Annotated in this window: 57 protein-coding genes, 1 rRNA gene, 1 other RNA gene and 1 pseudogene; 36 read left to right on the top strand and 24 right to left on the bottom strand. The window is 43.9% G+C overall.

All coding sequences use genetic code 11. From position 1 onward, the window contains the following. Positions 1-437 precede the first annotated feature (437 nt). From H2C83_RS07125 to H2C83_RS07100, 6 genes are all read right to left on the bottom strand, one after another. The gene (locus H2C83_RS07125) at positions 438-1,433 is read right to left on the bottom strand and encodes a hypothetical protein (RefSeq protein WP_181739210.1); all 996 of its coding nucleotides are present in this window, start codon (positions 1,431-1,433) and stop codon (positions 438-440) included. 1 nt (position 1,434) lies between these two features. Then, positions 1,435-2,409 (bottom strand): type III-A CRISPR-associated RAMP protein Csm4, encoded by a 975-nt coding sequence (gene csm4 / locus H2C83_RS07120; protein ID WP_181739208.1) that lies wholly within the window; start codon positions 2,407-2,409, stop codon positions 1,435-1,437. Then, positions 2,366-3,046: a type III-A CRISPR-associated RAMP protein Csm3 gene (gene csm3 / locus H2C83_RS07115; protein ID WP_181739206.1), complete on the bottom strand. Its 681-nt coding sequence runs from the start codon at positions 3,044-3,046 to the stop codon at positions 2,366-2,368. The genes csm4 and csm3 overlap by 44 nt, the downstream gene beginning before the upstream one ends. A gap of 62 nt (positions 3,047-3,108) precedes the next feature. Beyond that, positions 3,109-3,570: a type III-A CRISPR-associated protein Csm2 gene (csm2, locus tag H2C83_RS07110; protein ID WP_181739204.1), complete on the bottom strand. Its 462-nt coding sequence runs from the start codon at positions 3,568-3,570 to the stop codon at positions 3,109-3,111. A gap of 26 nt (positions 3,571-3,596) precedes the next feature. Beyond that, a complete protein-coding gene (gene cas10, locus H2C83_RS07105) occupies positions 3,597-5,885 on the bottom strand; it encodes a type III-A CRISPR-associated protein Cas10/Csm1 (protein WP_181739202.1) in 2,289 nt (762 codons plus the stop codon). Between the two features lie 51 nt (positions 5,886-5,936). Further along, complete coding sequence (locus tag H2C83_RS07100) at positions 5,937-7,082, bottom strand: hypothetical protein (RefSeq protein WP_181739200.1); 1,146 nt, start codon at positions 7,080-7,082, stop codon at positions 5,937-5,939. A gap of 746 nt (positions 7,083-7,828) precedes the next feature. On the opposite strand from H2C83_RS07100, the gene H2C83_RS07095 reads away from it, so the two are divergent. The 3 genes from H2C83_RS07095 to H2C83_RS07085 all read left to right on the top strand — a co-directional run bounded on the left by H2C83_RS07095 (position 7,829) and on the right by H2C83_RS07085 (position 9,166). Further along, entirely contained in the window at positions 7,829-8,017 is a 189-nt protein-coding gene (locus H2C83_RS07095) for a hypothetical protein (protein ID WP_181739198.1), read from the top strand. Between the two features lie 153 nt (positions 8,018-8,170). After that, a complete protein-coding gene (locus H2C83_RS07090; RefSeq protein WP_181739196.1) occupies positions 8,171-8,635 on the top strand; it encodes an imm11 family protein in 465 nt (154 codons plus the stop codon). A 270-nt stretch (positions 8,636-8,905) separates the two neighbouring features. Then, entirely contained in the window at positions 8,906-9,166 is a 261-nt protein-coding gene (locus tag H2C83_RS07085; protein ID WP_181739194.1) for a hypothetical protein, read from the top strand. Between the two features lie 54 nt (positions 9,167-9,220). On the opposite strand, the gene H2C83_RS07080 is transcribed toward H2C83_RS07085, so the two are convergent. Beyond that, the gene (locus tag H2C83_RS07080) at positions 9,221-9,793 is read right to left on the bottom strand and encodes a hypothetical protein (protein ID WP_181739192.1); all 573 of its coding nucleotides are present in this window, start codon (positions 9,791-9,793) and stop codon (positions 9,221-9,223) included. A 270-nt stretch (positions 9,794-10,063) separates the two neighbouring features. Between H2C83_RS07080 and H2C83_RS07075 the strand changes: the two genes are divergently transcribed. Further along, positions 10,064-10,219: a hypothetical protein gene (locus tag H2C83_RS07075; RefSeq protein WP_181739190.1), complete on the top strand. Its 156-nt coding sequence runs from the start codon at positions 10,064-10,066 to the stop codon at positions 10,217-10,219. Positions 10,220-10,361: 142 nt separating this feature from the next. On the opposite strand, the gene H2C83_RS07070 is transcribed toward H2C83_RS07075, so the two are convergent. The 3 genes from H2C83_RS07070 to H2C83_RS07060 all read right to left on the bottom strand — a co-directional run bounded on the left by H2C83_RS07070 (position 10,362) and on the right by H2C83_RS07060 (position 12,223). Next, the gene (locus tag H2C83_RS07070) at positions 10,362-10,655 is read right to left on the bottom strand and encodes a hypothetical protein (RefSeq protein ID WP_181739188.1); all 294 of its coding nucleotides are present in this window, start codon (positions 10,653-10,655) and stop codon (positions 10,362-10,364) included. 712 nt (positions 10,656-11,367) lie between these two features. After that, the gene (locus tag H2C83_RS07065; protein ID WP_181739186.1) at positions 11,368-11,730 is read right to left on the bottom strand and encodes a helix-turn-helix domain-containing protein; all 363 of its coding nucleotides are present in this window, start codon (positions 11,728-11,730) and stop codon (positions 11,368-11,370) included. Beyond that, positions 11,708-12,223, bottom strand: coding sequence for a hypothetical protein (locus H2C83_RS07060; RefSeq protein ID WP_181739184.1), 516 nt, complete (start codon positions 12,221-12,223; stop codon positions 11,708-11,710). The genes H2C83_RS07065 and H2C83_RS07060 overlap by 23 nt, the downstream gene beginning before the upstream one ends. A 539-nt stretch (positions 12,224-12,762) precedes the next feature. Between H2C83_RS07060 and H2C83_RS07055 the strand changes: the two genes are divergently transcribed. The 8 genes and pseudogenes from H2C83_RS07055 (at position 12,763) to H2C83_RS07020 (ending at position 22,150) form a co-directional block, all read left to right on the top strand. Next, the gene (locus tag H2C83_RS07055) at positions 12,763-14,604 is read left to right on the top strand and encodes a sigma-54-dependent Fis family transcriptional regulator (RefSeq protein ID WP_181739182.1); all 1,842 of its coding nucleotides are present in this window, start codon (positions 12,763-12,765) and stop codon (positions 14,602-14,604) included. Between the two features lie 319 nt (positions 14,605-14,923). Further along, on the top strand, positions 14,924-15,916 hold the full coding sequence (locus tag H2C83_RS07050) for a thiamine pyrophosphate-dependent dehydrogenase E1 component subunit alpha (RefSeq protein ID WP_281364114.1): 993 nt from the start codon (positions 14,924-14,926) through the stop codon (positions 15,914-15,916). Between the two features lie 34 nt (positions 15,917-15,950). Beyond that, a complete protein-coding gene (locus H2C83_RS07045) occupies positions 15,951-16,985 on the top strand; it encodes an alpha-ketoacid dehydrogenase subunit beta (RefSeq protein ID WP_181739178.1) in 1,035 nt (344 codons plus the stop codon). A gap of 68 nt (positions 16,986-17,053) precedes the next feature. After that, positions 17,054-18,298: a dihydrolipoamide acetyltransferase family protein gene (locus H2C83_RS07040; RefSeq protein WP_181739176.1), complete on the top strand. Its 1,245-nt coding sequence runs from the start codon at positions 17,054-17,056 to the stop codon at positions 18,296-18,298. Positions 18,299-18,318: 20 nt separating this feature from the next. Next, positions 18,319-19,699: pseudogene (gene lpdA / locus H2C83_RS07035) on the top strand (dihydrolipoyl dehydrogenase). Between the two features lie 156 nt (positions 19,700-19,855). Further along, positions 19,856-20,404 carry an endonuclease domain-containing protein gene (locus H2C83_RS07030; protein WP_181739174.1) on the top strand — a complete coding sequence of 183 codons (549 nt, stop codon included), beginning with the start codon at positions 19,856-19,858 and terminating at the stop codon, positions 20,402-20,404. Positions 20,405-20,739: 335 nt separating this feature from the next. Then, positions 20,740-21,666 carry an ADP-ribosylglycohydrolase family protein gene (locus tag H2C83_RS07025; protein WP_312853872.1) on the top strand — a complete coding sequence of 309 codons (927 nt, stop codon included), beginning with the start codon at positions 20,740-20,742 and terminating at the stop codon, positions 21,664-21,666. Between the two features lie 298 nt (positions 21,667-21,964). Beyond that, positions 21,965-22,150, top strand: a complete 186-nt coding sequence (locus H2C83_RS07020) for a hypothetical protein (protein WP_181739170.1) — start codon at positions 21,965-21,967, stop codon at positions 22,148-22,150. Between the two features lie 121 nt (positions 22,151-22,271). Here the strand turns inward: H2C83_RS07020 and H2C83_RS07015 are convergent, their stop codons facing one another. Both H2C83_RS07015 and H2C83_RS07010 read right to left on the bottom strand, forming a co-directional pair. Next, positions 22,272-24,398 carry a heavy metal translocating P-type ATPase gene (locus H2C83_RS07015; protein WP_181739168.1) on the bottom strand — a complete coding sequence of 709 codons (2,127 nt, stop codon included), beginning with the start codon at positions 24,396-24,398 and terminating at the stop codon, positions 22,272-22,274. Continuing rightward, positions 24,379-24,756, bottom strand: a complete 378-nt coding sequence (locus H2C83_RS07010; protein WP_181739166.1) for an ArsR/SmtB family transcription factor — start codon at positions 24,754-24,756, stop codon at positions 24,379-24,381. The genes H2C83_RS07015 and H2C83_RS07010 overlap by 20 nt, the downstream gene beginning before the upstream one ends. Before the next feature lie 169 nt (positions 24,757-24,925). Here H2C83_RS07010 and H2C83_RS07005 point away from each other — a divergent pair, with 169 nt between their 5' ends. Continuing rightward, entirely contained in the window at positions 24,926-25,318 is a 393-nt protein-coding gene (locus tag H2C83_RS07005; protein ID WP_181739163.1) for a hypothetical protein, read from the top strand. Positions 25,319-25,359: 41 nt separating this feature from the next. Here the strand turns inward: H2C83_RS07005 and H2C83_RS18330 are convergent, their stop codons facing one another. The 5 genes from H2C83_RS18330 to H2C83_RS06980 all read right to left on the bottom strand — a co-directional run bounded on the left by H2C83_RS18330 (position 25,360) and on the right by H2C83_RS06980 (position 29,805). Further along, on the bottom strand, positions 25,360-27,489 hold the full coding sequence (locus tag H2C83_RS18330) for a Piwi domain-containing protein (RefSeq protein WP_181739161.1): 2,130 nt from the start codon (positions 27,487-27,489) through the stop codon (positions 25,360-25,362). A gap of 284 nt (positions 27,490-27,773) precedes the next feature. Next, entirely contained in the window at positions 27,774-28,298 is a 525-nt protein-coding gene (locus H2C83_RS06995) for a hypothetical protein (protein ID WP_181739159.1), read from the bottom strand. A 106-nt stretch (positions 28,299-28,404) separates the two neighbouring features. Further along, the gene (locus H2C83_RS06990; RefSeq protein ID WP_181739157.1) at positions 28,405-28,947 is read right to left on the bottom strand and encodes a hypothetical protein; all 543 of its coding nucleotides are present in this window, start codon (positions 28,945-28,947) and stop codon (positions 28,405-28,407) included. A gap of 53 nt (positions 28,948-29,000) precedes the next feature. Beyond that, a complete protein-coding gene (locus tag H2C83_RS18500; RefSeq protein ID WP_181739245.1) occupies positions 29,001-29,228 on the bottom strand; it encodes an amidase domain-containing protein in 228 nt (75 codons plus the stop codon). Beyond that, the gene (locus H2C83_RS06980) at positions 29,188-29,805 is read right to left on the bottom strand and encodes an amidase domain-containing protein (RefSeq protein ID WP_181739155.1); all 618 of its coding nucleotides are present in this window, start codon (positions 29,803-29,805) and stop codon (positions 29,188-29,190) included. Before H2C83_RS06980 ends, H2C83_RS18500 begins: the two co-directional genes overlap by 41 nt. Positions 29,806-30,388: 583 nt before the next feature. On the opposite strand from H2C83_RS06980, the gene H2C83_RS06975 reads away from it, so the two are divergent. Continuing rightward, the gene (locus tag H2C83_RS06975; RefSeq protein WP_181739153.1) at positions 30,389-30,850 is read left to right on the top strand and encodes a hypothetical protein; all 462 of its coding nucleotides are present in this window, start codon (positions 30,389-30,391) and stop codon (positions 30,848-30,850) included. A 9-nt stretch (positions 30,851-30,859) separates the two neighbouring features. Continuing rightward, the gene (locus tag H2C83_RS06970) at positions 30,860-31,504 is read left to right on the top strand and encodes a TetR/AcrR family transcriptional regulator (RefSeq protein ID WP_181739151.1); all 645 of its coding nucleotides are present in this window, start codon (positions 30,860-30,862) and stop codon (positions 31,502-31,504) included. Between the two features lie 455 nt (positions 31,505-31,959). Here the strand turns inward: H2C83_RS06970 and H2C83_RS06965 are convergent, their stop codons facing one another. Beyond that, positions 31,960-33,162 (bottom strand): ROK family transcriptional regulator, encoded by a 1,203-nt coding sequence (locus H2C83_RS06965; protein ID WP_181739149.1) that lies wholly within the window; start codon positions 33,160-33,162, stop codon positions 31,960-31,962. Positions 33,163-33,730: 568 nt separating this feature from the next. Between H2C83_RS06965 and H2C83_RS06960 the strand changes: the two genes are divergently transcribed. From H2C83_RS06960 to H2C83_RS06945, 4 genes are all read left to right on the top strand, one after another. Then, positions 33,731-35,809, top strand: a complete 2,079-nt coding sequence (locus tag H2C83_RS06960) for a beta-glucosidase family protein (RefSeq protein WP_181739147.1) — start codon at positions 33,731-33,733, stop codon at positions 35,807-35,809. 113 nt (positions 35,810-35,922) lie between these two features. Then, positions 35,923-37,305, top strand: a complete 1,383-nt coding sequence (locus tag H2C83_RS06955; protein ID WP_181739145.1) for an MFS transporter — start codon at positions 35,923-35,925, stop codon at positions 37,303-37,305. Between the two features lie 175 nt (positions 37,306-37,480). Continuing rightward, positions 37,481-37,690 (top strand): hypothetical protein, encoded by a 210-nt coding sequence (locus H2C83_RS06950; RefSeq protein WP_181739143.1) that lies wholly within the window; start codon positions 37,481-37,483, stop codon positions 37,688-37,690. Positions 37,691-37,963: 273 nt separating this feature from the next. Then, a complete protein-coding gene (locus tag H2C83_RS06945; protein WP_181739141.1) occupies positions 37,964-38,971 on the top strand; it encodes a glycerophosphodiester phosphodiesterase family protein in 1,008 nt (335 codons plus the stop codon). On the opposite strand, the gene H2C83_RS06940 is transcribed toward H2C83_RS06945, so the two are convergent. After that, the gene (locus H2C83_RS06940; protein WP_181739138.1) at positions 38,962-39,447 is read right to left on the bottom strand and encodes an SgrR family transcriptional regulator; all 486 of its coding nucleotides are present in this window, start codon (positions 39,445-39,447) and stop codon (positions 38,962-38,964) included. The two genes, H2C83_RS06945 and H2C83_RS06940, sit on opposite strands and share 10 nt — an antisense overlap. Positions 39,448-39,597: 150 nt before the next feature. Next, positions 39,598-40,500 (bottom strand): YitT family protein, encoded by a 903-nt coding sequence (locus tag H2C83_RS06935; protein ID WP_181739136.1) that lies wholly within the window; start codon positions 40,498-40,500, stop codon positions 39,598-39,600. Positions 40,501-40,884: 384 nt separating this feature from the next. Between H2C83_RS06935 and H2C83_RS06930 the strand changes: the two genes are divergently transcribed. From H2C83_RS06930 to H2C83_RS06895, 8 genes are all read left to right on the top strand, one after another. Further along, the gene (locus H2C83_RS06930) at positions 40,885-41,301 is read left to right on the top strand and encodes a MarR family winged helix-turn-helix transcriptional regulator (RefSeq protein WP_181739134.1); all 417 of its coding nucleotides are present in this window, start codon (positions 40,885-40,887) and stop codon (positions 41,299-41,301) included. A 5-nt stretch (positions 41,302-41,306) separates the two neighbouring features. Then, the gene (locus tag H2C83_RS06925) at positions 41,307-41,957 is read left to right on the top strand and encodes an HlyD family secretion protein (protein WP_246333794.1); all 651 of its coding nucleotides are present in this window, start codon (positions 41,307-41,309) and stop codon (positions 41,955-41,957) included. Positions 41,958-41,983: 26 nt separating this feature from the next. Continuing rightward, positions 41,984-42,619, top strand: a complete 636-nt coding sequence (locus H2C83_RS06920) for a biotin/lipoyl-containing protein (RefSeq protein WP_181739130.1) — start codon at positions 41,984-41,986, stop codon at positions 42,617-42,619. Between the two features lie 33 nt (positions 42,620-42,652). After that, on the top strand, positions 42,653-44,236 hold the full coding sequence (locus H2C83_RS06915; protein ID WP_181739128.1) for a DHA2 family efflux MFS transporter permease subunit: 1,584 nt from the start codon (positions 42,653-42,655) through the stop codon (positions 44,234-44,236). Positions 44,237-44,238: 2 nt separating this feature from the next. Beyond that, positions 44,239-44,775 carry an NAD(P)H-dependent oxidoreductase gene (locus H2C83_RS06910; protein ID WP_181739126.1) on the top strand — a complete coding sequence of 179 codons (537 nt, stop codon included), beginning with the start codon at positions 44,239-44,241 and terminating at the stop codon, positions 44,773-44,775. A 21-nt stretch (positions 44,776-44,796) separates the two neighbouring features. Then, positions 44,797-45,135 (top strand): hypothetical protein, encoded by a 339-nt coding sequence (locus tag H2C83_RS06905; protein WP_181739124.1) that lies wholly within the window; start codon positions 44,797-44,799, stop codon positions 45,133-45,135. Between the two features lie 76 nt (positions 45,136-45,211). Next, entirely contained in the window at positions 45,212-45,964 is a 753-nt protein-coding gene (locus H2C83_RS06900; RefSeq protein WP_181739122.1) for a sulfite exporter TauE/SafE family protein, read from the top strand. 156 nt (positions 45,965-46,120) lie between these two features. Then, complete coding sequence (locus H2C83_RS06895) at positions 46,121-46,978, top strand: lipoate--protein ligase family protein (RefSeq protein ID WP_246333792.1); 858 nt, start codon at positions 46,121-46,123, stop codon at positions 46,976-46,978. 210 nt (positions 46,979-47,188) lie between these two features. Here H2C83_RS06895 and treR read toward each other — a convergent pair whose 3' ends face one another. The 3 genes from treR to H2C83_RS06880 are packed head-to-tail and all read right to left on the bottom strand — an operon-like array spanning position 47,189 to position 51,190. Continuing rightward, positions 47,189-47,899, bottom strand: coding sequence for a trehalose operon repressor (gene treR / locus H2C83_RS06890; RefSeq protein ID WP_181739120.1), 711 nt, complete (start codon positions 47,897-47,899; stop codon positions 47,189-47,191). A 13-nt stretch (positions 47,900-47,912) separates the two neighbouring features. Continuing rightward, positions 47,913-49,604, bottom strand: a complete 1,692-nt coding sequence (treC, locus tag H2C83_RS06885; protein ID WP_181739118.1) for an alpha,alpha-phosphotrehalase — start codon at positions 49,602-49,604, stop codon at positions 47,913-47,915. A 20-nt stretch (positions 49,605-49,624) separates the two neighbouring features. Further along, positions 49,625-51,190, bottom strand: a complete 1,566-nt coding sequence (locus tag H2C83_RS06880) for a PTS transporter subunit EIIC (protein WP_181739116.1) — start codon at positions 51,188-51,190, stop codon at positions 49,625-49,627. 240 nt (positions 51,191-51,430) lie between these two features. Between H2C83_RS06880 and ffs the strand changes: the two genes are divergently transcribed. The 6 genes from ffs (at position 51,431) to H2C83_RS06850 (ending at position 56,295) form a co-directional block, all read left to right on the top strand. After that, positions 51,431-51,695: signal recognition particle sRNA large type (ffs, locus tag H2C83_RS06875), an RNA gene on the top strand. A gap of 315 nt (positions 51,696-52,010) precedes the next feature. Further along, entirely contained in the window at positions 52,011-53,156 is a 1,146-nt protein-coding gene (locus tag H2C83_RS06870) for a two-component system sensor histidine kinase NtrB (protein ID WP_181739114.1), read from the top strand. Positions 53,157-53,237: 81 nt separating this feature from the next. Beyond that, positions 53,238-54,992, top strand: a complete 1,755-nt coding sequence (dnaX, locus tag H2C83_RS06865; RefSeq protein ID WP_246333791.1) for a DNA polymerase III subunit gamma/tau — start codon at positions 53,238-53,240, stop codon at positions 54,990-54,992. Positions 54,993-55,008: 16 nt separating this feature from the next. Further along, positions 55,009-55,320, top strand: coding sequence for a YbaB/EbfC family nucleoid-associated protein (locus H2C83_RS06860; protein ID WP_181739112.1), 312 nt, complete (start codon positions 55,009-55,011; stop codon positions 55,318-55,320). 30 nt (positions 55,321-55,350) lie between these two features. Continuing rightward, on the top strand, positions 55,351-55,947 hold the full coding sequence (recR, locus tag H2C83_RS06855) for a recombination mediator RecR (protein WP_181739110.1): 597 nt from the start codon (positions 55,351-55,353) through the stop codon (positions 55,945-55,947). 24 nt (positions 55,948-55,971) lie between these two features. Beyond that, on the top strand, positions 55,972-56,295 hold the full coding sequence (locus H2C83_RS06850; protein WP_220184050.1) for a hypothetical protein: 324 nt from the start codon (positions 55,972-55,974) through the stop codon (positions 56,293-56,295). A 19-nt stretch (positions 56,296-56,314) separates the two neighbouring features. On the opposite strand, the gene H2C83_RS06845 is transcribed toward H2C83_RS06850, so the two are convergent. Continuing rightward, entirely contained in the window at positions 56,315-56,563 is a 249-nt protein-coding gene (locus H2C83_RS06845; protein WP_181739106.1) for a hypothetical protein, read from the bottom strand. A gap of 53 nt (positions 56,564-56,616) precedes the next feature. Between H2C83_RS06845 and H2C83_RS06840 the strand changes: the two genes are divergently transcribed. From H2C83_RS06840 to H2C83_RS06830, 3 genes are all read left to right on the top strand, one after another. Further along, positions 56,617-56,928, top strand: a complete 312-nt coding sequence (locus H2C83_RS06840; protein WP_376766347.1) for a CPBP family intramembrane glutamic endopeptidase — start codon at positions 56,617-56,619, stop codon at positions 56,926-56,928. Between the two features lie 48 nt (positions 56,929-56,976). Further along, positions 56,977-57,252, top strand: a complete 276-nt coding sequence (locus tag H2C83_RS06835) for a pro-sigmaK processing inhibitor BofA family protein (protein WP_181739102.1) — start codon at positions 56,977-56,979, stop codon at positions 57,250-57,252. Between the two features lie 201 nt (positions 57,253-57,453). Beyond that, positions 57,454-57,671: ribosomal RNA gene (locus H2C83_RS06830) — 16S ribosomal RNA — on the top strand; the annotation flags it as partial.

Below are 57,671 nucleotides of genomic sequence, written 5' to 3'. Positions count from 1 at the left end.
CACTGAAATGTCAGTTATATGAAAATAGATTTTTTCATAAATATTCCACATAAGCAGTTTGTTTTTAGTAAAATAAAAAGGGCTCGCTAGTCGCGAACCCCATTGAGTTTGGCGGAAGGAGCGGGGTTCAGACCCACAGCACAGAAAATTCTCGCAATCTCAAATTGGTAGTATCTCTTAGGTTAACATAACATCTTTTTTAGTTATTGGGAAGGACCAGATAAATACGCACAATTTCCATCAAATTTTTATCCTAGTGTCAGAAATTAACGTCATCGGTCATTGCTACTCTTTTTACTGTTTACTTCATTTAAGTAATACAGTTGTAAAATCTTTTTTTATATTTTTTAATTTCCTTTCCTCAAGTAATCTAAACAAACCTGACCTCTGGGACATTATACTATAATCTATTTTCGAACAATGATCTATACAAAAGACTATCTCTTACATTCGCCAGGCAAAACACGCAAACGTCCCATTCCCAAATGCGCTTGATAACCGATATGAAACCATTCGGCCATTTTGACCCAAGGATATACAGTTGGCAGCCCTTCACCCTGTATGCGCAACAAACCATCCCATTGCAACAGCTTGGATTCTCTCCTAACGTTCATCCTTTGCTTTTTAATACGAAATGTTCCAGATACTATTTGGACCTTGTCAGCAGCATCCATAGCGTCATTCAGACAAGATTCCAACTTCTGCCGCTCCTTCATGTCAAAATACCGATTCAATGACCAAAAACGATTCGCCACTTCCTTCATGACATCAGAGAAGCGGACTGATACTGCGGATATCACGCTCGGGTCAAGAAGCCATCCTCGTAATAAAACCGACAAGCTGCCATCTTTTTGGATTGACTTATTCTCCCTTAACATGTCTACAGAAACAACCATCGAAGAAACATCAATCGGCATCAACTTCTCTTGAAACATCAGCAACCTTGTCGATTCCTCGTTCTCAGCCGGATATATCCAAATTCGGTGCAACAAGAAGGGAATCTTCTCTTTCCCTAAACCGGAAGACTGCCATTCCTTAAACGAAAGTGCTACCAGCGGAAACAGTTCAATCATCTGATCCACAAGCACGATTTCAATGCGAAAAAATTCGCCAGGCTTGTAATTTTTTCGCATATCTTCCCATCCTGAGATGATAATTCCAATCTGATTATCGAAGTCCTGCCCAGGATTAATTCCATACGTTCGGTGCGTAGATGGTGAATCCTCTTTCGCTTCCCGATGCAGAACGCCGAATAACTGAGAATATGCGCATTCGGCTGCAAAAGAACAGGCACCGCAAACAGCATAACGCTGAATACAAACCATCCGCTTGAAAGATTTCTTCAATATCGCATAGAACATGGAGCTTTTATTTGCAGGTAGCCGTCCGCCTTCTGGAAGCATAAACTCTAACGCCCATTTAGCCGCTCTCATGTTATTCTTCCTTCTCCGGCAACACAATCGGTACCGTCAAACCAAATCCGAATTGTACAACGTTCGGATGCCGAGGAGCAATTCCTTCCACAAGGCGACCGCTATAAGCGGGCATGCGGTCGCTATAGAAACACGAACCCGGCTGAAGCGTCACATGAGGATATTTAAATGGAGATTCCGTATGATGTTCACCAATTTTCCCGTATTTTGTAACGAATTTATAATATCCTTCCGTTTCATCAGTGGCAGCAGGAACGACTTGAGACAAAATCGCGTAGCCGTTCGCCCCTTCTGGAGTTGCTAAAACTTTCACCGCATCAGGATCTTTCTCGACTGAAAAGAGCCCTTTGCCGCTACTTTTTTTCGCTCCGAAACCGGTTTTTCCCAGTGAACCAAGCAACTGCTCGACAATCGGTTCGTATGTCGGATCAAAATAACGCACATAAAGTGAAACATACTCCACATAAGACTCTTCGATCTCATAAAGTCCATTCTCCTGCAGACTTTGGCCCGTAGCCCGATCAATAATAGCGTGCAATCGCGAATGTGTATGCACAAATTTTGGCGATTCTTTCTCTTCCCATTGCACAGGGCGCCCATGCTTCATATCGTTAAATTCGGTAGGCGTCAGCCAAACACGTTCTTTGTATTTCTTCCCTCTGCGCACCACTTGCAATTGCTCCAGCTTGGAGGTTGGCTGTGGCTGATTCGATGCCGGAGGCGCCATCAATTTCGGCAATTTGTCCAGCGGGAAGGCATTGGACAATACGAATGGAGGTTGATGGCGGCAAGCCTCAATCCATGTACGCAGCTTACTTTCGCCGAAATGATAAAGCATTTGCCAGGCAAGAGAGCCCATTAATGTATCGCTTTGAAATGGAGTTATAAATCCAGAACTCAGACGCAAGCGATAACAGACATTGTATCCGGCATCACTCATCTTGATCATTTCCAGTCCTGTTTTTGAAACGGTCACACATCTTATCGTCAATTGTCACGTTTTGGAACTGAATTTGCCCGTAACCGCGACCGCCGGAACTGCCCAAATAATCTTTTTGCAGCAATTCCATCCCTTCCAGTACAAAATTTATCAAGTCCTCTTCATTATCTATATCGAACACGCGGATGCTTATTTCAAACACAAATTCTGTACCAGCTGGAACACGCTCTTGCTGACGAGGTGTCGCACTACCGGATTTACGTTGGATCACATTCTCCCATTTTACTTCAGCATAATTGAAGACTTGATCTATCGGTGCTTCTGTTAGCCATTTACGTGATGCGGGACTCATTTTGGCATCACGTACAAGAACGCGTGTTGGCGCATTTGTTTCTTTTCTGGAACCAAAATATTCACATACTGGACAATGGCGCTCCACAGTATTGCAACTACATGGACCATTCTTTATTTCTTGTGAATAACGATACTCCAGCAAAGAACGCATTTTTCCTTTCAATGAAGAACCAGGTATGTACGGCTCACCCGTAATAGGATGCCGGATAATGTTGTTGTCGATTCCGCCGATGTCCACCTGGTCTTTAGAGCCTCCAATCCGAAGTCCTGTCAAACAATGAATCGTACCCCGTATGAGTATATGTTTTACCAGTTTCATATTTGTTTCCTCCCGAATCATCTTTGATGGTTGACTAGTTGTTGAATCTGTCGGCTTGTTAATTATTTTCTCCCAAACTGATGGTTCTTCCCCGATTTTCGATAGTTTTGAGATGAACGGCTTCGGCCACCACCACCGCGATGATCATCAGTGTTTTTGGAAAAAGCAATTACACATTGAAAATGTTCAAAGAAACCAAGGAAGTCCGTATGTGATTTGCGGGCATGGGCCACATTTGCTTTGATAAAACTCTCAAATGAATCCGGTATCACTTTACGTTTGACATTATAGGATACGATAGGAACGAGCTTATCGATCATCGGACGGACAACTTCAAAATCTTTCTCTATAGACATTTTTGTCTTAATCGCCATCACCTTGTTATAAAACCTGCGCAAAGAAGTACTTGTCATCCCAACCTTTTCTAACTCTTTCGCCACCCTCTGTGCGTCCTCGACAATAATTTCGCGGCGCATATTTCCTTTTTCGTCATAATAGCCGCCTGACAAATATCCTTGCCACATAATGATTTACAACTCCTTCCTGTCTTCTAATTGGAAGCACGAAACAATCGGGAGAGTCGAATGAGCGGCTCTACTTTCTCCAACGGATGATCATCTGCAAGCGTAAGGAACCGTTGCGCCCAATGTTTCGCTTCCTCATCCGACTTGTCAGTAAAATTGCGGGACAAGTCATACGCCAGTCTCGGATAAAAACGTAACCCGGATATGTCCCCTTTTTCCTTGTAACTCTTATATTGTTCAGCATATTTAAGCAATCGGAACAGAAAAGCGGATGCAATTTTGTTCTCGTTCCACATTTCTCCCAACTGCTGGGCTTCCTGCCAAAAAGACTCAAAACGTCCCCAAGTCATCGCCCAGTTGAAAATCGAGATTTGATTACGTCCATGCGGTCGTTCGATCGAAGATGATTGCTTGGCATGATCCAATTCATTTTCCGTCCATTCAGCCTGACGGACAATTGGAAGACGTGGTTTGCATACCGTAATTCCGGCAGATAATGAAAGATTGGGATTTTTTCCTACATATCGGGCAAATGACTTCCTCAGATCGATGGCCAACGGAATAATTTCATTCCATGGACCGATCAGAAAAAGATCATCCCCACCAGAAAATACTGTGTACACGTGCTGATAATTCCGCTTCATTTGTTCATTCAACCAACCGGAAAAAAACAACTCTAACATTTTACTCAGTGTAGAAATTTGCGGAAGCAGTACGGAATCGTTTTCTTTTTTCAAGCCGAATACAAACACACTCCCAAGCATATCGACGTCGGCCTTCAGGCAGGCAAGCTGCTTCTGTCCCTTGGCTTGATCCGCAATAAAGGTAAATGGAAGCGGATGTCCTGGGTCAATTTTTTCCTCGTTTATTGATAAATCCTGATCTGCAACCGGTACATAATTAGCCATGTATTTCGTTGTCACAGGCAGATTATACTTCATTTCCCGATCAAAACGGTTTAACTCATAAACAAGGTAAATATTATCGCTTTCCACAGGCTGATCTTCGAGCACATCAACGTAATAATTGTCCATCACCATAAATCCGGGTATGTCCTCCGACTTGCCAATACGGAAAACAATGTAATTAGCACTGGGTAATCGGCGGCCTAACTTCTCATCAGCAGCACAAATCCGACAGAGATCTCCATGCGGAGCTGTGAATTTCTTGCAGCATTTACAACGAGACAGTGGATTGTGCCCTTTTTGAACAAAAGCTTCTTCGTTCCATTCTCCTGCCGATTGGAATGCCCCCGCCAATTGGGACGATTTTCTCCGCTGAAGCTTACGGCTCAACCGTTCGAGTAGACGATCCGCCGTACGCAACTCTGCGGCTTCAACTTCAACATGGACCAGGTTGCATACCAATTCTCCAAGGTACTCTTCAAGCATCCATCGATCCAACTCTTGTTGGAAGGAAAGTAAAAACTGTTCCGTCTCTTTTCCCCCAGGCAACAGGATGTAAAATTTTCCGCCTGACGACAGAATCATATTGGCAAGTGGCAGATCAAAGGCATGAAGTATTTTGTGTGCGATGATATCTGATAGAACTCCGAGAAAAAAAGAACGTGCGCGTAATCGTTTCGCTACACCACCTGTACCCGTCTGTGCAATATCAAATATATACCGCTGGATGCCGGACAAATCCCCAACAACAAGCACAATCCTATTCTCTTCCGCTGCTGATGACGCAGACCATGCCGCAGTTAGCGCGCAAAGCTGCTTACAGACCTCCGCTAGTGATACCGCCTGTTGCCCATGATCACCAGCCGGTATGCACCAGGCATAATGATCGATCACACGCTGTAATCCAGTGATCAGCACGGAAGGTTGTTTTGCATTACAACACCACGCGTCCTGTAAATCAGCTGCGAATGCAGTCGCATGGCGCTGGACTTCCTCCGGTGTTTCCATCGGTTCAGGCTCCGGAAATATGTCAGTTACCGACAATGTCTGCATCGGGTAATAGAGTGATGCTTTAAACTCTTTCTCCAGTTCAATTTGAGCGAAAACAGATTCCAGCCGTTCCCTGTTTTTTGCAGCCATTTGTTCGGCACCCAACGTCTGCAATGCCTTTATCAGCAAGAAGGCCTGTCCGAGCCTTTCATCACCAATATTCATCTGATCAAAATGGTTCCTGTTACGCAAATATCGCCCGGCATCATCCATATAAGCGCATGCGCGTTCTCCGTCAATACAACCTCTATACGATCTTAAATTTCCGATCAGCTGTTGATACGATTCCGCATCCAACGATTGTTTGAACCATCTTAACAGTGGATAAACAGATGCGGCTGCAAGCAAATCATGATTCATATCTTTAACCTCTTTCTGTTTCTCTTCCGGCACCATTCCGATTACATACGATTATGCAACCAACCGTTTATGAATCCACTCCAGCAACTGCTTGTGAATTAAATCCAGCGGGTTTTCGTTAATTTGAATCTGGAATTCTCTGTTGAGCGCCTGTCTCAATAACTTCTTCCAATTGTCGCTTTCACCAAAAACGTTTTCGATATCTGACTTGGTCAAACCGCCGAACTGGTGGACGACATTATTCCGCTGTTTATAAATTTTCTCCAATTTCCTAACCCATGAATGTCTTTTGCACAACATACTCTTTGGTGCGCTGTCGGAAATAATCCGTTGGTACTCTCCTCGTTTGATGGGGTATTCCCGTTTTCCATTAAAAGAACGATTATTGAGATCGCACAACTTTTTGTGAAATTGAACTTTTTCTTCCTCAGGAGTTAGTGAAGGCTGTTTTCGATCAAACCCGAGAAGATGAGTCGCTTTGATGCGAAGCAAATTTTCATAGAAAGTCATCATCCCGATCGCCCATTCGTTGTACTCTTCCAACTGATATAAAGTCACCAATTTCCAATAATGCTCATGCAACACCTGACGAAATTCGGAACAGCTCGTCCATCCAAACTGGCGATCATCGTGAGCCTGAATCCCTTTATCCAATTTGTTAATTTGCCCAAGACACTCCTGGAAAAATGCCGTATTCTTCAATTCCGAATGTCCAATTGTCTTCAACTTCGTCAATGCTTCTGCATACCTCGTATTCCTCCTGAGCAAAAGCACATCCAGAAAAGTGAGTATATCCTTCAGAAATTCATGTATAGGCAAATTCAACTTGCTGATAAGATCTTTCACTTGTCCATAATGATAACCAGTTAATAATTCATCCAAATTTTTTACCAGCTCATTGGCTGTTAAATATGTGTCTATGCGAACCGGAACTGCAGGAGGTTGCAGTTCTCCTTTGGCAGGCCTCGGAGAATAAATGAAAGTTTTCGTAGAACGGAAATCGGTGGATTGGTGCATCGCATGCAGTAATCCTACATTGCAAGCCGGAGTTCCGCCTGCTAAAGAAACATAAACCGGTTCGTCGGATACAAGCCCGTGCTGTGCCAATTGACCAGGGAGTCCTTTAATTACCTTTTGGTAATATGTATACATGCTGTCGTAAGAATGCGGCAAATCGCAAATTTGCATTCCAATCACTATCGGCTTGTAACTGTCGAACAATTGATTTCTCTCGTTGTATAATTGTATAATTTTAAAAATAATATAGGTATCCGATTTAGAGAAATGCTCATCTTTTTGTTTTGTATAAAATAAGACGAGTGCATTTAACGTCTCATTCCTACTTTTCAGTAACTGCTCAACCGATTTTAGTATTGGAAAATTGAGCTTCCCCCAATCATAACCCCGCTTCATCTCTTGATAAATTATTTGGTTGTCTATACGTTCATCCTCCGATTGCCGAATACCGTACGGTTGAAAATCCGAATTCCCCAAATTAGATATTAGAATCGCCATTGAACCCCTTCTTTATAAATATATTTGTTTCTAATTTTAGAGTTAAAATCTATCTATTATGAGAAACAATCTTTTTAAAACAAACATCTTTTTGTTAAGTTCTTACCGTAAAGGAATAAAAGTTGAATGGATCTTAAATTGCAACAGCATGTCAGCTTCCTGTGGATCTATCTCGCTATTCCGGAGAAGTTTAAGCAAATACTTATGGAACACTCCTACGGTGCCTATATCATTCAATCAAGTGCAGAGCTAGAGAATTTAAGCTGATACCAACTTGTATCTCTATACGCTAAGGATATGTGGTTAACTAACTGCATTTCTTTATATTGGGAAAGGAGTTATTCCTCACAACATTATTCGACAACTTTATTCGACTTTCCTCCCATAATGGCTGATCGCCATAATTCCAAAAAAAAGGCTTCATTAGATTGTGTCTGGTAGCGGTTTCTGTTGCCGGAGCGCCACTCGTTGCTGCCATTGCCCAAAGAGTGCCGTGGCTGGGTAGAGCGTTGCCAAAAATGTTGGGAAGTGCTGCGGGTGGAGGTACCGATCAAAGTATAATTGACATACTTAAAGACAAGTTTAATTGGAAGAAAACGGCTGTTGCTGCCGGTTAAAAGAAGAAATTGCAAATGGTACTTTCCCATATAAATAAAAAATATTTATTAGAGGATGGTTAAAATTGAAGGTTTATAAATTGTCTTCAGACTATCAATTTAAGTCGTTGATGTAATATAGCAATAAAGATGCTGAATACTTTACATATATTTATGATAATTATTGGAACAGAGAGCCGAACCCCGATTTGGAAACCTATACGGCTAAAAGAATCTGAAATAGATAAAAATAAATCAAATCCTTTACCAGATTGCCTGGTGATTCTAGGTGATGTTCCTATTTTCAGTGAAAGAGGGAAAAGTCAAGTAGAAAGTCATTTATCAGATTACGGAGAGTTTCTTCCATTTATTAGCGAGTTTGGTAGTTTTTATGCATTTCATTTGCTTGAGCAAATCAATGCTTTAGATGAAGAAAAATCTGAAGTACTCCGGTTTAAGAGTAGCGGGAGAATAAAAAGGATTACAAACTATGTTTTTAAGCCCGATCAGATAGCAAATAGGTTATTGTTTAAAATACCACAACACCCAACAATTTTATTTGTTACTGATGAGTTTGTATCTTTGATTCATGGAAGCGGTTTACAAGGATTTGATTTTGAATTACTTTGGGGAGGATGATCATGTAATATTTAGTTATTTAAATGAAAAAGTATGTACGAATAACAGATTGTTTTATCGGGCTGCTAATGAAACTGTAAATCAACTGTATTGTTCATGGTTAACCAAGATTGGCTGAGTCTATATTAAACTAAAGATAGCGGTAGCAACTTATTTTGCAAAATATTCTACTGGTAAAACGTCAACAATTATATGTTTAGTATATACTTGGGTTAATCAATGATGAGTACTTAATTTGCCTGGATTTATTGCCAGGAGTTATATGTAATTTTGGTGGTGCACAAACTTAAAAACTGTTGCGCGGGAATTCCCCGTATAGTGGATTTGAACCCCTTCCTCTCCACCAAAGATAAAGGGTCCCGCGATGGCGGGGCCTTTTTTATTTTGCACGAAATCAGGCAAGATGCTGATATTCGTCTGCCAAAGTATATTCTTAATCCGATAATGAAAAGTAAAACATCTTATAATCTCAATTATAAAAAAAGAAAGCATGATGCTCCCGTAACAAATCCGTTATTGCGTTCAGGTTGAGCCATTGCGCAGAATGTCGCTTTTGCCGATGATTATGATTCCAGATTCCGATCCTTAGGCGGGGTAGTGAGCGTCCAGTTCTTTTAGCTCATTCTTATCCTTGTCATGATCAAGCATATGGCGGAAATTTTTTATGGATTGAACATCTCCATAACCCGATGCTTCAATCGTGTTTAACAGTCGATAGGCGCGGCTTTTCGCATGAGGCGATTTCAACAACTTGGCCTTCCGATAGAATTCTTCGCCCGCCTGTACACACTTATCAACTTCACCTAACATTAGATAGGCTCTTGCCCAATCCAGTGGAATCCACGCATCCAGCCAAATATTAGCCTCTAAGGCAATCTGGCTCTTGATTTCCTCTTTCATAGCCAAGGTTTCCTCTGGTTCTCCAATTTCCAGATAGCCATAGCTCTTTTCTGCCATTACACCACTTAAAGAGTGGAACACAAAATCGGTTCCATCACCATAATTAAAGTTTTTGATCCTTCTTGCCGTGCGTAATGCGGTTTCTATTGCTCTTTTAAACTTTCCTTTCTGTCCGGAACTGGCATAGACTCTTGCGAGATAGGCATTGGTTACGACCATGACATGTTTCGATGCGCGGAAAGACTCATCTCTGGCCAACTCGACATACTCAATCGCCTCTTCTCGTTTTCCCAATCGTTCCAGTTCCGTACCTATATTAAGGTATAACTCATGGCGAGAGTAGCCGGATGATCAATCGCTTTCGCAATCTCGTTCATCTTGCGAAATTTGTTTAGAGCTTCCTCGTATCGTTGATTTTCCACATCGATCACAGCATTGAGACGCAGTACCTGGGCGTAGAGAGTCTGAAATTTAGCGGAGAAGTAGTTGCGAGGAGCACTTTTGAGATTCCAGAGGTGAATGAACATTTTGAACAGGTTGAGCCAGGGCCGAATGGCTTCAGGAATTGGAGCCATCGTTTTTGAATGGGTAGCATCTTTGGTAGCAGGGGTCCCACTCGGAAAAGGGGTGGGCAGAGATGTTCCTAAAAAAGATCAATTGGCGATCAGCAAAATCAGGAAGTGACTAATGACCTTAAACCATGATAGTCTTTTACACCACGTATATTATTTGGTGATGCAAACAAATCCATAACCAACTCATGTAACAAAATAATTTCTTTTTCAGATAGGTATCTCGTGTGATCTGTAGGCATTAGTAGAAACTCCTATTTTTCGGCAAGCGATTGATAAACTTCTTTGTATTTAACCATTGACTTGAACATTGCCAAAAGAACATCATCAGGGAGTTGATGATACTTTTTTGGTAGAATTGCTTTGAGATTTTTAATGATTATTTCTTTCGATTGTTGGTCATTTGTGTGCTGGATTTCTTCTAAAACTTGTACCATATCTATCCCCACCTTTTTAAACTCACTCAATAAGGTAAGTAAGTTGCTACTATCATGATACCAATTTTTGTTTTTGTCTGTAAATAACTCGTTATTATTTTTTTCTGACATTTATTTTGGTTTTGCAAAAAGAGCGCTATGAGCAGACATACAACAAAAAATTCGGCTGGATCGGGCATGTTTACGCTGATCCAACCGGTCCGGCCCAAACTCAGATTTGAGACATATCTATTTTCAGAAGCGCCATTCCATCTGCCTTTACGTTTGAATTTTCTATTGTGCAAACAGGATTTTATCCCAACCCCATTATATCTATTCTTCCATTAAGTATGTGATGACGGCCACTCTCGAAATGAAAATCTGGTGTTACAATCTGGTAAAGGAATAATGGTCAAAAGGTGCAGATGATGAAGAGATGGGACTGGTCCGTCTGGAGGGTGTCCGGGAGCATGAGGGATCAGGAGCAGGGGTTTATTTCGGACTTGACTCGACGGATGCGGGCAGAAAAAATTTTAGTGAAGGACATTTCGTATATTGATAAATGTAGATGCGGAGTAGCCGGTGAGAAGAGAAATATAAAAAATTCAATTTATATTTCTTATCCAATAAAAAGCCATATGATGACAAAACCAATCCAATCATAAACCTGAAAGGGAAATAGTGTTACTTAATATTTTAGTCGATCCTTTTTTATCATTGAAACGGGGAAAAGCAGGCGTCTTATAATGTGAGCATGAATTTCAAAAACAAATGACCGGCCTTCCGTATACTGAAGGAGTAGCCGGTTTGTTTTACTCATTCTGCTGTCAGTTGCTCCTGATCATCAGACATCGTCATTTGCCGCACAGGGGAAGGAGAAATTTTCTAGAGTGGCACTTGTTTCCCTTGATGGTTCGAAAATGATTTCAATATCTTTCATGCCTAAAGCACGTAAAATCCGGTCATAGGTCTCGGAAGTGATCCCGATCGATCCGCCCTCAATCCGGGAAATGACTGACTGGTGCATGGGCTGTCCGGTTGCCTTCTGAACAAGCTGGGCAAGCTCTTTTTGCGTCAGACCCAGTTCGACCCGCCGTGCAAAAATCGCCCTGCCCATCAAACGTGAAAAACTGTAAACCGTCTCTTTGACACCAGGGACACTTTCCAGAAGCTCCATGAGCTCCTCATGATTGTTTGGATCGCTCATACCAATCCCCCATTTGAATATATTTGGTCGGGCATCGCAAAAAGTCTTTATAGATATTTGCGGCTTCTTTAACAATTTCCTCAAACCCGGGCGATGATGTTTGTCTTTTGATCATGGCATTGGTGACAAAAACATATTCCCTTCCTTGATAATAATGGGTAAACAGCACCATCCGGAAAGCATAACCGGCAGGATATGAACCGATATTTACCCGGAACTCGATCAGTGGAAAATTGTATTCCAGCCGTTTCAGCAATTCAAACTTTACCGATTTGCCGGTGGACGTTTCTATGTAAAATGGCTGTTCATTAATAAGTGTCCATGGCGGAATCCCTGTTTTTTCAATTGCCTTGATTCCGTTGGTGACCTCAATCGCCATTCGGGTAAAATCAGGGTTGCCCTGTTTCGCGACCATTGCGATATTTGCGATAAACTCCAATACCGGCCGGGTTCCGTCCTCCCGACGCACATAAATAAATTTTACCCTACCCATATTATATAACAAAACAATCATAAGTTTCCAGAAATCTTATGATTATTTTATCATATTCCCTCCTTTGCGGGAAAATAACCTCCATCCCTTTTTTGCCAGGGATCTGTTCGCCTGGCCAGAACCTTGTTTACAAACGATATTTGTCAATCCCTCCTATTCAAATTCAATTATTTAATTATTTAAATATATCTTTCGTATATCCTTCAAAAATCAGATGTCGAAAAAATGTCAATCTTGAAAACCTGCTGAAAGATTCTTGTTAAAACAGTGTACTTTACAAATTTCTTTCCCGGACTTGCGTGGATTTGTCAAAAGTCCATCAAAATTTTTGCGGGAAATCGGATATTTCTTCATGACATACTTGAAATTTTTGTGATGTAATAATAATAGGATAGATAAGTGAAGGAAACCAAAGCAATCTGTTGAAAAGTAAAAATAAAAGGGTATCAGCAAAAATGATTATGTTGCTTGGCGGTAACCGTGTTCCGATCCGATTGAATTCATATAATTGCGAAAACAGGGGAAAGGGGCAGATCTAAGTGTTTGGTACTCTTTCAAAAGGGGTATGGAAGCAGTTTGTCCAAGAAGGTGTACTTGATGATTCACGGTTAAAAAAAACGATCTCAGAATCATGGCTGCGCTGCATGAAGAAGGGGGTTAATCCGTACCTGGGAGAGGGAAAACAGGTTCTGTCCGGCGAATCGTTTTGCCGCCTGAAAGATGAAAACGCTTTACTTCTTGATGTTGCTGTTCCTTATATAGAGAAAATATTTAATTATATCAAAGGCACTCATTCCATTATTTTATTAATTGATCCGCAAGGATATGTTCTGACTGCAAAGGGGGACAAAGATATAAAACGCCTCGCCCGGAAAATCAATTTTGTTGAAGGGGTGAAATGGACGGAAGAGGAAGTGGGGACAAATGCAATCGGAACCTCGCTTGTAACGAGAGAACCGGTCGTGGTGACCGGGTCTGAGCATTATGCTTTGGCTTCCCAGCCATGGACCTGTTCCGCTGCTCCCATTCGTGATGATGAAGGGGATCTGTTGGGAGTGATCAATATTTCAAGTCCGGTACAGCATCATCAGCCGTTTACGTTTGCGACAGTGGTATCGGGCTCATATGCGATTGAAAATGAATGGAAACTTCGCAAACATAATGACAACCGGGAATTGCTCCAGAAATCATTCAATCTGGCAGAGGCAAGGATTCCTGCGGTGATATGTAACAACAGGAAACAGATCCTTTTCGCCAGCTGTTGTGTACAATCCAGGATCGGGCAATGGGAGGGGATGCACTTGCGGGAATTGAAAGAATACGGATTTTCGGAAAGGCAATGTACCCCAATATACTCTGACCGCCATGGTGGAAAACTCGGCTTTTACGTTGATCTGAAACATGCAAGACAGACGTCGGGTACAGAGAATGCAAAAAAACCATTTGTTTCTTTCTCTTTCCCTGGAGAAATGGGAACAAGCGAAGCATTTGGGCAAACCTTGCAAAACGTCATCCGGGTTGCCGGGACGAAAGCAAATGTTTTTATTTATGGGGAGAGTGGTACAGGAAAAGAGTTGATCGCCCGTGCAATCCATCAAAACAGCGACTGTAAAAATGGTCCCTTTGTTGCAGTCAACTGCGGAGCGATTCCATGTGATTTGATGGAAAGTGAATTGTTTGGTTATGCAAAAGGGGCGTTTACCGGGGCGCGAAGCCAGGGTTACCAGGGTAAATTTGAACAGGCGAACCACGGAACTATTTTTCTCGATGAAATCGGTGAGATTTCCCCGGCAATGCAGGTTGCGCTGTTACGTGTCCTGCAGGAGAAAAAAATTACACCGATTGGCAGCAAGAGAGAAATTCCCCTGAATCTCCGCGTGATTACGGCAACAAATCGCGATCTCCGTCAAATGGTACGGGAAGGGGCTTTTCGCAAAGACCTTTTTTACCGCCTCTATGTTTTTCCAATCTATGTCCCGGCCTTGCGTGAACGGAAAGAGGACATTCCCGGCCTGGTCCGTTATTATTGCCGGGAAAACGGCTGGGATGTGGAAATACCGGAGTCGATGATGAAAAAAATGGTAAACTATGAATGGCCAGGAAATATTCGCGAACTTTTCAATGTTCTGGAAAGAATTTGTATCCTTTCTGAAGGAAACTCGCCCGACCCTTTCCTTATTGAGCAGATGATTCACCAGCAGTTGTTAAATGATTCAAGGGAGGCAAAAAAAGAAAAATTACTTACCGTCCGTGAAGAAATACAGAAGCAGGAAATCCTTGAGGCTTTGAAAAAAACAGGCGGAAATGTTTCTGAGGCGGCCAGAATGTTAAACGTTCCGCGCAGTACATTCTACCGCAGGCTCAAAAAGTACGGGTTATAAACCATGTCACTTTGATTTGACGTGGTTTTTTTGTTTAAACAAAACAAGACAAAATGGGACAGATGTTTCATTTTGTCTCAATGTGCAACGGGTCTCGCATCGCAAAATCCAATAAAATCACGGGAAATGAAAGAAACCGTCTGGCATTGGATTTGCAATAAAAGTAAGTAAAGGAGCTTGAAAGCTCCGGCAATCAATGCATGTATATGATTCGGTGCCACCTTGATGCTACCGGGGGTTTTCTGAAATGTTCATTGGCAAACAGCCCGGATGAAACGAAAAATTTTCAAAGTTTAATGAAAGTCAGGGGGAATCCATGATGAAATCGGTTGATCAGAAAGATCTGTTGTTTTCCCGTGAAAAAGCGGTGTGGATGTATCAAAAAATGGTGGAGATCAGGAAATTTGAAGATCGTGTACACGAATTGTTTATGAAAGGCAAATTGCCCGGGTTTGTTCATTTATATGCCGGTGAGGAGGCAATCGCAGTTGGTGTCTGCGCCTATCTCAGCGAAAAGGATAGCATTGTCAGTACACATCGCGGACATGGCCATTGCATTGCGAAAGAGTGTGACTTGAAAGGCATGATGGCTGAAATTTACGGAAAGGCAGCCGGTTTATGCAAAGGGAAAGGCGGTTCGATGCATATTGCTGATCTGGCGAAAGGAATGCTCGGTGCAAACGGGATTGTCGGCGGAGGTTTTCCGCTGGCCGTTGGTGCTGCGCTGACAGCCAAATTAAAACAGACCGGCAATGTATCGGTTTGTTTTTTCGGAGACGGAGCCAATAATCAGGGGACGTTTCATGAAGGGATGAATCTGGCGGCCATTTGGAAATTGCCGGTCATTTTTGTAGCGGAAAATAATAATTATGCCGAAGCAACCCCGTTTTCCTATGCTTCCAGTTGCACCGATATTGCGCAAAGGGCGGCTGCCTATAACATTCCTGGCGCCATCGTTGACGGGAAAGATGTTGTCGCTGTTTATAAAGCGGCCAAAGATGCTGTGGACAGGGCAAGAAAGGGTGAAGGGCCAACTCTGATCGAGTGCAAAACCTATCGCAATTATGGCCATTTTGAAGGAGATCAGCAGAAATACAAAACAGATGAGGAGTCGCGGTATCATCGCGATGAAAAGGACTCCATCACTCTGTTTCGCAATTATTTGCTGAAAAATGGTCTCTTGACGGAAGAAAAACTCTCGGCCATCGATAGCAGCGTGGAAAATGCCATTTCGGAAGCAGTCCGGTTTGCGGAAGAAAGCCCGTTACCGTCTGAAGAAGAACTGTTGGCCGATGTTTACGTCTCTTATTAAAAAATTTTCCAAATTAACCGGTGAGGTGTGAAAAATGACCAGAGAAATCAGTTTTTCAGGTGCCATTAACGAAGCGATCAGATTGGCCATGCGCCAGGATGAAAATGTGATTCTTCTGGGGGAAGACGTAGCTGGTGGAGCGGAAATAGATCATTTGGCGAATGATGAAGCATGGGGCGGTGTGATGGGGGTAACCAAAGGACTGGTGCAGGAATTTGGCCGCGACCGTGTATTGGATACGCCAATCAGTGAAGCGGGTTTTATCGGGGCGGCAGTAGGAGCGGCTTCAACGGGACTGAGGCCGATTGCCGAATTGATGTTTAACGACTTTCTGGGTACGTGTTTGGATCAGATTCTGAATCAGGGGGCCAAGTTGCGTTATATGTTTGGCGGCAAAGCACAAGTGCCCCTGACAATCCGAACCATGCACGGAGCGGGACATCGTGCAGCCGCCCAGCATTCCCAGAGTTTGTATGCCATTTTTACCCATATTCCGGGCATTAAAGTCGTTGTTCCCTCAACTCCTGCTGATGCCAAAGGATTGCTGCTGACTTCGATTGAAGATAATGATCCGGTCATTTTCTTCGAAGACAAGACATTGTACACCATATCCGGGGAGGTGCCGGAAGATTATTACAAAATCCCGTTCGGGAAAGCGGATGTGAAACGCCAGGGAAGGGACCTCACCATTGTAGCCATCGGGAAACAGGTTCACACAGCTCTGGAGGCGGCAGAACAGCTCGCAGAAATGGGGATTCAGACGGAAGTGGTCGATCCGCGCACATTGTCACCGCTGGATGAAGAAACGATTCTTGCTTCCGTTGCCAAAACCAATCGTCTCATAGTCATTGATGAAGCAAATCCCCGTTGCAGTATGGCAACCGATATTGCAGCGATGGTGGCAGATCAAGGATTTTACTCTCTGGATGTACCCATTAAGAGAATAACAGCGCCGCACACTCCGGTTCCGTTTGCGGCCAATTTGGAGGATCTCTATCTGCCCTCTCCGAAAAAAGTGATCCAAGCTGTTTCTGAACTTCTCGGTGATGAATCAATCTCTGCGATTTAGCAAGCGATTTCAAAAATAAAAGGAGATGGTGCAGTTGCGCCTCCTGTTTGTAAAGGAGTGGAACAGTTATGGCTACTGAGGTAATTATGCCGAAACTGGGAATGGGAATGAAAGAAGGAACAGTTGTTGAATGGAAAAAAAACATCGGCGAGTTCGTTAAAAAAGGGGACACCGTCGTTGTGATCAGTTCCGATAAAATTGAAATGGATATAGAAGCTCCTGAAGACGGGGTAGTTATAGATATTACGGCGAAAAATGGGGACGTGGTTCCGGTTGGCGGGGTGATCGGTTATATTGGTGCGGAAGGGGAAAAAACAGAAAGTGCAGTGAAGCCTGGGGTTTCCTCCCCGAATGAAAACAGGCAGGCGGTCTCCAGTTCAGAATCCGCTGGTGAACCTGCCCTGAATCGCCCGGTACAAAAAAGAAAAGTGAGAATCTCGCCAGTTGCCCGCAAAATGGCGGAAGAAGCCGGACTGGATCCGGAATCGGTTGCCGGTACTGGCCCGCAAGGAAGAATTACGAAAAAGGATGTGGAAAAAGCAATCGCTGTCCGTGCAAATATTGCGCCAGCCCATGATCAGGAACAGCCTGGTTTATCCGGTGAGCAGGAAAAGGAAGAATCTGGTGAGAAGCGTATTCCTGTCAGCGGTATGCGTAAAGTGATTGCTGCAAGAATGGTTGAAAGTATGCAACAGAGCGCACAGCTGACGATAAACATGAGCGTCGATGTCAGTGACCTGCAGGCCCTTCGGAAACAGATTTTGTCCGATGTCCTGGAACGTTATGAAACCAGACTGACTGTAACCGATTTCATTGCCCGTGCAGTTGTACTGTCTCTACTTAAGCATAAACGGATGAACAGCACTTATATGGATGACTGTATATATACCTATTCCCATGTTCATTTGGGTGTTGCCGTCGCCTTGGAAAAAGGATTGGTGGTACCCGTTGTCCGCAACGCCGACCGTTATTCGCTGGTGGAATTGTCAAAAACAATCAAATCGTTGGGCAGTAAGGCCCGAACAGGTAAACTGGCCGTTGAAGAAATGAAAGGTTCAACATTTACCATCACAAACCTGGGAGCGTATGGTGTGGAACAGTTTACCCCCGTGTTGAATCCTCCGGAAGCGGGTATTCTGGGGATTGGTATGATCAAAGACAAACCTGTTTATATAGGCGATACATTGGAACGACGAAGTTTATTGCCGTTAAGCTTGACGTTTGACCATCGTGTGCTCGATGGAGCCCCCGCCGCACAATTTCTTCAAACTGTCAAAAATATTCTTGAACATCCCCATAGCATGTTGTTATAAGCGGAGAGGGAGGTGGGATATTGAGTACAGTAGCCATTATTGGAGGCGGACCGGCAGGTTATGTTGCAGCAATCATGGCCGCGCGTCTTGGCAGACAAGTAGTATTGATCGAAGAGGCGGAGCTGGGTGGAACTTGTTTAAATGAAGGTTGCATTCCGACCAAGTCGTTGTTTGGAAAGTGCAGAAATGTATGACAGGGTGAAACATGTGAATCGGTTTGGAATCAATTTGCCGCTTGACCAGGTACACCTGAACTGGAAACGAGTTCAGCAGTATAAAGATGAAGTGGTCAAAAAACTGGTGCGCGGCATTGGATATCTGGTGAAGAAGAATCAGGTACGTGTAGTTAAAGGAAGAGCTGCTTTTTTGACTGATCGCCTGATCCAGGTTCAGACAGCCGATGGGACAGAGAGAATGACAGCTGATCAGTTTATTATTGCGACAGGATCGGAACCAATCGCATTGCCTTTTGCACCGTTTGATGGAGAGTGGGTGATCCATAACCGGCACGCGATTGCCCTGCCGAAAGTTCCCGCATCACTGCTGATTGTGGGCAGCAGCATTATTGGTTGTGAATTCGCCAGTATTTACAGCCGGATGGGCAGCAGAGTAACCATCGTAGAAATGACAGATCAGATTATCCCCGGCGAAGATATAGATATAGCGGCTATTTTGCAAAAGCAACTGGAAAAAGACGGAGTTGTGATTCATACATCGACAAGTGTGCAAAAATTGGATTGCAATGAAAAATCGGCTACATTGCTAAAGAATGGGAAAAGCATGAAGATGACTGCCGATTACGTATTGGTTTCAATTGGTCGAAAACCGCGCCTGGAACGATTAGGACTGGATGGGATCGGAGTGCTCTATAGCAAACAGGGGATTCAAGTCAATGAACGCATGCAAACAAGTATACCGCATGTTTATGCATGCGGCGACGTAGTCGGGGGAATCCAATTGGCTCACTATGCTTTCCATGAAGGAAAAATCGCTGCCGCAAACGCATGCGGCAGACAAAAAGTGATAAACTCCCCAGCCGTTCCACGTTGCATTTACACGCATCCGGAAATTGGGTGCGTGGGATTGACTGAGAAAAAAGCCAGAGAGAAATATGGTGATATTCGGATCGGGGAATTTCCTTTCTCGGCAAATGGAAAAGCTTTGATTCTCAAGGAGCAAACCGGCAAGGTAAAAGTAATCGTTCATCCGGAATTTAATGAAATCATCGGTATGTCAATTATCGGACCGTCTGCTACAGAACTGATTGGACAAGGAACTATGATGTTGCATTCCGAGATGACTGCCGATGCCATGGAAAGTTTCATTGCGGCGCATCCCACATTGTCTGAAGCGTTGCAAGAAGCGGTCTTGAGCGCAACAGGCAATGCTGTACATTTATAGAAGTAGGTAAAAAATAGAAAAAGCAATGTGATAATAGTAAGCTCCTTTACACAATGATATGAGGGAGCATGTTTTTTTATAAAAAACTATTTTAATTTGATAAGCAGAATCCTTTCTTTATTTTGTAGTATTCTGAATAAGGGAGGGATTTTTATTATGGAATGGTTTGAAAGCTTGATTGGTAAAGCAGGTGTGTGGTGGTCGTCCGTCAAAAAGGCTTATCGTCGTGTGAGACGCAAAGCGATTGAATCAAAAAAGAAAGCCAAACAGACGATTCGGTGGATATTATCGCCATATCTTGCTGTCAAGTTTATCATTGAACAAGTTGCATGGGGGCATTTTCCGGTATTGGATAAGAACATGTTTATGACAGACAGTATTTTGGAACGGTGGTTATATTACGACATACGGAGTGTCTACAAAGGAAAAATATTCCCGCAATACCCGATTGGCCCCTATTGGGCCGACTTTGCCCTGCCTGATTACAGGCTGGTTATCGAACTGGATGGACATAAGTACCATAAAGACCGCAAAGACAAGGACCGACGGCGTAATGCCTATATGTATCGTCAAGGATGGAAAGTGATGCGTTTTACTTATTACGATGTGAAAAAGCGGCGGGCAAAAACCATGGAAAAAATATTGAATTACACCAATGGACTGGAGAAAAAGAGAAAAAGTGCTGCTGATAAAGCAACTCATTAACTTTAACAGATATCTGAAGTCCATTTAGACAAAATATAAACAGGGGAGAATACCTCTTCTCAACTCATATCCGATTGGGTTTGGCTGATTTTTTTAGGGGTCGTGTAATACCCACCCCACGCATTCTGTTTGATAATAAGAATGATTGGACTGATGTTGCAGTGACTGTCTTATAATTAATGCAAAGCTGTTTCGATTCCATCCCGTAAATCTTAAAATGGTTCTTCAAATCCTTACCGTAACCGCTAACGCTTCTCTTATCTGATCGTCTGCGTTAATATGATATTGAAAATATGGTTTATACATCACGATGTCAATGTCAGGGAGTTATGAATATGTTCAATCAGATCAAAGGTGCGTTATTTGGTGTCGCCGTTGGCGATGCGCTTGGAGCCGTCACGGAATTTATGAGTCAGGATGAAGTCAATGCAAACTATGGCTATTTAACAGAAATGACGGGTGGAGGATGGTTGGGAATAGAGCCTGGAGAAACCACTGATGATACGGCGATGACAATTGCGGTTGCCAAAGGTTTGCTTGCCAATCCTTCCGATCCTGTGGGCAGAATCGGAAATGAATTCAAAAAGTGGGTTGAAACCAACCCCAGGGATATTGGAAATATTATTCGCACAACTTTCGATTGCTATGAAGGGGATTGGTTTAAGGCGGCAGAAAAAGCACATAAAGTGTTAAGTGGCAGGAGTGCGGGAAATGGTTCCCTGATGCGCTGTTTGCCTGTTGCTCTGGCATATGGGGATTTGAAAAAGATAGAAGAAATTACAGTTCTCCAATCGAAAATGACCCATTACGATGATTTGGCTTCTGAAGCCTGCCTCATCTACAATCGCATTGCATATCGGGTGCTAAAAGGTGAATCCTTGAAATCGTCGATTGAAGAGGAAATCAAGGAGACGAGATATTGTGACGCGATCAAGGAGTATCCTGATGTTTCGCCGAACGGGTATGTGGTCAATACATTCATTTGGGTATTAAATATTTTATGGACCTCATCCTCTTTTGAAGAATCGGTTCAAAAAGCAGCCAATTTGGGAGGAGATTCAGATACCATCGGAGCAATTGCCGGGGGGCTTGCAGGGCTTTACCGGGGATTTGCTTCCATTCCCAAACGGTATGTAGAAGTGCTTAAGCCAAAAGATGAACTGGAAACATTGTCTGAAAAACTTTGGCAAGTCCGGGAAAACGAAACGGCAAGCGGTTCATCAGAAAGCAATTATACAACTCCGGGATCAAAACAATATTAGTAACAAAATACGAAATGCTTATTTCCTGATTACGATGATCATCCCCCTCCAGACCAGGAAATGATTAAAACCCGAGCGATCTGGTATAATCCCCTCAAAGTAGACTGTGCCAAAAGAGCCTGTTTGCTAAAATAGTTGGTTATCAGCATGTTGCAGATTATCTGGGTGTTCGTTCGAATACCCAGATTAAAAATTGGTCAAAAAATATCAAGAAGGAAAACCCTTAACAGATCATCGGGCTGGCGGACTTTATAAGAAGTCTCGCAGAACGGGGTATTCTGAAACGAAGTTCTCCAGTATGGAAGAAGAACCAGAATATGTAAAGGCAGAGGTTGCTTACTTAAAAAAAGCTGTATCCCAGTCCAAACGGGAAGGGGTAGTTCAAAAACAAGATCGCTTTTCTATTATCCATCCACTTCAAGATCGATACTCCCTCACTTGGTTATGGAATATTGCTGAGCTATCAAAAGTCGGATACTACTAATGGAGACTCAAAAAAGAAGGCAAGAAAAAGGTTGGAAGAAGAGAATCTTAAAAATCATACCACCATATGATCATTCTTATATGGTGGTATTTTTAGATCAGAAAAGTATCTGTTTTTCCGCTTAATCCTGAACGTTGAGCAGGCGAAGACCATTTAAAGTGACGATGAGCGTGGCTCCCATATCTGCAAAGACGGCCATCCAGAGCGTAAGCCAGCCCGTTATAATGAGGAGCAGGGCAATCGCCTTGATTGCCAGGGCAAACGTGATGTTTTGCTTGATGATCTGTAACGTTTTGCGGCTTAATTTTATGGTGAAAGGAAGTTTGCCAAGATCATCGCCCATTAGTGCGATATCTGCCGTTTCCAGGGCTGTGTCTGTTCCGGTTCCGCCCATGGCCACTCCTACAGTGGCTGCTGCAAGGGCCGGCGCATCGTTGACACCGTCCCCAACCATGGCGACAGATCCCTCATCCTTGCGCAGTTGTTTGATTACCTCCAGTTTGTCCTGTGGCAGCAATTCGGCCCGGGTTTCGGTTATGCCAGAAATTTGGCCGATTGCCTGCGCTGTGGAGTTGTTGTCGCCGGTAAGCATGACCGTTTTTTGGATTCCGAGCCCATGCAGTTTTTCGATGACTTCCGCACTGTTTTCCCTTACTTCATCAGTAACGGCAATCAGGGCGAGTATTTCCAATTCCGTTCCCAGCAGGATGACCGTTTTTCCCTGCAGTTGCCGGTCTTTGATCTGTTGACGCAGTCTGTCGGGAATCCCTCCGGGAAGCCGTTCTTCAAACAGGGCGGGGCTGCCAGCATAGTAGAGTGAGCCATTTACCCTGGCTTGCACTCCTTTGCCTGTCAGGGAAGCAAAATCCGCAACCGGATATTCAGTCAGATGGATTTTTGCTTCTTCCGCTTTACGCAAGAGGGCTGATGCGAGCGGATGTTGCGAGTTTTTCTCCATAGCGGCCGCGATTGCGAGCAACTCCTTCTCTTTTTGTGAACCCATCGAAATCAAGTCGGTAACAACGGGTGCCCCTTTGGTTAAAGTTCCGGTTTTATCAAAGGCGATTGTTTTAAGTTGTCCCATTTCTTCAAGATGGATTCCACCTTTGATCAATACCCCGTTGCGGGCGGCATTGCCAATTGCGGTGACGATGGAAACCGGAGTGGAAATGACCAGGGCGCAAGGACACCCGACAACAAGAACAGCCAGTCCCCGGTAAATCCAATCATACCAGTCCGCCTGGAAAATGAGGGGTGGGATGATGGCCAGGAGCAATCCCGTTATCAATATGGCAGGGGTATAAATCCTGGCAAAGCGGTCCACAAAGGCTTGCGACGGGGCCCTCTCCGCCTGGGCTTCTTCAACCAGGTGAATGATTTTGGCAAGGGTTGTGTCCCCTGCGCGCCTGGTTACCTGCACTTCCAGCAATCCCTCACCATTGAGGGTTCCGGCATAGACCTCATCATCGATGGTTTTGGATACAGGGATCGATTCACCGGTGATTGCTGCCTGGTTCACTGTCGAAGTTCCTTTGGTTACGATTCCGTCCATGGCAATCTTTTGTCCGGGTTTGACAATCATCGTATCGCCCGTTTCAATCTCGCCTACAGCAATTGATTTTTCTTCTCCATTCCGGCGAATCAAGGCCTGCTTTGGTGCGATCTCCATCAGGGAGCGGATGGATTCACGTGCTTTGTCCATGGAGAAGGTTTCCAGCATTTCGCTGATGGCAAACAGGATGACGACCGTCGCCCCTTCCCTCCATTCGCCAATGGCTGCGGCGCCCAAAATGGCGATGATCATCAGCGTGTTCATCTGGAATTGCAAGCGAAGCAGGTTTTTCAGACCGTGGATAAACAACCGGTATCCCCCGACCGCCATCGATGCACTATACAGGAGCACAGCCCATGCATTCTCTTCTCCATAGGAATTGCTGACCAACCAGGCAGTGATCAGAAGGAATGCCGATAACAAAACAAACATATTTTTTTTTCTTTTCCAGAGCGGGACCTTGCGGGCGCTGGTGCCTACATGCTGAGGCGCGATTTTCAGGCTTTCAAATGCGCCGGCTTTCTCCAGTTGTTCAATGTTTGCCTCTCCAAATACCGTGATTTTGGAAGCGCCAAAGTTTACTTTTGCTTCCCTGACGCCGGGCAGGTTGCGGACATTTCTTTCAAACTGGGCTGCGCAGTTGGTACACGTTAAACCTTGGATACGGTAAACATTTTTATCTCGAATCTGTTCCATTTTCCATGAACTCCTTACTATGATCGAACGCCAGACAAATTAACTGATTTACATGATCATCATCAAGTGAGTAAAAAACCATTTTCCCTTCTTTGCGGTATTTGGCCAATCCCATATTCCGCAGCAATCGCAAATGATGGGAAGCTGTTGCCGGCGTAGAATCAATGATATTGGCAACATCGCAAACGCAAAGCTCCTTTTCCTGCACCAGGGCGTAGGCAATCTTCAATCGCGTCGGATCAGCCAATGCTTTAAAAATCAGGGCTGTATCAACAGGATCTACCGTTTTCAGGAAAGATTTTGCATTCCTGACCTTGGTTTCATCAAAACAATATATTTCACAACGATCATCGCTCAAGGTGAGCACCTCGCTTTAATAAGCAAACAATTATTTGATTATATTTTAGTCGATTATTATTAAATAATCAAATGAATATTTGAATTTGAAAAGATAATATCGGGAAATTGATTTTCAGGTTTGTCAATAGTTTTAAAGATTCCCCGGACGGGAAATTTTCCGCTTTTTCATGATGGACAACAAGTTTCGGACCGATCCGGATTTCCACATGACCGTTTTGCTCCCATACCGTCGCCTCACGGCCATTGTTTTCATTTGGGATGTCCGGAATCCCGTCAAAATATCCAAACGCATGAGCCAGACATCCGACGAAGGAGAAATCTGCAGATGGCCCAGCGATAGAGAGACTCTACACAGATTGGCCGGGAAACGTGACACACAGGATCCTCAAGGGTCTGTGTATTCACAGATCCCCAGGTCCATCTGGGCTGAACTCCGAGTCGGGTTCACACCGTTGAACCGCAGGGATCTGTTTGGGAAGACGGAAATTCTTGACATAGTCTTTAAACTGAGTTTGACCGCCTTGGCAGTCTTGCCATGGAGAAGAAGTACCTTCAAGTAAATTTCCTTCATTTATTGTTTATACAGGAACTCCTTTTTGTTTTATACAAATCCAATGCCTTCTTTTTGAGCTGATAAATAACCTCTATTGAAAAAGGTAGAGCTTTTATCTGCATAATTCGTCGTGACTGGCAAACGGACTTTCCTGTCTGTATGAATATTCATGAATGATAAATGATAAACATCTTCAGCAATTTGTTCAAGTGTTAATTTTCCCGTGTGCTTTATAATTTTTAATGGCTTCGCCATGCCGATCTTCCGGATGGGATCTGTCAAACAAAGATAAGCTTTCTGATTTTTGGAATCTATATAGGCAGTTCCAGGAATATTATTCATTTTATATTTAATTTCATCAAAGTAAGCCATTCTTCGGCCGCATTCCTTCACAATAGAAACATAATCAAAAGAAACCGATTTGCCAGTTATTTCCTGGTCGGACAAAATTTCCTTGATCCATTCGATTTCTTCGTCATAACCTGTACCATCTCGATGAAAGACAATATGTTCGGGCTTTTTTCCCATTTTCCTTTGGTAATAATGGAGAACATGAATAACCATAGATTGAATAGTGCTTTTACTGACTTTTTCTCCTGCTTCTGTGGAGGAGATCGGCTGAGACCAGATTTGGCTGCCATCTTTTCCAAAGACCTGGACAATTCCAGTAGCATGACGTCCATTTTCATGACTGACATCATAGCCTACATAGCAATCAGCATGTAATGGTTTATGTAATATCCAGGGTTGCAATCCGGCCTTTGTATAGATTCCCAAGAGAATTTGTGGAATGGTATGCTCATTTTTTAATGAATTGATCAGGATTACTTGAGTATGGATGCCACGATTCCCACCCAATTCTTTTTTGAATACGGAATAGATTCCACTTTCTTCTTGTTTATTTTCATCAAGAAGGACCGCATAGATTACAGCTGAATCGAATTCAATATCTTTCAGAAGAAATTCAAGTGAACGAGGATTAGAGGTGGGCAGAAATTGGGGGTTACCTGCACTTTGCAATTCAACTCCCCATTGCTTTGACTTTTTCTCCAAAGTATGTTTGAACTGTTCTGCAATTCTTTTTTTCCATTCCTGATGAAATTTACTGTCCAATAATAATTGATATTGAACAGGTGAGGAAATTGAATCAAATATTTTATGCCTGGATAAGGAAACTTTTAAATTTTGATGTTTGCATGTAGCCCCATTTCCAATACGAAGCAGAGGGTCAGGAACAGAATGACACTGATATCCCGATTTTCCAATATTTAAACTTTTAGGTTCAAATCCAATAGGGAAATACTGTTGTTTAAAGGCTTTGATAATTTTTTCCATCAATTTGACAGAGTGGTTTATTTTTTCACTGGGATCTAGCTTTACAGAAGAATGCTCCTTTGGGGGAACATCTTTCATCAGACATTCTTTTAACAAAAGCTGAGGTGCATAGTGATATACTTTCCCCTTTTTTGAACGTACAAGTACAGCTTTTGCATTCGGGTTTTTAGATAATGAGTTATAGATGCTTGGTTTTGTTTCGTAATGTTGGAGGATACTTTTATTGTTAAGATCAGGAAGAGGATCACTAATTGTTTTATCAGATATGCCTTCAAATTGAAAATGGGCATTGTTTATATAATCGAATACCTTATCGCCTTTGTTAAGTTCTTGTTGTCTTAAAGCAGCAGATATGGATTGATTGGATTGAATGGAGTGTTTTAACTCAAAACCAATCATGATATCTCCGTGTTCTTTGACGGTAACGTCTATATGAATTCCGCGATAGATTTTACATTCAGAGAGATATTTAAATGGTTTTTTTTCAAAAATAGACTGCCCATTTGTAAAAAACTCTTTTCGGCTTGCATCTCCCAATCCACGTAAAATTAATCTTTCTAATAATTTTCTTTCCTGATGACTTTCTGGTGATTGGTCAAGTTTGATGGGGCGGTATTCATAGTGCTCATATCCGTCCGGTTCATCGGTTAACTTTTTAAATGAACCGATCAATGAGCGGTAAAAAGCTATCGTTGTCCGATTTTTCTGCCTCAATTGATATGTATGAGTTCCATATTCCCGATCAATATTTTCACGATCTTTTATTGGCATACGATAGATATGAAGTTTGATTTGGCTTGCATGAATTGCAGCTTTGTATTCGGTTAGAATGAAACTGCCCACAGATTTTCCTCCTTTTCTGCTTTATATTTTAGTAATTTTCATTGATATAATCATATAATTCTATTGCTTTTTCAAAATTCCTCCTCCGTTCATTGTTTCTCTGTTATAGAAGAGCGGCTGAAATTCAAACAAACTAACGATTCAAGTTTTTTGAGGTCATAAAATTATTCATGTGAAATCAAAATACTTTCATAGAACTTGAATTTTTAATTCTGATCGGAGATTATAGATTAATGTTTACCGGGAAAGTATAGTTCATCGGTTCCAATATTTAGCTGTTTTCCTCACAAAATATTGAGCCTGTTCCAAATGTTAGTGAACCGGTCTTTGCTTGCAATTTCAAGGATTTCTTCATCGGAAAGTTTTCCGGATTTGATGATAGTCTTCGTGCCAATGATATAAGATTCGCCAGGCGATAGAATTACATGATGAAGCAAGTGATAGTATTTTTGTTCAATAAGTATTTTTTTCATTTCTTCCGAGAAAATCGGTTGGGCCTGATCGACACTGTAAGGCAACCAGGAGGAATTATTTTTGATTTCAAAGATATAAACAACCTTTTTGTAGTTATCAATATTGTTCAATATTTCTTCCTTCTCAACATCATTAACGAGCAAGGTATAATTATTGAGATCGGCTTTATCGCTGACAAATTTTTTTAAAGGGGTAACTTTAATCTCCAGTATTTGAACCTCCATGACTTTGTATTTTGATGAATGATAAAGAATGATAAAATCACCGACAAATATGGTAAAAGAAAGGATCACAATGAATAAAATCTTTCTATGAAAGAGACACTTAAGTAGCATAGAAAGCTCCTTGTATATCTGTCAAGGTTAGTGAATTTTAGATGAAAGAAAAAAAGAGCATTCGATGCCCTGGTTAAGCCCATAACGGGGCAAAGCGATTTATTATTTATTGATCCTTTTGAAACGGCCCGACAGTGACGGATTCATCGCCAACAGGTTTTGCCGAAAAGATTCCGACACGGTCACCAATAATGGTAATGCGATCCTTGCTTACAATGTCGAGGATTTCCTGGTCGGAAAGCTGATTGTCTGTTTTAAGAATGGCAGTCAAACCAGTTCCATAAGACTCACCAGGAGGAATATTTTGAGGAAACAGCAATTGTTTATCGCTTATCACGAGAATTTTTTTCGTTTCTTCCGAGAAAAGAGGCTGAACCCGGTGGTGGACACTGTAAACAAGGCGGGAATTATTCCTGATTTCAAAGTCATAGATAACTATTTTGTAATTGTCGAGATTATTCATAATCTCTTCTTTCTCTTTTTCACTCAAAGAATAATTATTAAGGGAGCCTTCAGTTTCAGCAAATTCTTTTAAAGGATAAACTTCAATGTTTGTTAATTCGACTTCCATTACATCGCTTCTTATAGAAAGCTGATAAAAGACAGTAAAGGCACCAATTAATAAGATGATTGAGAGGATAATCATCATAAAAACTCTCCTGTTGACAAAACGCATAAGAAACCTCCTGCATCTTAGGGGATTTATTTGACTTCAATCTGATCTCTCATTTTCACAATATGTAACCTTGTTTTGTTTTTATTTCGCCTTAGTGCATGTTTAAAATTCTCAGCGAGACTGGAATTATATCGATCATCAGTGTGACCTGAATATTCCAAATGTCCTTTCTTGTCAATATTTGTGATCATTGTAGCATGATCAATATCTCCATTACCAGCGTAGTCCCAATAAAGGAGGTCGCCTGGTTTGATTTCCCCCCATTTTTTCCAATTCTTTCAAATCATCCACTGAAGCTACTTGAAAAGTCTTTTCAGAATAACCATTATTTTTATCAGAAAAATAGCGGTAATGAGAATCTGCAACCCCCCAGGCAGGGGAAAAATATCTAAAGAACTTTCGAAAGAAGGGGAACGTGTAAAAAAAATTATCTTTGTTTTCTTTATCAAAGTACCATTCGTCATTCATTTTGAGTCCGCCCGCATGAAGCATTTGTGACACAAAGTTGGCACAGTCACCTCCAAGGGCACGACCATATTTATCTAACCTTACGATATCCGGGTGGAATTTTCCCTGATTATCTGGATCACTCCATTTCTTCGCATATTGGACGGCTTTTTCCCGGTCGTACACAATGAAATTCGTAAAATCTTCACTGATTTGCGGGACATCAAACGAGCCGCCCGCCGGATCGGCATAAACTTCAAGGGTACCGAAGACAGTGATGGCAACGAACAGCAAGAGAATGATTGCTTTTACCTGATGATTCATCTTGCGCATACGGATTATTACGGAAAACTGTAATAAGAGCAGTAACAAAGGATGCTTCATTTATTTGATTGTTTGGTGCTGGTAATATTACTGCGTGTTTGAGAAATACTCCAGGTTATTCGTCCTCCGTATTTGATTCACCTCTCTTAAGTTTTAATAAAAAAGCTATCAAATCATCTTGTTTGTAGAGTCAGAATCTCCAAAAACAGGAGATTGCTAATTGTTAGCATAAAAAATAAAATCATATTTTTTTATTATACATGGTCAAATATCCAGTCACAATATAGAGATAAGTATAATAAGTTGAATTATTCCTACTGTAGAAAAACAACTATCGGAAGACGATGTTTAGAAGCAGAGTGATATCAATGCTAAGCATCATGACTGCCTCTTTACAAGGAGGAAACGGAACGGAGTCCTGAAAATGGCTTTTTACAATTTGTCAACAAGTTGAATAATATGAATTATTTTCAAATTCAAGGAGCATAAAAAACAAGCCATCTAGAGCACTAATTTGAAAAATCTGCCAAGATGTTCCTGAATTAAAGAATTTATTGACCACTTCCATTTCTTATGATAAAAATTGATTGAATGATCAATTAAAAAATTAAACGATCAAATAGTTCACTTGGGAGGAAAAGAAATGGAGCATCACCGCAATAACGAATTAAATAATCTGTCGCCTGGATGGCTGCGTTTTTGGAGCTTTGTTTTGAGTGTCGTCGCTTTTTGTTATATTTGGTTTAAATACAGCGATATCGTCAATTCAGCAGTTTCCGGATACGACTACTGGTATGTCTGGATTCGACCGGCTTTGATCGGGCTGGTGGGGATTTTATGTTTGTTGGCAGCTATTCTGTCTTTGGCGGGCAAACGTTCTGCGACGTCTGTGTTTATGGGCGGAATATCGGTTATGTTATTCATCCTCTTGAGCAATCTGGTTATTCTGGTTATCCGGGTTGTCCATCGCATTTTCGCGGGGGATGCCTGGCCTGTTTTTGAGCGGATTCTGGAACGGCCGCACAGGGTGATCGTCGTTCTGTTGGTTGTACTGACATTGTCCATTCTTCATTCACTGAGCAAGAAAAACAAAAAAGGTGATTGAGGTGATTCCATGAAAAAGGAGACAGGAAAAACTTCATTTATTGCCGAGGCAAGACGTGAGCAGATGATTGAGGCAGCCATTAAAACCCTGGAAGAGATTGGATATGTGAAGGCAAGTCTGGCCCAGATTGCCAAAAGAGCTGGCATCAGCACGGCGCTCATCTCTTACCACTTCAAGGATAAAGAGGATTTGATGAATCATGTGCTGATGAAACTGTTGCAACAATCGGCCTCGTATATCCTGGAAAGAGTAAGGCGGGAAAGGACGCCGCGGGCGAAGTTGCATGCATTCATCGAGGCCAGCCTGGCTTATCAGGGAACTCATCATGCTAATAATGTCGCGTTGATCGAAATTATTTTTAATGCCAGAACACCGGACAACATTCCATATTACCAGTTGAACGATGAGGATGATGATCCTATTTTGCACGAGCTTCGGGAAATCCTTGCTGAGGGCCAGAAACAGGGGGTATTTGGAGCATTTCATACAGAGGTGATGGCCAATATGATCCAGGGCGCGATTGGAGAATATATGCTAAACTCATCCCTCATGAAAAAGGTGGACCTGGAAACGTACAGCAAGGAACTGATAAGAATTGTGAACCAGGCAGTCTGTGGGAATGTTGAAGCGGGGAAAGAGGAAGACCTTGGGTAGAAAAATACCGGAGGCATCACTCTTCTGAAGTTGGGACATTTCACAAGTAATTTGCAATCGATTTTCTATAGGTTTTACATCGGTGATCATCAATTGTCTTCCTTTATTCGATCTTTGACAGGATTTCCACAAATCTATTCCAAAAACTCGATGCTGTTTCTTTGCTCCATTCCCAGGCGTTTGAAATCTTGATAATAGTCCAATCCCAAAAACTATTTTCGTCTAGCGTATACTCCATTACAAAAAATACTGAACCCAAATAATAATAAGATAAAAATTATAAATATGCTTCGTTTTCGACTTGTCCAATCGAAGAATTACAGAATGGAGAGGCTTCACACAGGAGTATTATTATAAGGGGAATCAGCTTATTCAGTAAGTGTGAAAGAGGAATCCGGACTTTCGAAAGGTTGAGGAACTCCCCCGGAAGTAGGGAAAACTCCCCGGGGAGGTTGCTAGGATATCGATTCAAGCCGGTCGGTGATTTTTCGGTTCAGGAAGAAACTGGAAATAGCAAAGGAGGCCGCGCCAAGGGCGGTGGAATCATCCCCAAGCATCGAGAAGCGAATGTCCGTGTTTGATTGGTGATAAACGGGCAGGCGCTCTTCCAGAATGCGTTCAATGGGTTTTTTGATCCAGTTTTTGAACCGGGCGATCCGGTTGCCAATAATGATTGTTTCAGGGTTGAAGGTATTCATGATATTGATCAGCCCGAAACCGATGTTTTCCCCAAGTATATTCAGCAATTTCAGGACCTGGCTGTTTCCTTTTTGTGCTTCCCTGAACAGAAAGTCCAAATTGGATTCATCGTTTTCATTCAGCAGTTTTTGCTGCGAAGCTTCTTGCAACAGGGCGCTTTCGGAAGCGTACAATTCCCAGCAGCCGCGGTTGCCGCAGGAGCACTTTTTGCCGTTAAAATCGATGGTGAAGTGCCCCATTTCTCCAGAGATGCCTGTCGCCCCCTTGTAAAGCCGGTTGTTAATGAAAATGCCGGTACCGATCCCGATTCCGATACTAACATAAACCAGGTTGGAAATGTTTTTGCCCGCCCCATACAATTGTTCGCCATAGGCACCGGCGTTGGCTTCGTTGCCGATTTTGGCCGGGATTAGAAATTTCTTTTCGACCATCTGTTTCAAGTGGATATTTCTCCATTTCAGGTTTGGTGCAAACAGAATTTGATCGTCTTGCCCGACCTGGCCTGGAACGCCAATTCCAACGCCGACAATGCCATAGGGGCTGTTGGGTACATTATTGACCAATGTTTCGATGCAGGAAAAAATTTGGCCGACTACATAATCTATGTCAATGTTTCTCAATGGGCTGGCTGTTTTTTCAATCACGTTGCCGCTTAAATCGGTCAGCACACCCAGAATATAATTTACGCCGACATCGATTCCAACCGCATAGCCGGCACGATGATTAAAATAGAGCATGACCGGCTTCCTGCCGCCGCTGGACTTACCGGCACCAATCTCATGGATGAATGCTTCGTTGATCAGTTCAGATACCATCGTTGATACAGTTGCTTTATTTAATCCCGTTTTCTTGGAGACCTGTGCCCGGGAAAGGGGACCTTTCTTTTTAATGGTGTTAAAAACAATCGATTTGTTGATTTGTTTGACAAGATTTTGATCACCCGTGCGCAAACGTTTCATGAATTTCTTCTCCTTACAGCAGTGTTTGTCAAATTAACATTATATAATATTATTTCCTCTGACCAATCAGTGAAATATAGTTTAATATTTATACTAAGTTTATGTAATGATCAATTGTTTGTTTAAAATCAATCTTTAAAATCTGTTAAAATACTGTGTATTTTGGTTTGACAACGCTTTCTTGTGGTGCTAATATTAGTTTAAGTAACAAACAAAGTAACAATAATACCTGGTATAATATGTAAAATAGTTCCAGCATTCGGATGGTCCAGTTTATCAATTACCTTTCAGGATAAGTTTCTCTGCTGTTCATTCCAGGATACTTTTCTTCAGTTCTTCGCAACAATTCATCATTACCCCTGATTTTTCAAACTGATTTATGATCAGCATTCCGTGTCATTTGTTAAACCGCCATTTTCATCATTGTCTACAAAGGGGGAAGTGTCTGAAAAAAATTTAATGAAACACTCGGCGAAGGTTTTTACCTGTATGTGCATTCCGTTGCAGTTGGGGCATTTCCTGACCGGACACTTTGATCAGAGTTTCTATGCATATGGAGGGAAAGACAATGAAAGTTGACAAGTCATACCGGTTGGCCTATACATCCAGAGCCAAAGAAATTGTTGACCGGATGACATTGGAAGAAAAAGTCTATTTAATGAGCGGCAATATGACGGTTGAAGACATGATTGAAGACGACAAAAAGGGTCTTCATTATAATGAGGTGCCTTATGAAGCCGGCGGCAATCAGCGCCTCGGAGTCCCGGCAATGAGATTTGTCGATGGCCCGCGCGGGGTTGTATCCGGCAAAAACAGCACCTGTTTCCCGGTTTCGATGGGCAGGGGAGCGACGTTTGATAAAGAGCTTGAGGAACGGATCGGACGGGCGATTGGAAAAGAGATCAGGGCCAATGGAGGAAACCTGTTTGGCGGTGTCTGCATCAATCTTCCACGCAATCCCGGTTGGGGAAGAAGCCAGGAAGTTTATGGAGAAGATTCATTTCATCTGGGGGCGATGGGGTCAGCGCTGGTTAAAGGGGTGCAAAGTGAAAATGTAATTGCCTGCGTCAAACATTTTGCATTTAACAGTATGGAGAATGCCCGGTTTACCGTCAATGTCAAAGCGGATAAACGGACAGAAAGGGAAGTTTATCTGGTCCACTTCAAGGATGCGATTGATGCCGGAGCGGCTTGTGTGATGAGTGCCTATAACAAGTACCAGGGCACTTATTGCGGGCATAATGACTATTTGTTAAATCAGGTGCTGAAAGAGGAATGGGATTTTGATGGCTTTGTGATCAGCGATTTTTTGTGGGGAGTCAGAGATACCGTTGAAGCAGCCAATGGCGGATTGGATATTGAGATGAACGATACCAAATATTTTGGGGACAAATTGGTCGAAGCAGTAAAAAAAGGACTGGTCAGTGAAGACAGGATCAATCAGGCTGCGGTGCGGATTGTCCGGACATTGCTGGCGTTTACCGAAGCGGATGACAAAAAGTATGGCGAGGAACTGATCGGGTCGAAAGAACATATTTCACTGGCGCTGGAAGCAGCGGAAAAATCGATGACCCTCCTGAAAAATGACCATCAAACCTTGCCGCTTTCCAGGGCAGATACCAAACGGATCGCCGTTATCGGCAGACTGGGCGATCAGGAAAATATCGGGGATCATGGCTCAAGCAGGGTATATCCGGAATATGTCGTGACTCCCTTGCAAGGAATTAAGAAGGTCCTGCCAGATGCGGAAGTGATCTTTGATGACGGGCGGGATCTAAAACGAACCCGGGAATTGGCAGCCTCTGTGGATGCGGTAGTATTTGTGGTTGGTTATGATCACGATGATGAAGGGGAGTTTATCAACAACAACCAGGATGACAGCGGCGTTTCTGCCATTGGTGCCGGTTTTGATGCCGTTGGCGGAGACAGAACCCGTTCACTCGGGCTCCATGAGGATGAAATTGAATTGATTCGGATGGCGGGACCGGTCAATAAAAAATCGGTTGTCGTATTAATCGGCGGAAATATGATTATGATCGAGGATTGGAAAGATAAAGTGCCAGCGATCCTGATGGCTTACTATCCGGGCATGGAAGGCGGCACAGCAATTGCAAAAACACTGTTTGGGGAGAACAATCCCGGCGGCAAACTGCCATTTGTTGTTCCAAGGAAAGAAAGCCATCTGCCGGCAACCGACTGGAAAGCTGATGAAATCACTTATGAATATTATCATGGCTATGCCAAATTGGAAAAAGAAGGCATCCAGCCTTCATTGCCATATGGATTTGGCTTGTCTTATACGACGTTTACCATCGGAGACGCCCGTTTTTCTGTAACAGGAGAAAACATCACAGCCCGTTGCGTGGTGGAGAACACGGGAGATCGCACCGGGGATGAAGTGATTCAAATGTATGTTGGTTTCCCGAATTCCAAAGTGGATCGCCCGGTAAAGGTTTTGCGCGGGTTTGAACGGATCACCCTTCAGCCAGGTGAGAGGAAAGAAGTGGAGATTCTGTGTCCGATTGAAAAGTTGAAGTGGTTTAATCCTGAAACCGGGGAATGGGAATTGGAGCATATGGATTATGAGGTTTATATTGGAAACAGCAGTGATTTGAAGGATTTGATCAAAGGCCGTATTACCTTGTAATTTGGGGTTTTCCCCATGAGTGCCTGTTTCATTGTGGATAATTGATTGAAAGCGGTTAATTGTTGATTTCCAAAGGTCAATGGGCGAAATCTCATATATGGGCGGGGATTAATATGTATAGCCAAACCATACAGGAAACGGCAAACGGAAAAACACAGAAACTGAAAATGATTGAAAAGCTGACATTTGGTTTTGGGGATTTTGGGGCCAATTTCAGCTGGACGTTTATTGTTTCGTTTATCGCTATTTATTTGACGGACACGGTGGGAATTGCAGCGGGGATCGTTGGGACGATTGTTCTGGTTGCCCGCGTCTTTGACGGTTTTACCGATGTTTTTATGGGGACGATCATTGACAATACCACTACAAAAATGGGCAAGGCCAAACCATGGGTTTTTTGGACCGCACCGATCCTGGGGGTTTTAATGTTCATGCTTTTCAATGTGCCAGGCTCGATGGGGCAAACAGGAAAAATCACTTATGTTTTTGTCATTTACCTGCTGATTTCGGCTGTTTTTTATACTGCCAACAATGTGGCTTATTCGTCGCTTACTTCCTTTATGACCAATGACGAAAAAGACCGGGTTTCCCTGGGAAGCATCCGTTTTATCTTTGCCAATGCCGCGGTACTGTTTATTACCACTTTTACGACCATATTTGTAGATGCGTTTGGCGGCGGGCAACAGGGCTGGACATATACGGCCGCGATCTACGCTGTACTGTGTGCCGTGCCACTTATGATTACCGGTCGGTTTGTAAAAGAGAGAAACGTCGCCAAAAAGAAAAAAGGCCGGCAAACTTCATTTTTACCAACGATGAAAGTGTTGTTTACCAACAGGTACTTTATCCTGACACTGGTTTTGTATATGTTGTGGTATTTGCGGCAAACTGAAACAGGAATCAGGATTTATTACGCATCATATATTTTTGACAATCCCAATGTAATGGGAATCCTGAGCATGGCAGGACTGATTCCGCTGCTTGCCGGTTTGTTCTTTGCCCCTTATATCGTAGGCCGGTTTGGAATGAAAAAAAGTGTTAACACCGGATTGATGATATCAGTGTTTGGCTCAATTGTAATGATATTTTTTTCCGAAAATCTGGTCGGGATCATCTTCGGAATTGTGATCAATGCGATTGGCCTGGTTCCGCTGCAAGCCGGTCTCAGCGCGATTGTGGCTGATGTGGGTGACATTATCTACTGGAAATCGGGAGTGCCGGTGCAGGGGGCTGTATTCAGCCTGACCAGTGCGGGCATGAAGATCGGGCAAGGTTTGACTACCGCCCTGGTCGGTTGGTCTTTACAATTGGGAAGCTATATTGCCAACGCAGCGGTCCAGCCCGGCAGTGCCATATTTGCCATCAAATCCATGTTTATCTATTTCCCGCTAATTATTGTTATCCTGATGATCATTACAATGAATCTGTTAAATCATGAAAAACTGATGCCGAAAATCAGGGAAGAACTTCAGGCGGGGAAAATTGGAAATAATTAAATGTGAATGGACAGAAAAAAACATAACAAGTGAAATGCATGAGAACGATCCTTGAAAGCCCCGGATAAAATACCTGATTTGGGGAAGGAAAGGGTCGTTTTTTCTTGGCAAGTTCTTGGTCGGGCGGTTCGTCCTTTGGTTGTAAATAAATGAACAAGTTCAGGGGAAACCGGATTTGAGGAAGAGGATGCCGGGCAAATGGTTTTGCCGGAGTCCCGGTACACGGCGAGATCCGGTGGTGTGGATTGTACCATTTTCTCGATATGAACCGGTTGGCCAGATGATGGTTAAACCGGTTATGGCAAGGAAAGGGGAGCAACAGGTTGTACCGGTTATTGTCCTGAAGAAAAGAAGTATTTGGTCCGGTTTGTCATTCAGGAAATAAAGGTGATCCGGGGTATACTTGAATATCGGGGAACGTTTGTGGCGGTTCCCCGTTTATCTATACAAGATGGTATTTATATATATGTATTTATTATTTATCAGATCTGACTATCTCCTCATTTCACAAGTAATTTGCAATCGGTTTCCCATTGGTTTTACATCATGGAAAAAGAAATGAAAACGGGGACAAACCGGCCTGAAAAATAGCCTTTTTTTATTTCCATTTATTAATAAGATTTACTTGGATAATATTTTGTTTGGGGAGGAAGTCAACATGACCGGTCTTAAAAAAATACAAAGGCTTATGGGAAAGACAATCAGGCGCAAACGGGTCTGGATTCCCCTGGTGATTCTGGTGTTCGTTTATGTTAACAACAGTTCACTGCTGGCAAAACCGAAAACAGGAGATCCATATCTGCTGGCCCACCGCGGGCTAGCCCAGACCTTTGATCTCGAGGGCGTTGATTGGGATACCTGTACCGCGGAACGAATACATAAACCGGAACATCCTTATCTGGAAAATACCATTCCTTCAATGCGTGCCGCTTTTGAAGCGGGAGCGGATCTGGTGGAGTTGGATGTCCAATTGACAAAAGATAACCGGTTTGCCGTGTTTCACGATCACATGCTGGAATGCCGTACCGAAGCCCGGGGGAAAATTCGTGACTATACCATGGCTGACCTGAAAAAACTGGATGTTGGTTACGGTTATACGGCAGATGGAGGGAAAACCTATCCTTTTCGCGGTAAGGGTACCGGTTTGATGCCATTACTGGATGAGGTGCTTCAGGCTTTCCCCGACCGTGAATTGCTCATTCATGTAAAAAGTGATGATCCAAAAGAAGGAGTTATGCTGGCCGGGCAACTGGAAAAATTGCCCCGGGACCGGTTGCAGCGATTATCCGTGTATGGTGGCGATCAGCCGGTAAAAGCATTGAAAGAGCGGATTCCGGATCTCCGCACCATGTCCCGTGAATCGATGAAACAATGCCTGTTGCCTTATATTGCTGTTGGCTGGACAGGCTATGTGCCATCTGCCTGCAAAAATACACAGCTCCATCTTCCTGACCGAATTGCTCCCTGGCTTTGGGGTTGGCCCAACCGGTTCCTGAACCGAATGGATCAGGCCGGTACACGGGTAATTCTTGTCAAGGGCAGCGGCGGTTTTTCGGATGGGTTTGACAGTCCCGAAGATTTGAAACGTTTGCCAGATAATTACAACGGATGGATCTGGATCAACCGGATTGACCGTATTGCACCGCTATTAGACAATCATAACTGATGCTTTCTGTCCACGAAGAACCAACGGCCCGTTGAGGTTGAAACAATTGTTGGAACCATGGGGGCGGATGAATGTTGCTCAAGCCGGTTTAATTCGTGTAGCGGCAGTCTGGGAAAACTTAACTGGCTCAGCACATAGTTATAGCATTGTTCCCGAACACTTGCGGGAATTCCTTCTCTTTTCGTCCAGCGAACCGCCTCTTTATATTTACCCTGATGTACCAGGGATTGCACAAGCGGAGGCAGCAGATCAGCAAGGGAACGCCTGAATTGAAGCTTGGAGCGTTTGCCCCGTCCCCCGCCCGGTTTCCAGTAAATCAGTTTTTCCTCAACCATTTTTTTCAATAACCGTTTTACATTGCGCGAAGAACAACACAACACCAGGGCCAGTTCGCTTATACTGACATAAAATGATTGATAGCTGTTCACTTCATGGAAGTAAAGCCGAAGCAACAAATAATACTCGATTGTTTTCATAAAATCACCTATGTACCATTATATAAAAATCCCTGTTCTTTCTTAAAATTATTCAAAACCTATAAAAGAAGACGTGTCCTGTGACACGTCTTCTTTGCGGGGCCTTTTTCAGAAACCTGATCTCCTCCGGTTATTTTGGTTTCAGGCAAGTTAGTGAATATCTCTCTTTTTAAACTGACCGCCTTGAACATCATGGATATTTCCGATAGCCAGGAAGGCATTCGGGTCAACCTCTTCTACAATGGATTTTAATTTCGCTTCTTCCAATCTTGTGACAACACAAAAGATTACTTTTTTCGAGTCGCCGGTATAGGCTCCTTCACCGGACAAGTAAGTGACTCCGCGGCCTAAACGATAAAGAATCGTATTTCCCAATTCTTCGGTTTTATCACTGATAATCCAGACAGATTTTGTCTCATCAAAACCTTCAATCGTAATATCAATTACTTTAAAAGCAATGAAATAGGTCATAAGTGAATACATGGCCCGGTCCCAGCCAAACACAAATCCTGCACTGCTCAGAATAAACAGATTGAAAAACATCACAAGCTGGCCAACGGAAAAAGGAAGTCTTTTATTGATCAGAATGGATAAAATTTCTGTTCCATCCAGCGAACCGCCGTAACGGATCACCAAACCGACGCCAACTCCCAGAATAATGCCGCCAAAAACAGAGGCCAGAAGCGGGTCGTGAGTCAGACCGGGAACAGAGTGCAACAGGTTCGTACCGACCGATAAGACGATGATGCCAAATAAAGTCGAAAAAGCAAAGGTTTTGCCGATTTGTTTATACCCGAGAAAGAGAAACGGGAGATTTAGAACAAATAACAGCAAGCCAAGATTCAAGTGGGTTAAATGAGAGGTGATGATAGAAATACCAACAATGCCACCATCAATAACCTGATTGGGAACGAGGAAAATTTCCAGACCAACGGCAACTAAAAAAGCACCTGTCATGATAAAGACAGATCTTTTTAAAATTCTTAACCAAGTCAACTTTTTCGGTTTTGTAACAGTTTGGCTTTTATTTTCAAGAGAAGCTTGCAACTCCATATGTTTCAACCCCCTTTGGGACAAATTTTTTAACCGAAAAGGGGATCAGGTTGTTGAAAAAGGCAATTTATTTTTTTGCAGCTCTTGTTATTGCACCCTGATTCCATATTATATCATATTTTTTTATTTGTTCGTTTATTATTTTAATGCTTAAAAGTAAGAAAAATTTTTATGGAGTTACAGGAAAATTTCCCGCAAAATATTTTTGCATATTTTGTTTTCTCGTTAAATAGGTTTTTTCGGAAAAAATTTGGTAAAAGTTATTGACTTATCACCTAATTTATTTTAGTATATTAATCATTCGATAATCGAAATATTATTGAGGTGAAGCAATTGTATTCAGATAGGCAAATAAGAGACTTGCTTTACGTTTTTAACAGGGTCGTGGCCATCTATCACCTTTTGCTGTTGGAAGAATTAAAAGGTTATCACTTGACCTTCTCCCATGCGCGGGTGATTCATCAGTTAAAGATAAAAGAACCCCGCACATCGGCTGAAATTATAGAAAAATTAGAAATATCTGCCAGTTCGCTGAGTGGAATGCTGGACCGTTTGGAACAGATGGGGATGATTTTACGGAAACGGGACAAAAAAGATCGCCGCATTATCTGGATTTGCTTAAGCGAAAGAAGCAAAAAAATGATCGAGGAAATTTCAAACTCGCAAACCAGAAAGATCAGTAAACATTTGGAGAAGATTCATCTCACTCCGGAAGAGATCGATGTACTGATCGAAAAATTGCATCTGTTGGTCGAATCATTTTACTTGCCGTCCAAAAAAGAGAGGAGGCCTGAGGCTTGAAACGAATGCTGGTTAATGCCATATTAGTTCTTTATGCTTTGGGGATGATTGCCGGGGCTTTTTACTACTTTTCTCACCAGTCATTATACGTTCACAGTGAAATTGCCCAGGTAAAAGCTGACATGGTTCCGATCTATGCTGATCAGACAGGAATCCTCAGCCAGTGGTCTGCAGAGGAAGGGGAGAGAGTTGGGCAAGGAAAGCAATTGGGAGCGGAAACAACTCTTTTTTCCGGCCTGAATTCTGCAGAGGAGTATCCCTCACCAACCTCGCATCCGATTGTTTCACCCGTATCCGGTGTCCTTCTGAAAAGCAATGCTGTTGTTGGAGAAATGGTAAAGCCGGACCGCCCGATTGCTTTCGCCGCTGATTTATCGAACATATACATTCTGGCCTATATTGATGAAAAGGATATCGATCGGGTTGAACCGGGAGGAAAAGTGGAAATTACGTTGGATGCCTATAAAGGGCGCGTTTTTACCGGATATGTCCAAAAAACAGGAGCCATGGCCGGGAATCTGGCGGAGTCATCCGGATTCAGCCAGGAACAGACAAAAGAAGCCCAGCGGGTTCCTGTTCAAATTTCCATTGATTCCCCGAACAATGTGGAATTGATTCCCGGAATGAATGCGAAGGTAAAAATTCAAAAGTCATAAATTGTGGATGAGAAAGGTGATTTGTTATGAAAACTGGACGTCTGATCCTGATAAATGCATTGGTCTTCCTGATTATAGTAGGTCTGGGTATTGGAGGCTATTATTACTATTATATGCAATCCAATTTCATCCGGACTGAAGATGCCAAGGTAAAAGGCGATATTGTCTCCATTTCTTCCCTTGGTAACGGGATGCTGGAGGATTGGCAGGCTGAAGAAGGACAGGAAGTCAGAAAAGGTCAGGTCCTTGGCAGGATCAATACAGGGCAGCAAATGCTTGATATTGCTTCGCCAATTGACGGAACAATTATAAAAAGCGAATTTTCAACAGGTCAAATGGCTGCAGCCGGGCAAACTTTGGCACAGGTTGCCAATCTGGGTAATCTCTATATTGAGGCCAACATCGAGGAAACGGTGATAAAAGATGTCAGTGTTGGCCAGGAAGTGGATATTACCGTGGATGCGGAAGGAAATACGAAGATCAAGGGAACCGTTGCGAAAATCGGGAAAGCTACCAATTCCACCTTTTCTCTGTTGCCGCAGCAACCGGCAAGCGGGGATTATAACAGGGTGACACAGCATATCCCGGTAATGATCGAAATGAAAAGCTATCCCGATACGATCTTGCCCGGGATGAATGCGACTGTTCGAATTCATAAATAAAACTGATAAAAACCGGGAAAGGAGGGAAACAGAATGGGAAGAGTTTACAAACATCTCCCATTGATCATCGTTTTGATGATGGGGGTTTTTCTGGCGCTGCTGAACCAGACTTTGCTCAATGTCGCCATTCCCCATCTGATTCATGAGTTTCATGTAACGGCAAGCACCGCGCAATGGCTGTTAACGGGTTATATGCTCGTCAATGGAATCCTGATTCCATTGACGGCCTATCTGGTTGATCGATTCGGGACACGCCAGCTTTTTCTCGCTTCGATGATATTTTTCACGGCGGGGTCCCTGGTTTGCGGAATAGCACCTTCTTTTTCCGTCATGTTAACCGGGCGTCTGGTCCAGGCAATGGGGGCAGGTATTCTTATGCCATTGGTGATGGTCATCACTCTCTACATTTTTCCTCCGGAGGCGCGGGGGAAAGGTATGGGGATTTTTGGACTTGGCATGATTTTTGCTCCGGCGGTAGGTCCCACGCTGGCGGGATGGGTTATTGAAAACTACGACTGGCGCATTTTATTTCATGCCATGGTGCCTCTCGGTGTGATCGTGACAATTGTAGCCTTTTTCCTTTTGAAAAACACTCTGCAAAAAGAGACGAAACCGGCTTTTGATTTCTGGGGTGCCATCACGTCATCGCTTGGTGTCGGACTGCTGCTGTATGGACTGAGTGAAGCCGGCAATAAGGAGTGGAGCGATCCGGTCGTTGTCGCGGCCTTGTCGCTGGGCGTTTTCTTTATCAGTCTGTTTGTTGTATTGCAGCATCGTTCCAGGAATCCCATGCTTAATTTTGATGTTTTCAAATACGACATGTTTACGTTATCCTGTATTATAAATGTGATTGTGACGGTTGCCATGTTTTCGGGAATGTTCCTGCTGCCCATTTACCTGCAAAACCTGCGCGGTTTTACTGCTTTTGAGTCCGGGTTGTTGCTGATGCCGGGAGCGATCATCATGGGAATCATGTCACCGGTCTCCGGAATCCTGTTTGACAAAGTGGGACCCCGGCCGCTGGCAACTGCCGGGTTGCTGATCACCACCATCACCACTTATGAATTTACCCATTTAACGTTGGAGACCAGTTATGCTTACATTCTCATGATCTACATGATTCGTTCCTTTGGCATGTCGTTAATGATGATGCCGATCATGACGGCCGGCCTCAACCAGCTGCCAAGTGAAATGAACAGCCACGGAACGGCGATGGCAAACACGACCCGGCAAATTGCCGGATCGTTGGGAATCAGTGTTTTTACCACCATTTTTGCGATGCGGGCACAGTATCATCTGGGGAAATTTAGTGAACAGGCCAATCTGATGGACCCGGCGTACAGTGATCATTTCCATGCCTATTCAGGCTTTTTTGCCCAGTCCCTCGGGTTGCCGCAGGAACATGCCCAGGGGTTGCTGACAGATGCCTTGTACGGGCAGGCCAGCCAGTATGCGTCTGTCATGGGAATCAACGATGCGTTTGTTTGGGCAACTCTATTTGCTTTTGTCGGTCTTGTGCTCAGTTTCTTTATGCGGGATGTCCGGAAAGACAACATTTTGTCCCGGTCCTTGGCAAAGAAACGGAAAAAACTTGAGCCGATCAAGGGGGAAATATGAAAATGAAAGTTTTTGTGATATATGACAGTGAAGGCGGGCATACCCGAAAGGTTGCGGAATCCATTGCTGAAGGGGTGCGCGAAGCAGAAGAAGCGGAAGTTTGCCTTTATCATGTCGATGAAGCGGATATACAGGAACTGCATGAAGCAGATGCCATCATCTGGGGTTGTCCCGGGCATTTTGGCACGATCAGCTCCGGTTTGAAAGCCTGGATTGACCGTCTTGGCCATATGTGGGCAGAAGGAAAACTGGTTGGCAAAGTGGGAGCCGTTTTCTGCACAACGGCTACGGTTCATGGCGGGGCGGAAATGACTCTGTGGAACCTGATTACTCCAATGCTCCATAACGGAATGATTATTGTCGGTTTGCCCGGTAATCTGCCTGAAAATGTATTGCTGGGTTCCTATTATGGTCTGGCTGTTACCTGTCCGGTTGATTTGGATGATGAACAAAGCGATTCATCTCCGACAGAAAATGACCAGGCTTTGGGAAGGACCCTGGGGCGCCGGGTAGCCGAGGTTGCCAGGAAGCTGAAGTAAAGTTAAAGTGAGGGAAGTAAATTGACTTACCTGATTCTCTTCTATGCTGTACTGGTCATTGTTGGCGGAATTGTTTTGTATGTCATCAATTCTCGTTCCGGCAAAAAGAAAAAAACGGAAAGAAAATGGAGTTTGCCGGAAACTGATCGTCAACATAAACCTGTTGTTACCTCTTCCGGATCATCTGATGCTATTTCGGATACGGAGTATCGGGAAGTATTGCGAAAATGGTTAAAAGCCCAAACCGGTGTGAAAGAAAAACCGGTCAAAGATCCTTTGAAATACAGTGATGAAAAGTACCGGGAAGTTTTACGGTCGATGCACAAGCGTCTGCATCAGGATAAAGGGACCGATCAATAGTAAACCAGTCCGTCCTGCTTTTTGAGCGGGCGGATTTTTTATCATTTATACTAACAGGGAATGGGAGGTGAGAAGCGTGCTTATTACTTTGACAATGTTTGTTGTCGGAACATTGCTGGGTTTTATTGGAGCTGGAGGCGCCGGTTTTGTCATAGCCATCCTTACACTGGTCTTTCATGTCCCGATTCAGGTAGCGCTGGGCACTGCGCTTGCATCAATGGCTTTTACCACTCTTTCCGGCACTTTTGGTCATTTCCGGGAAGGAAATATCTCACTTCGAACCGGTATTTTGGTAGGGGCTTTTGGAGCAGTCGGCGCTTTTGGCGGTTCAAGGATTGCAGCCATGATTCCTGCTGCCCGGTTGTATTGGCTGACGACAGCCATGCTTTTTCTGTCTTCGCTGATGCTTTTGTTGCGTCTGTTTGTGGTAAAGCGTGCTGACAAACCAAAGGAGACTGTCTTTACCGCTTCCTCCCATCGCCATCTGAAATCGGTCTTGCTGGGGCTTTTAACCGGCCTGTTGGCGGGAACGTTTGGAGTTGGCTCTACACCGTTTATCCAGGTTGGACTGCTGGTATTGCTCGGATTGTCGCTCCGGCAGTCTGTCGGGACTACGATGCTGATCATTCTCCCGATTGCCATCGGGGGAGGAATGGGTTATTCCTTTGTCGGCTATCTGGATGTTCTCCTGCTGTTTCAGGTACTGCTTGGGACCATGACGGGAGCCTATCTCGGATCGAAATTTACCCGCCTGGCGCCGCAGGGATTATTGAAAGCGGCGATGGTCATGACCCCTGCCGTAGCAGGAAGTTTGATGTTATTGGAATAAACAATGGTCATGTTATTTGAAAATGCTTTTAAAGCAAATATAAAATAGTGGTGGCCCGGTTGACAGCGTTTGAAATGTCATTGAAGCGGAAATCGGAATAAAGTAACGGGGATTGTACAGGAAAGTTATCCTGCATTTGAAAATGTACTGTACTGCATGAATCATACAAGAGGAGCAGAAATGATGGCACGGGTTGATTACAAAGAAATTCGGGAGATTATTGATACATCTTCGAATTTGTTAACGGGGGAAGCCCTGTTTCCATTCGCATTTGATGAAACAATTTGCCGTGAGGTCGGAAGCGGCCGGTTTGCTCCGGCAATCCATATTTGGCGTCATCAACATGCAATGATCCTGGGGCTTCGCGACCGAAAACTGCCACATGCGCCTGAAGCGATCCGGTGGCTGGAATCGAACGGCTTCCGCGTTGGTGTCCGCAATTCAGGCGGTGCTGTCGTTCCCCTGGACCCGGGGGTTGTGAACCTTTCCCTGATTTTGCCTTCTGACAGAGGGAAGATGGAAATAAATCGGGATTTTGAAATCATGTATGAGTTGATGCAATCCTGTCTGAAACCAATCTTTCCAGGAATCGGCAAAGGGGAAATAATTGGATCGTACTGCCCGGGAAATTTTGATCTGAGTATTCAGGGGAAAAAGTTTTGCGGCATTGCCCAGAGAAGGCAGACAAAAGCGTTTGTGATCCAGGCATTTGTTCTGGTAGAAGGAAGCGGGGAAGCGCGAGGCGAGCAGGTCAAACAGTTTTATGACATGGCGTCAGGCGGGGATACACGCCTGAAATTCCCGATTGTAAAACCGTCACAGATGGCCGCTTTGGCAGAGTGGGAGGAATCGGTAACCGCGGAGTGGTTCGTTTCCCGGGTCAAAGAAGTGATCAAGGGGTTTTGGCCGGCAAGGGAAATCAATATTTATGATCCTGTGTATAATGAATCGGTTGAGAAGACGGTAACAGAATTGAAAAACCGTTATCTGGAAGAAAAATCCGAAAACAAATAAAAAATGGGCCGTCCTGTCATAGGGACGGCTTTGCTTAAATAGAAGGCCACCCCTGTATGGAGCGGCTGACACCAGGAAAACGCTGTGGAAAAGGGATTGGGTTAAAAATGGCCTGCCTGTTGTTTACAGAACAGGCGGATATGAGAAGGTCTCGGAACTCCATATTATTATTCGTATCAACTTTTTATTTTGTGTCCTTGTCTGTAATTTTCAGTTGCGTCTTGCAAAATCGACAAATCGAAACTTGTCGGGACGGTGGCGGGATTCCGTATACTGGAACAAAGTGTTGTCTTCCAAAAAGACATAATTGCGGACGACGGCTACATAACTTTCCTCCTGGTGGTCCAGCAACTGCCTGTCTTCTTCTGTCATCCGTTCAATCGTAATCACTTTCTTGGCAAAACTGATGGGAAGGCTGCACTTTTTTTCCAGATATTCATAAATGGAATCCTTGCAAACGTCCTCTGTCAGCACAGGTACATATTCCTGGCGAAAATAATCTTTATCCAGAATGATTTTTTCTCCGTCGATTTCCCGCACCCTAACCACTTCCCAGATGGGTTCCGGTCGTTTTAGCCCGAGTTGGGAACTGATGCAAGGATCCGAAATTGCCGGCTTCAATACGTGGATATAGGTTTTCCAGGACTTTTTTGTCTTGGAGAGCAGTTCCTTAAAACCGACCAGCCCCGAGACCGGGAAGTCATACCGGTTAAATCCCAGGACAAAAGAACCCTTTCCCTTGATTTTTTGAATATAGCCGTTTTGCGACAACAGGTTGAGCGCTTTGCGAACGGTTTCGCGGGAAGTTCCATAGTGTTCTGAAAGTTCTTTTTCAGACGGGAGCTTTCCCCCCGTCTTCCACTTTCCTTTTTCAATTTGCTGGGCAAGTTCACGATAAATCGAGAGATAGATATTGCTCACCGCTTTTTTCCCCTTAAATTTCCTTGGTTTTTGTTAAACGATAAACAATGGATTCGTAAGGCCGTAAGGTAATTTCCCTCCAGTCGCGCGGGGTGTCCGGGTAATTGGCAAGGATTGCTTCCCCTTTCCAGTCCGCAAGCAAATGGGCATCGGGCAGGCTCCATTGTGTTGAACAGGCACGGAAATTGTTAATGATCAGCAATTTTTCGCCCTGGCCATGGCGAAAATAGGAAAAAACATCGGGATGATCAATGTCGATGGCTTCAAAGATGCCGGTGGTCACGATATCCATTTCCTTTCGCATCCGGATCAGGCGCCGGTAGTGTGCAAAAACCGAATCGGGATCGTTCAGGGCCTGTTTCACATTGACTTCCTTATAGTTTGGAGCTGCGGGAATCCAGGGTATTCCGCTGGTAAATCCCCCATGCTGCTCATCCGTCCATTGCATGGGAGTCCGCGAGTTATCCCGTGATTTTTGCCGGATGATCCGCATCACATCTTCTTCGGTTTTCCCTTGTTTCCGCATTATTTGGTACATGTTGTGCGTTTCCACATCCCGATAGTTATCGATTGATGCAAAGTCAGGGTTCGTCATCCCGATTTCCTCTCCCTGGTATATAAACGGGGTGCCCTGCATCATGTGCATCGCGGTTGCCAGCATTTTCGCCGATTCCTTGCGGTAACGCCTGTCATCGCCATAGCGTGACACAATCCGCGGCTGGTCATGGTTACACCAAAAGAGGGTATTCCAGCCTCCGCCTTTTTGCATTTCTGTTTGCCAGGTGGACAAAATCCGTTTTAGTGCCTGAAAATCCATCCGGCCAATGCTCCACTTGTTTCCGTCAGGGTAATCCACTTTCAAGTGGTGGAATTGAAAAATCATATTCAATTCATGACGATCCGGACGGGTGTATTGAATACAATGGGGGATGGAAGTTGACGACATTTCACCAACGGTCATTATATCATAGCGGGAAAAAACCTCTCGATTCATCTCTTGCAAAAATTCATGGATACGGGGACCGTCTGTATAAAACTTGCGGCCGTCTCCCGGCGGCACTGACCCGTCATCATCAGGAAAACGCTGATCTTTGGAAATCAGGTTGATTACATCGAGACGAAATCCGTCTACTTCCAGATCCAGCCACCATCGCATTATTTCGTAAATTTTTTGACGCAACTGTGGATTTTCCCAATTCAGGTCTGCCTGCGTTTTGTCGAACAAATGCAGATAATATTGCCCCGTCTGTTCATCCCACTGCCAGGCAGAACCGCCAAACTTCGACTGCCAGTTATTTGGTTCATGCCCATCTCTGCCATCTTTCCAGATGTAGAATGACCGGTAAGGGCTTTGCCTGGAAGAGCGGGATTTCCTGAACCAGATATGCTCGGTGGAAGTGTGGTTGACCACCATATCCATAATTACCCGTAAATCGTGTGTGTGGGCCTCTTGAAGGAGTTCCTTGAAATCTTCCATCGTACCGTATCTTGCGTCGATTTTGCGATAATCACAGATATCATAGCCGTGATCTCTTTGTGGAGATTGGTAGATGGGAGTCAACCACAGAACATCGACCCCCAGATGTTTCAAGTAAGGCAATTTCTGCGTAATTCCTTTCAGATCCCCGACACCGTTACCGGTTGTGTCATAAAAACTTTTGGGATAGATTTGGTAGACAACCGCTTTTTTCCACCATTCTGTCACCGAAAGTCCCTCCTTGTCCGCTACATCAATTCTTCAATTTCTTCTTTAAGTATGGATGATTTGGTTCCGTATACAGCCTGCAGTCCGTCTCCCCGTTTGATGACACCGGATGCTCCCAGCTGTTTCAGTTTGTCTTCATCCACTTTATCCATATCCCTGATCCCGACTCTGAGGCGTGAAATGCATGCATCAAGCCTGGTAATGTTCTCTTTTCCTCCCAACGCCTCAAGAATTTGCGCAGCCTGGTTTTTCTTGTCTTTCTGTTTCTGTGCTTCCTTTTTGGCGCGATAATCTTCTTTGGTATAAAGTTTTGTTTCTTCCTCATCTTCTTCACGGCCTGGTGTTTTAAAATCAAATTTCAGAATCAGGATCCGGAAAGTGAAGTAATAGATGACGGCAAACAAAAGACCAAGCCCGATCAGTACCAACCAGGTATTGTTGTGGTTCGGGAATACATTAAACAGGATAAAATCGATAAAACCGGATCCGCCTGCAAAGCCTGCATGCATGCCAAGCGCGCCCGCAAGTCCGTACGCAATACCTGTGATGAACGCATGAACCACATACAGGGCAGGGGCGACAAACAGGAAAGTAAATTCTAGCGGTTCGGTGATTCCGGTTAAAAACGCGGTAATGGCAGCCGCAATGATCAGGGATTTGGTTTTCGCTTTTTTACTTGCTTTTGCCGTGTGAATAATTGCCAGTCCTGCCGCTGGCAGCCCGAACATGACCGGAATGAATTTTCCGGCGATATAGGTGCCTCCGGTAATGGAAACAGACGGGTCACGCAATTTGTCAATGACCTGGGCGATATAAATGTTCTGGTCACCCACAATTCTGGCACCATCGAGGGAAGTATAGGCTCCGCCAATATCGGTGAACAGAAGCGGGGTGTTGTAAATGTGGTGCAAACCAAATGGAATCAGCAGTTTTTCCATACCGCCATACAAACCGACAATCAACGGATTGGTGTGGGTTGCAATAAAGTTGCCCAGAACGAAGATTCCATTTCCGATAGGCGGCCAGATGAAATAAAGGATGACAGCCGATATGATCGCTCCAAACGAGGAGACGATCGGCACAAGCCGCTCCCCGCTGAACAGGGAAATGGAGTCTGGCAATTCCACTTTGTGAAAGCGATTGTAAAAGTAAGCAGTCAGGAACCCAATCAGAATACCGCCAAAAACGCCAATTTGCATGGTTTCAATTCCCAGTTCCGTACCAAGCAGCCTTTCATTCAGTTTGATCCCGGTAATCTGGATCATCACACCAATGGCAGTATGCATGATAAAGAAAGAGATCAGGGCTGAAAAACCAGCCATTCCCCTGCCTGTCCATGTAATGGCGATGGCTACTGCAAACAGGACAGGGAGGTTGTTGAAGACAGCCTGACCGGCCCGCTGCATGAGGATTCCTGTTATTTGCCAGCCATCACTGGCTAAAAAGGGAATGATCTCCTGAACGTTCGGGTTCAGAATGACGCCGCCAAGGCCCATCAGGATGGAGACAAGAGGAAGGATCAGTACCACAGCCATCATCGACCGGCCAACACGTTGAAAGAAGTCAAAAGAGACACGCTTAACCATTGTTTTTTCCTCCTTGGATCAAATCGGATAAGGTGTGGCATCTTTCGGCAACCTGTATATACAGGATGAGGAACAAAAAAATGAAAAGCCTTTCATTCAAGGTAATTTTAACCTGTATATACAGGTTTGTCAATTTGTATATTTGTCTGAATTGGGTCGTTGGGAAGTAACCGTAATCTTTTATTTTTCATCCTGATCCTGCCATTGATTGAACGGTTTACATGTGTTATGATGGTAACACCGCGCTAGACGGGGAGTTAGCGGTGCCCTGTAACCCGTAATCCGCTATAACGGGGTTGATGCCTGTCCGAGGCGTATTTTGTGTGAGGCTGGTCTGAATCATCAGTGTTGATGATTGGGTCCTGCGCAACGATTACTTCTGAACCGTGTCAGGTCCTGACGGAAGCAGCACTAAGGAAGCTCTATCGTGTGCCGCAGGGGTGCCTGGTCTGAGCTGCCGGTTCAGGGGCCGCTCAGGCAAAGTGCGTCGGAGACAGGCGCGCGGTTACATACCAATATTTGCAACAAGATCCTCCTTGTTTGGCAAGGTGGTTTTTTTGTATGAAAAAATGGAAAATTTTCTCATAAAGAAGGAAGAAATAGGTAAATAGCGAATAAAAAATTAGAATTATTTGTGACATTTTTTGGGGGAAGGAGCGAACTGTTGTCGGCAAGGGGGTGGAGGAATTCCTGTCCTGAGTTTGGTTTGTGAATCGAGAAAGGTAGTTCACTTGTGGATCAGATCATTTTCCAAGGAATCGTTCGTTGCACAAGGAAGCACGAAGGATAGAAGGGAAGCTTTGAATGTGGCGGTGCGAATATGATGAATATGAACACGAAGGCGTTAGCAGGAAATAGAGAACATAAATCAGTTCATTTGTATACATTTTATCCTGTGACACCCTATGAGCGTTTGGCCGTCCAGTTAATCTCACACATCCACTTGGGAGTTATCATAGTAGATGATCGATTGAATGTCGTGGAAATCAATCAAGCGGCAGGGAATATGTTAGGACTGGAAAAGTCGAAAATTTTATATCGTTCGTTTCAGGAAGCAATTATCCAATTAGGATTGCCAAAAAAGTGCAGGGACCGATTGTTTTCCATTTTGCATTCTCGGGAAGAAGGACGGGAATTGGAATTTGATTGGTGCCCGGAAGCGGGCAGAGTTCGTTCTCTTCTGTTACGTATACATCCCTTTGAAGACAGCGAAAGCGGGTTAAAAGGACAAATCCTGATGCTTGAGGATAAGACGGAGACGCTGCTTCTCAAGCAGCAGGTTCAGCAAAACAACCGTTTGGCAACCATTGGACAAATTGCTGCCGGAACTGCACATGAAATCCGTAATCCACTTACAGCGATCAAAGGGTTTTTGCAAGTGATCGGACATAGAATGAAGGAAAACGGACAACAGAAAGAACATGGCTATATCGATGTCATGTTAAGGGAAATCGGCCGGATCAGCAGCCTGGTCGGAGAGTTTCTGATGTTGAGCAAGCCGCGTCATATAAAAGTGCAATCTGTCAATGTCGTCAAGGTGCTGAAAGATATTTTGCCAATTATCAAAAATGAGGCGCTTTTGCATAATATTGACGTGGTAATCAAGCAGCAGTTAACTACCATACCCATGGTTGAAGCGGACGGAGAACTGTTGAAACAGGTTTTTCTCAATCTGACTAAGAATGCGATGGAAGCCATGAAAGACGGCGGCCTTCTGACCTTGTGTCTGAAGACTGACGAAAAAAGAAGGCAAGTTGTTGTGGAAATCTCGGATACCGGACCAGGCATTCCCAAACAGGTGCTGGAAAAAATATTTGAACCGTTTTTTACAACAAAGGAAAATGGCACTGGACTCGGGTTGCCCATCTGCCGCCAAATCCTGTGCGAAATTGACGGGGAAATCCGGATCAAGTCCGGGGACAAAGGGACAAGGGTTCTTGTACATCTGCCCCTTACAAAGGCATAGTGCCCACTGCCAAATGGAAGGAATATTATTCCCACATTGGCAGTGGGTTGTTTCTTTTGAAAAAGGGAATTTCAGTGTAGTATGATAATAAAGACCATGAATATGCCCCGCCTGGGGAAAGTTGGAGTGTTGAATGTGTCCTATCGGGCATTATACCGTGTATGGCGACCGCAGCGTTTTGAGGATTTGGTCGGTCAGGAACATGTGACAAAAACGTTGATGAATGCATTAAATGAAAAACATCTTTCCCACGCATACCTGTTCAGCGGTCCACGTGGAACAGGAAAAACCAGTGCTGCAAAAATTTTGGCCAAGGCTGTAAACTGTGTCCATGGACCTGCTAAAGAACCGTGCAATGAATGTGAAGCCTGTCGGCGCATTACCGATGGTTCGCTTATGGACGTCGTGGAAATTGATGCCGCTTCGAATCGCGGGGTTGATGAAATCCGGGATCTGCGCGATAAGGTGAAATATGCGCCGACGGAAGTTCGATACAAGGTGTACATTATTGATGAGGTTCATATGTTGACGACAGAAGCATTCAATGCTTTGTTGAAAACGTTGGAAGAGCCTCCCGAACATGTTATTTTCATTCTGGCTACCACAGAGCCGCATAAACTTCCTCCAACGATTGTTTCCCGTTGCCAGCGCTTCCCGTTTCGCCGCATTTCTTTTGAACAGATTGTAAAACGGATGAAGCATATTTGCCAGTCCATGCAAATTTCCTTTGATGAGGAAGCTTTGCTGGCTATCGCCCGGGCAGCAGATGGCGGAATGCGGGATGCCCTGAGTTTACTGGACCAGGTACTGGCTTTCAGCGGTGAATCGCTTGCGATTCAGGATGTGCAAGCTGTGACGGGAAGCATTTCCCGGGAATTGGTGCTGGACATGTTGATGGACCTGGCTAATCAGGATGCTTCCTCCGCCCTTGAAAAGCTTGACCAGTGTATTGTAAACGGAATTGAACCGGAAAATTTGATACAGGATTTCATCCATACCTGCCGGGATCTTTTACTGTTTCGGGCAGCCCCTCAACTGATAAAGCATGAAGAGGGAGAGCACTGGATCGAGTCAGTGGAAAAAGCAGGACAAAAGTTAACCGAAGCACGGCTGACACAGATGATGGAGCTGTTGATCCATTTTCAGCAGCAGATGAAATGGGTCACTCATCCGCGGGTGTTGCTGGAAATGGCTTTGGTCCGCTTGGCTGGTGTTCCTGAGTCCGATCAGAGTGGAGCATCGCAGGATAGCGTGCGGAAACTGGAATTACGGATCAGGCAATTGGAGAATACTGTGCAACAGTTGAAAAATGGTTCTCTGCCCAGGGAAGAAATTCCTCCGCCGCAAAAAACGCGACCTGCTCCATCAGGCCCCCGGGTTTCCAACCCGGCTTTGGGTAATGCCTGGCTCAGGCAACTTTCTGAAAAGCAACTGTCCCATGTCAGGAAAATTTGGCCAGATCTGCTTCACCGCATTAAGGAAGAAAAAATTACCGTACACGCCTGGCTGATCGACGGGGAACCTGTCGGAGCAACAAAAGATGCAGTTATTGTGGCGTTCAAAAGTAAAATTCACCGGGAAACTACGGATAAAGAAAGCAATAAATCTTTAATTGAAGATGTTCTTTCCAAAACGATGGGGACTCGGATGCGATTAAAAACGATCATGGTTGAAGATTGGGAGAAAATTGCACGGAAACTGGGTCCCCGTTCTTCTGAAACAGAAAGTCATGCAAAAGAATCGAAGCCAAAGAGGGAACATGATATAGTAAAAAAGGCTGTTGATTTGTTTGGTAAAGATGTTGTGAAAATACTGGATGACCATAAGCCTGTGTAAATAGGGAGGCGACTTTATGCGTAATATGAATCAAATGATGAAACAATTAAAGAAAATGCAGCAGGAGATGACAAAAGCCCAGCAGGAACTGGAGAAAAAAGAAGTGGAGGGAACTGCTGGCGGTGGTGTGGTTAAGGTAAAAATGAATGGACATAAACAGCTGCTGGGGGTTGAAATTGCCCCTGAAGTAGTAGATCCGGATGATGTGGATATGTTACAGGATCTGATCGTGGCTGCCATGAATGAGGCGATGAAACAGGTGGATGAACTGGTGGCCAAGGATTTGGGGAAATTTACGGGCGGCATGAATGTTCCGGGTTTATTTTAAAATGATCAAGCAGACTAGAGGTGGCGAACGTTGTATGTGCCAGAACCTATCTCGAAGCTGATCGAGGGATTCATGCGCTTGCCGGGGATTGGCCCCAAGACTGCCCAGCGCCTGGCTTATTATGTATTGACCATGGAGGAAGAAGATGTGATGGATTTGGCCAAAGCGCTGGTGCGGGTACAACGTGATCTATGCCATTGTTCCATATGTGGCAACATTACTGACCGTGATCCTTGTCCCATTTGCTCGGACAAGAACCGCGACCGGTCGGTAATTTGTGTAGTGCAGGACACAAAGGATTTGATCGCGATGGAACGAACCCGGGAATACAATGGTTTATATCACGTCTTGCATGGAGCGATTTCTCCTATAGAAGGAATTGGACCGGATGATTTGAAAATTTCTGATCTGCTCAAACGATTAGAGGATGAAACGGTAAAAGAATTGATTCTGGCTACCAATCCAAATATTGAAGGAGAAGCAACGGCAATGTATTTGTCCCGGCTGACGAAACCATTTGGCTTAAAGGTGACTCGAATTGCCCATGGCCTCCCCGTTGGGGGAGATCTGGAATATGCAGATGAAGTGACATTGACAAAAGCCCTGGAAGGAAGACGGGAAATATAAATTTGGCATGAATCAGACAACCTCATGCATAGGATGAAAGCGACACTTCTTTTTGAGAAAGATGTCGCTTTCATTTTTGGTGAAGCAGGTGGAAAAGTGGGTCTTTCCCTGCAAGCAGGTACTGAACCGGGAAACGCCGGGAAGGTATTCAGGCACGGGATGGCATGGATTTTATGCATCGGTTTTTTTGCCCAACAATGGGTTTATACATCAAAAGGTACATGGTTGATTGTTCCGGGCGACATAAGTGCCTTTACCACATTATTTTATCAGCTGGTGCTGTTCTGTTTTTGGCGAGGGGAGTATTTACCCGGTTTCATTGGGAACGGAATGCCTGCCATCAAATAATTTGCGTGTTGGATATTGTCTATTTTGTCGCGTGGATTGAAGCCTTATCCGTGCTTTTTTCCTTCTCGCTCCCGTTTTTGCCCGGTTTGGTGCAGCATTTAATTCCAACTCTTCCATTTCTGTGGATGATTGGCCTGACATTTCCTGTATTCAGGAAACGGTGGCAAGAAATCGGATTTGTAGGTACATTATCGCCTTCCTGACCGGTATGGATGGTTGCAATGATTGTGGTTTGTGTCTTGATGTACCTGTTTTTGGACCAGATCATATCAAAACCGATGGCAGAATGGTTCTCTCTGGAATTATCCTCCTGGAGGGAAAATCAAATCAGTCAAAAAGCCTGCATCATGCCAATGCTTCTCACAGTGGCTGTTGATCGGTTTGGTCGGACCGGTTGCGGAAGAAATTTTTTCGGGGCCTGATCAGACCTGGGGTGGCAAAACGTTCAGACATGGCTTGGGCATCTTTTTGTCCGCAGCCAGTTTCTCGCTTTTCCATATGGATGTAGCAATGCTGGCACCGTTATTTGTTCTTGGCCTGATTCTGTCGCTTCTTCGCTATTGGACAGGGCAGTTATGGGCGCCGATTGTTTTTCACGTAATGAACAATTTCATTGTCCTTATATTTGAATAGCTTCCTTATTCGTAAGGACAGAAAATCCATTTTCAGGAGGAGATTCATGTGCTGGATTACAAATGGTGGATTGGAATTGGACTACTGGGGACTTTGTTCTTTATGGGGATCAACCGCTCGGTGAGAAAACCGCTTCTCTGGATTGGGAAAGGCATGCTGTATACTGCCGTCGGAGCATTGATCCTGTTTGTGGTGAACATGTTGGGGCAATATGTTCATGTGCAGATTCCAATCAATTTGATTACCGCTTTTGTAACAGGAGTTCTGGGTTTTCCCGGTCTTATTTATTTACTGGCAGTAAAAATCATTTTTATTGGAGTATAAAAAACAAAAAAAGTGTTGACTATTTTTTATGAGCATGTTAATATCATATCTGTCGCCGCGATAAAGCGGCAAACAAACAAAACGAAGTGTTCCTTGAAAACTGAAGAGTGAAGACGTGACTCGTTAATTCTAATTGAGCAATCAAACCTTATCCACATAGTGGATCAGTTGTTCCAAGTGCTGAAAGCACCAGGAACAACTTTATTGGAGAGTTTGATCCTGGCTCAGGATGAACGCTGGCGGCGTGCCTAATACATGCAAGTCGAGCGGGGTCTGGCCCTTCGGGGCGGGACCCAGCGGCGAACGGGTGAGTAACACGTGGGCAACCTGCCCGCAAGACCGGGATAACTCCGGGAAACCGGAGCTAATACCGGATAATCCTTTTCTCCGCCTGGAGGAGAGGTAAAAGACGGCCTTGG

The organism is Thermoactinomyces mirandus (assembly GCF_013868055.1).
Taxonomy (GTDB): domain Bacteria; phylum Bacillota; class Bacilli; order Thermoactinomycetales; family Thermoactinomycetaceae; genus Thermoactinomyces; species Thermoactinomyces mirandus.
The sequence above is the reverse complement of the archived record's forward strand: the minus strand, read 5'-3'. Positions and strand labels throughout refer to the sequence as shown.

Bases quoted from the DNA above. Each gene is read 5' to 3' on its own strand.
- H2C83_RS07050 (WP_281364114.1), top strand. From the start codon at position 14,924: ATGAAATCGGTTGATCAGAAAGATCTGTTGTTTTCCCGTGAAAAAGCG.
- H2C83_RS06970 (WP_181739151.1), top strand. From the start codon at position 30,860: ATGAAAAAGGAGACAGGAAAAACTTCATTTATTGCCGAGGCAAGACGT.
- H2C83_RS06880 (WP_181739116.1), bottom strand. From the start codon at position 51,190: ATGGTTAAGCGTGTCTCTTTTGACTTCTTTCAACGTGTTGGCCGGTCG.
- H2C83_RS06940 (WP_181739138.1), bottom strand. From the start codon at position 39,447: ATGAAAACAATCGAGTATTATTTGTTGCTTCGGCTTTACTTCCATGAA.
- csm3 (WP_181739206.1), bottom strand. From the start codon at position 3,046: ATGAAACTGGTAAAACATATACTCATACGGGGTACGATTCATTGTTTG.
- H2C83_RS06960 (WP_181739147.1), top strand. From the start codon at position 33,731: ATGAAAGTTGACAAGTCATACCGGTTGGCCTATACATCCAGAGCCAAA.
- H2C83_RS07025 (WP_312853872.1), top strand. From the start codon at position 20,740: ATGTTCAATCAGATCAAAGGTGCGTTATTTGGTGTCGCCGTTGGCGAT.
- H2C83_RS06965 (WP_181739149.1), bottom strand. From the start codon at position 33,162: ATGAAACGTTTGCGCACGGGTGATCAAAATCTTGTCAAACAAATCAAC.
- cas10 (WP_181739202.1), bottom strand. From the start codon at position 5,885: ATGAATCATGATTTGCTTGCAGCCGCATCTGTTTATCCACTGTTAAGA.
- H2C83_RS06870 (WP_181739114.1), top strand. From the start codon at position 52,011: ATGATGAATATGAACACGAAGGCGTTAGCAGGAAATAGAGAACATAAA.
- H2C83_RS06860 (WP_181739112.1), top strand. From the start codon at position 55,009: ATGCGTAATATGAATCAAATGATGAAACAATTAAAGAAAATGCAGCAG.
- H2C83_RS07090 (WP_181739196.1), top strand. From the start codon at position 8,171: ATGATAATTATTGGAACAGAGAGCCGAACCCCGATTTGGAAACCTATA.
- H2C83_RS06935 (WP_181739136.1), bottom strand. From the start codon at position 40,500: ATGGAGTTGCAAGCTTCTCTTGAAAATAAAAGCCAAACTGTTACAAAA.
- H2C83_RS07070 (WP_181739188.1), bottom strand. From the start codon at position 10,655: ATGTCAGAAAAAAATAATAACGAGTTATTTACAGACAAAAACAAAAAT.
- H2C83_RS06925 (WP_246333794.1), top strand. From the start codon at position 41,307: ATGCTGGTTAATGCCATATTAGTTCTTTATGCTTTGGGGATGATTGCC.
- H2C83_RS06955 (WP_181739145.1), top strand. From the start codon at position 35,923: ATGTATAGCCAAACCATACAGGAAACGGCAAACGGAAAAACACAGAAA.
- csm2 (WP_181739204.1), bottom strand. From the start codon at position 3,570: ATGTGGCAAGGATATTTGTCAGGCGGCTATTATGACGAAAAAGGAAAT.
- H2C83_RS06975 (WP_181739153.1), top strand. From the start codon at position 30,389: ATGGAGCATCACCGCAATAACGAATTAAATAATCTGTCGCCTGGATGG.
- H2C83_RS06895 (WP_246333792.1), top strand. From the start codon at position 46,121: ATGAATCATACAAGAGGAGCAGAAATGATGGCACGGGTTGATTACAAA.
- H2C83_RS07040 (WP_181739176.1), top strand. From the start codon at position 17,054: ATGGCTACTGAGGTAATTATGCCGAAACTGGGAATGGGAATGAAAGAA.
- H2C83_RS07030 (WP_181739174.1), top strand. From the start codon at position 19,856: ATGGAATGGTTTGAAAGCTTGATTGGTAAAGCAGGTGTGTGGTGGTCG.
- H2C83_RS06945 (WP_181739141.1), top strand. From the start codon at position 37,964: ATGACCGGTCTTAAAAAAATACAAAGGCTTATGGGAAAGACAATCAGG.
- H2C83_RS06850 (WP_220184050.1), top strand. From the start codon at position 55,972: ATGCATAGGATGAAAGCGACACTTCTTTTTGAGAAAGATGTCGCTTTC.
- H2C83_RS07015 (WP_181739168.1), bottom strand. From the start codon at position 24,398: ATGGAACAGATTCGAGATAAAAATGTTTACCGTATCCAAGGTTTAACG.
- H2C83_RS06915 (WP_181739128.1), top strand. From the start codon at position 42,653: ATGGGAAGAGTTTACAAACATCTCCCATTGATCATCGTTTTGATGATG.
- H2C83_RS07065 (WP_181739186.1), bottom strand. From the start codon at position 11,730: ATGAGCGATCCAAACAATCATGAGGAGCTCATGGAGCTTCTGGAAAGT.
- H2C83_RS07045 (WP_181739178.1), top strand. From the start codon at position 15,951: ATGACCAGAGAAATCAGTTTTTCAGGTGCCATTAACGAAGCGATCAGA.
- H2C83_RS07020 (WP_181739170.1), top strand. From the start codon at position 21,965: ATGGAAGAAGAACCAGAATATGTAAAGGCAGAGGTTGCTTACTTAAAA.
- H2C83_RS07005 (WP_181739163.1), top strand. From the start codon at position 24,926: ATGATGGACAACAAGTTTCGGACCGATCCGGATTTCCACATGACCGTT.
- H2C83_RS07125 (WP_181739210.1), bottom strand. From the start codon at position 1,433: ATGAGAGCGGCTAAATGGGCGTTAGAGTTTATGCTTCCAGAAGGCGGA.
- dnaX (WP_246333791.1), top strand. From the start codon at position 53,238: ATGATAATAAAGACCATGAATATGCCCCGCCTGGGGAAAGTTGGAGTG.
- H2C83_RS06845 (WP_181739106.1), bottom strand. From the start codon at position 56,563: ATGATCTGGTCCAAAAACAGGTACATCAAGACACAAACCACAATCATT.
- H2C83_RS06990 (WP_181739157.1), bottom strand. From the start codon at position 28,947: ATGATGATTATCCTCTCAATCATCTTATTAATTGGTGCCTTTACTGTC.
- H2C83_RS07060 (WP_181739184.1), bottom strand. From the start codon at position 12,223: ATGGGTAGGGTAAAATTTATTTATGTGCGTCGGGAGGACGGAACCCGG.
- H2C83_RS06980 (WP_181739155.1), bottom strand. From the start codon at position 29,805: ATGAAGCATCCTTTGTTACTGCTCTTATTACAGTTTTCCGTAATAATC.
- H2C83_RS06910 (WP_181739126.1), top strand. From the start codon at position 44,239: ATGAAAGTTTTTGTGATATATGACAGTGAAGGCGGGCATACCCGAAAG.
- H2C83_RS06920 (WP_181739130.1), top strand. From the start codon at position 41,984: ATGAAAACTGGACGTCTGATCCTGATAAATGCATTGGTCTTCCTGATT.
- H2C83_RS06995 (WP_181739159.1), bottom strand. From the start codon at position 28,298: ATGCTACTTAAGTGTCTCTTTCATAGAAAGATTTTATTCATTGTGATC.